A 57671-nucleotide genomic window follows, 5' to 3' on the forward strand; every position below is an offset into this window, starting at 1 on the left:
GTCATCGGCTTTATGCAGCTTCGCGTCGGCCCGAACGTAACCGGCCCGTGGGGTCTGATTCAGCCGTTTGCCGACGTGTTCAAACTCTTGTTTAAAGAGGTAACCCGTCCGAAGCTGTCAAACAAGGCCCTGTTCTACATCGGTCCGATTATGTCGCTTGCTCCGTCTTTCGCGGCGTGGGCGGTGATTCCGTTCAACGAGGAATGGGTGCTGACCAACATCAATATCGGCCTTTTGTATATCCTGATGATTACTTCGCTGTCGGTTTACGGCGTGATCATCGCGGGCTGGGCTTCCAACTCCAAATATTCGTTCTTGGGCGCAATGCGTGCTTCCGCGCAAAGCATTTCCTACGAGATTGCCATGAGTGCCGCGCTGGTGTGCGTCGTGATGGTATCGGGCAGCATGAACTTCTCCGATATCGTTGCCGCTCAAGCCAAAGGTATTGCCGGCGGTTCGGTATTCTCTTGGAACTGGCTGCCGCTCTTCCCCATTTTCATCGTCTATCTGATTTCCGCCGTTGCCGAAACCAACCGCGCGCCGTTTGACGTGGCAGAGGGTGAGTCTGAAATCGTTGCCGGTCACCACGTCGAATATTCCGGCTTCGCATTCGCGCTGTTCTTCCTCGCCGAATACATTTTCATGATTCTGATTGCCGCGCTGACATCGCTGATGTTCCTCGGTGGCTGGTTGTCTCCGTTCCCACAAAGCTGGGGCTTTATCGGCACGCCTTCCGCATTCTGGATGTTCGTGAAAATGGCGGCTGTGCTGTACTGGTATCTGTGGATACGCGCAACCTTCCCGCGCTACCGTTACGACCAAATCATGCGTTTGGGCTGGAAAGTGCTGATTCCGATCGGCTTCGCCTACATCGTGATTTTGGGCGTGTGGATGATTTCACCGCTGAATTTGTGGAAATAAGTTTCAGACGGCATCTTGAGGCCGTCTGAACAAAGTGATTTTGAATACCTAACGAAATCCCTGTTTTGAGGGAACATAAATATGGCTAACTTAGTAAAAACCTTTCTGCTTGGCGAATTGGTAAAAGGCTTGGGCGTAACGCTCAAAAACTTTTTTGCCCGCAAAGACACAATTTATTTCCCCGAAGAGAAAACGCCGCAATCCGTGCGTTTCCGCGGCCTGCACGCGCAACGCCGTTATCCGAACGGCGAAGAGCGCTGTATTGCGTGTAAATTGTGCGAGGCAGTTTGTCCGGCAATGGCGATTAACATCGAATCGGAAGAACGCGAAGACGGTACCCGCCGTACCAAACGTTACGACATCGACCTGACCAAGTGCATCTTCTGCGGTTTCTGCGAAGAGGCCTGCCCGACCGATGCGATTGTGGAAACCCATATTTTTGAATACCACGGCGAGAAAAAAGGCGACTTGCACATGACCAAGCCGATTCTTTTGGCCATTGGCGACAAATACGAAGCTGAAATCGCCAAACGCAAAGCCGCTGACGCGCCGTATCGTTAAGGAGCAGACGAATGACTTTTTCCGCGATTCTGTTCTATATTCTTGCCGCCATCGTTTTGTACGGTGCGGTTCGTACCGTTACCGCTAAAAACCCTGTACATGCCGCTTTGCATCTGGTGCTGACCTTCTGCGTGAGCGCGATGCTTTGGATGCTGATGCAGGCTGAGTTTTTGGGCGTTACGCTGGTGGTGGTTTACGTCGGCGCTGTAATGGTGTTGTTCCTGTTCGTCGTGATGATGTTGAATATCGACATTGAAGAAATGCGCGCCGGTTTCTGGCGTCATGCGCCTGTTGCCGGTGTGGTCGGCACATTGTTGGCGGTTGCCCTGATCCTGATTCTGGTCAACCCGAAAACCGACCTGGCCGCATTTGGTCTGATGAAAGACATTCCGGCCGATTACAACAATATCCGCGATTTGGGCAGCCGTATTTATACCGACTACCTGTTGCCATTTGAATTGGCGGCGGTATTGCTGCTGTTGGGTATGGTGGCCGCGATTGCGCTGGTTCACCGTAAAACGGTTAATCCGAAACGTATGGACCCTGCAGACCAAGTTAAAGTACGCGCCGACCAAGGTCGTATGCGTCTGGTGAAAATGGAAGCGGTCAAACCGCAAGTCGAATCTGCCGAAGAAAGTGAAGTTTCAGACGGCCTCAAGCCGGAAGGGGAGGGCAAAGCATGATTACCTTGACGCATTATTTGGTATTGGGTGCGCTCCTGTTCGGTATCAGCGCAATGGGTATCTTTATGAACCGCAAAAACGTGCTGGTATTGCTGATGTCCATCGAGCTGATGCTTTTGGCGGTGAACTTCAACTTTATCGCCTTCTCGCAACATTTGGGCGATACTGCCGGACAAATTTTCGTATTCTTCGTATTGACCGTTGCCGCTGCCGAATCTGCCATCGGTTTGGCGATTATGGTGCTGGTGTACCGCAACCGACAAACAATCAACGTTGCCGATTTGGATGAGTTGAAAGGGTAATCATGAACGATATGACTTTATATTTGATAATTGCCCTTGTTCCGTTGGCAGGCTCGCTGATTGCGGGTTTGTTCGGCAACAAAATCGGACGTGCCGGTGCGCATACCGTAACAATACTCGGTGTGGCGGTGTCTGCCGTGCTGTCGGCTTATGTGCTGTGGGGATTCCTCAATGGCAGCCGTGCCAAGTTTGACGAGAACGTCTATACCTGGCTGACAATGGGCGGCTTGGATTTCTCCGTCGGCTTCTTGGTCGATACGATGACGGCGATGATGATGGTCGTGGTTACCGGCGTGTCGTTGATGGTGCATATCTACACCATCGGTTATATGCACGACGAAAAAGTCGGCTACCAACGCTTCTTCAGCTATATTTCTTTGTTTACTTTCAGCATGTTGATGCTGATTATGAGCAACAACTTCATCCAGCTCTTCTTCGGTTGGGAGGCTGTGGGCTTGGTGTCGTATCTCTTGATCGGTTTCTATTTCAAACGTCCGAGCGCAACATTTGCCAACCTGAAAGCCTTTTTGATCAACCGTGTCGGCGACTTCGGCTTTTTGCTCGGTATCGGCTTGGTGCTTGCCTATTTCGGCGGCAGCCTGCGCTATCAGGACGTATTCGCCTATCTGCCCAACGTACAAAATGCCACCATCCAGCTTTTCCCCGGTGTGGAATGGTCTTTGATTACCGTAACCTGCCTGCTCCTGTTTGTCGGTGCGATGGGTAAATCGGCACAATTCCCGCTGCATGTCTGGCTGCCCGATTCGATGGAAGGCCCGACCCCGATTTCTGCATTGATTCACGCCGCTACGATGGTTACGGCGGGTCTGTTCATGGTGTCGCGCATGTCGCCGATTTACGAAATGAGCAGCACTGCGCTGTCGGTGATTATGGTGATTGGCGCGATTACCGCCCTGTTTATGGGTTTCTTGGGCGTAATTCAAAACGACATCAAGCGCGTGGTTGCGTATTCCACCCTGTCGCAACTGGGTTATATGACCGTGGCTCTGGGCGCGTCCGCCTATTCTGTGGCGATGTTCCACGTCATGACCCACGCCTTCTTTAAGGCCTTGCTGTTCTTGGCGGCGGGTAGCGCCATTATCGGTATGCACCACGACCAAGACATGCGCCACATGGGCAATCTGAAAAAATACATGCCGATTACTTGGCTGACCATGCTGGTCGGTAACTTGTCGCTGATCGGTACGCCGTTCTTCTCCGGCTTCTACTCCAAAGATTCGATTATCGAAGCGGCGAAATACAGCACCCTGCCGGGCAGCGGATTTGCCTATTTTGCCGTCCTCGCCAGCGTGTTTGTTACCGCGTTTTACGCGTTCCGCCAATACTTTATGGTGTTCCACGGCGAAGAAAAATGGCGCAGCCTGCCCGAACACCATTCAGATGGCCATGGTGAAGAACATCACGGCTTGGGCAAAAACGACAATCCGCACGAAAGCCCGCTGGTCGTTACCCTGCCTTTGATTTTGCTTGCCATTCCGTCCGTCATCATCGGCTATGTTGCCATCGAGCCTATGCTTTACGGCGATTTCTTCAAAGACGTGATTTTTGTTAATGCCGACGCGCATCCGACCATGCACATCATGAAGGAAGAGTTCCACGGCGCATTGGCAATGGTGTCGCACAGCCTGCATTCACCTGTACTCTACCTTGCTATCGCAGGCGTGTTGAGCGCATGGCTCTTGTACGTCAAACTGCCGCACCTGCCTGCGAAAATTGCACAGACGTTCCGTCCGATTTACGTTTTGTTTGAAAACAAATACTACCTCGACGCCCTGTATTTCAACGTCTTTGCCAAAGGCACGCGCGCATTGGGTACTTTCTTCTGGAAAGTCGGCGATACCGCCATTATCGATAACGGTATCGTCAACGGCTCTGCCAAACTGGTCGGCGCGATTGCCGCGCAAGTGCGTAAAGCCCAAACTGGCTTTATCTACACCTACGCCGCCGCTATGGTATTCGGCGTATTGGTATTGCTCGGCATGACCTTCTGGGGATTGTTCCGATAAAAGCGGGATTTCAGACGGCCTGTTTATAGTTGGTGTATAGGGCCGTCTGAAAAAGAAAATTTGAGCAACAATGATTGAAGACAAATTACCACAAACCCTGGACGAAGTCCGCGAAGCCATTGATGGTTTGGACAAGGGATTAATCGAATTACTCGCCCGCCGGCAGAAATTGGTACGGCAGGCTGGTCGTCTGAAACCTAAAAACGATGTGCGGGCGGTTTCCGCGCCTGAACGGGTGGCTCAAGTGATTACCTCGCGCCGCGCTTATGCCGAAAAGGCCGGTTTGTCGCCCGAAGTAGCAGAAGCAGTTTGGCGCAGCATGATTGATGCGTTCATTAAACTTGAGATGGACACCAACCGTACCGATGGAGCGTAGTCAAAATCTTCGGATAATGGTTTTGACAAGAAAAATATGGAAGAGGCCGTCTGAAAAGAAGGTTTTAGGCGGTTATGGAATAAAAGAATAACGGTAGATATACGTTTTTCTTGATTTTGCCATATACAAAATACACAATCTTTTTCAGACGGCCTCCTGAAATGGTGTCTGAAAACCAACCCATACAACTATATTTTTTATTTTAACCACAGGTTAACCACTATGTTTTCCAACTACCTACTCAGCTTGGCAATATGGATACCCATCGCCGCAGGTGTGCTGGTTTTGGCGACCGGTAAAGACAGCCGTGCGCCGCTGGCGCGTGTGCTTGCCTTCATGGGTGCGCTTGCCGGTTTCTTGGTAACGCTGCCCCTGTTTACCGGTTTCGACCGTTTGAGCGGCGGCTATCAGTTTACCGAGTTCCACGAGTGGATTCCGCTTCTGAAAATCAACTACCAGTTGGGTGTAGACGGTATTTCAGTGCTCTTTATCATCTTGAATGCGTTTATTACGCTGTTGGTGGTATTGGCCGGTTGGGAAGTCATTCAGAAACGTCCGGCGCAGTATATGGCGGCTTTCCTGATTATGTCGGGTTTGATTAACGGCGCGTTTGCCGCGCAGGATGCGATTCTGTTTTATGTGTTCTTCGAGGGTATGCTGATTCCGCTGTACCTGATTATCGGTGTATGGGGCGGCCCGCGCCGTGTCTATGCGTCGGTCAAGCTGTTCCTCTATACGCTGATGGGTTCACTCTTGATGCTGGTTGCCATGGTTTACCTGTACTATCAAACAGGCAGCTTCTCTATTGTCGATTTCCAAAACATCAAACAAATTCCGTTGGGCGTACAACAGCTTTTGTTTGTGGCGTTCTTCCTGTCATTCGCTGTAAAAGTGCCGATGTTCCCTGTGCACACTTGGTTGCCGGATGCCCACGTTGAAGCGCCGACCGGCGGTTCGATGGTGTTGGCGGCAATTACGCTGAAACTGGGTGCGTATGGTTTCTTGCGCTTTATCCTGCCGATTATGCCGGATGCGGCACGCTATTTTGCCCCCGTGATCATCGTATTGAGCCTGATTGCCGTGATTTACATCGGTATGGTGGCTTTGGTGCAAACCGATATGAAAAAACTGGTGGCGTACTCTTCCATCAGTCATATGGGTTTTGTTACTTTGGGCATGTTCCTGTTTGTGAACGGCCAACTGAATGACTGGGCATTGAAAGGTGCAATCATTCAAATGATTTCCCACGGTTTTGTGTCTGCCGCGATGTTTATGTGTATCGGTGTGATGTACGACCGCCTGCATACCCGCAATATTGCCGATTATGGCGGCGTGGTCAATGTGATGCCTAAGTTTGCGGCGTTTATGATGTTGTTCGGTATGGCTAATGCCGGTCTGCCTGCAACTTCCGGCTTCGTGGGCGAGTTTATGGTGATTATGGGCGCGGTTAAAGTGAATTTCTGGGTGGGCGCGTTGGCTGCTATGACCCTGATTTACGGTGCGTCTTATACCCTGTGGATGTACAAACGCGTTATTTTTGGTGCGATCCACAATCCGCACGTTGCCGAAATGAAAGACATCAATTGCCGCGAGTTTGCGATTTTGGCGATTTTGGCGGTTGCTGTTTTGGGCATGGGTCTGTATCCGCAAGCGTTTATCGAAGTGGTGCATCAAGCGGCAAACGATTTGATTGCCCATGTGGCACAAAGCAAGATTTGAGGTGTGTAAATGAACTGGTCTGATTTGAATTTAATGCCCGCCATGCCCGAAATCGTGCTGCTTGCGCTATTGGGTGTCGTATTGCTGGCAGACTTGTGGATTTGCGATAAAAACCGCTATCTGACCCATCTGATGAGTTTGGGAACGGTCATTATTGTGGCCGTCACCCAATTGGCAGTATGGGAGCAGGGCAGTGTCGATGCCTTTCACGGTATGTATATTGCAGACGGCATGTCCCGTTTGGCAAAACTGGTGCTGTATGCACTGACGTTTGGTCTGTTTATTTACAGTAAACCGTACAACCAAGACCGCCAAATTTTTAAAGGTGAGTTTTACACCCTGTCGCTGTTTGCCCTGTTGGGTATGAGCGTCATGGTCAGCTCTGCACATTTCTTGACTGCGTATATCGGTTTGGAATTGTTGTCTTTATCGCTGTATGCCATGATTGCCCTGCGCCGCGATTCCGGCCGCTCTGCCGAGGCTGCGCTGAAATACTTCGTATTGGGCGCGTTGGCCTCCGGTTTGCTGCTCTATGGTATTTCTATGGTTTACGGAGCCACCGGTTCCCTTGATTTTGCTTCCGTCTTGGCTTCTGCTTTCAATGAGCAGGCCAATGAATGGTTGTTGAAATTGGGTATGGTGTTTATTGTAGTCGCCATTGCATTTAAATTGGGTGCGGTTCCATTCCATATGTGGGTGCCCGATGTGTACGATGGCGCGCCGACCTCTGTTACCGCCTTTGTGGGTACGGCTCCGAAAATTGCCGCCGTTGTCTTCGCGTTCCGTATCCTTGTTACCGGTATGGGTACCATACATTCAGACTGGGCGCCGATGTTGGCCATCCTTGCCGTTGCTTCTTTGGTGGTCGGTAACCTTGCCGCCATCATGCAAACCAATATCAAACGTATGCTTGCCTATTCTACCGTATCGCACATGGGTTTTATCCTGTTGGCGTTTATGGCAGGCGCAGTCGGCTTTACTGCAGGTTTGTATTACGCCATTACCTATGCTTTGATGGCGGCAGTCAGCTTCGGCGTTTTGATGGTATTGTCCACCAAAGACATTGAGTGTGAAGACATCAAAGACCTCGCAGGCCTCAACCACCGCCATGCATGGTTTGCCTTCCTGATGTTGCTGTCCATGTTCTCCATGGCGGGTATTCCACCGCTGATGGGCTTCTACGCTAAGTTTGGCGTGATTATGGCGCTCTTGAAACAAGGCTATGTATGGTTGTCAGTGTTTGCCGTCATCATGTCTCTGATTGGCGCGTTCTACTACCTTCGCGTGGTCAAAGTCATCTACTTCGATGCGCCTGATCATGATCAGCCGGTCGGCAGCAACTATGCCGCCAAATTTGTCCTGACGGTCAATGCCTTCCTGCTGCTCCTCTGGGGTATCATGCCGCAAACCGTTATCGACTGGTGTGCCAAAGCATTGGAAAATACCCTGTAAGCTTCAAACAAAACCAACGGCGGCTGTTCCAAAGTCGCCGTTTTTGTTAGGATTCGCATTCGGATGAAATATACCCAAAGTTCAGACGGCCTCAAGCCTTTGAACAATCATCAAGCGGGTATCATCAAGATATTGAATATTCCAGGGATAATGATGGGCAAGAATGCCCATTTAACATGTTAAAATCACACACAGGCCGTCTGAAAACAGAAAGACCACCATGACCGCATCCATGTACATTCTTTTGCTGTTGGCGCTTATCTTTGCCAACGCACCATTTATTACCACCAAATTTTTCGGCATCATCGCCCTGAAACGCAAACACATCGGTCATCACTTGATCGAATTGCTGGCAGGCTTCCTTCTTACCGCGATCCTCGCCTATATCCTTGAATCACGCGCCGGAGCCGTACATGCCCAAGACTGGGAGTTTTACGCGACCGTTGTCTGCCTCTACCTGATTTTTGCCTTCCCATGCTTCGTATGGCGTTACTTTTGGAATGAGCGGAATAGAGAGTAGGATTTGAATAAGGGAAAGGCTGTCTGAAAGATTTTCAGACGGCCTTTATTTTGTTTGATGTTAAATATCGGTTAGAAAACAAGGCTGTTGGGGCGTAAAGCCTTGTCGTGAGGGCGGTTTAACGGTACTATTCTCGGTTAATCCTGTTTTATTCCTATGAAATTGAAAGTATAAGATGATTAATGATATTCAAAAGACAGCTGAAGGCAAAATGCAGCGTTCTCTGGAAGTGTTGAAAGAAAACTTGGCTAAGGTGCGTACCGGCCGTGCGCATACCGGCCTGCTTGACCAAGTGGAAGTGGAATACTGGGGCAGCATGGTGCCTGTGAGCCAAGTGGCAAACGTAACGCTTTTGGATGCGCGTACGATTGGTGTGAAACCGTTCGAGAGCAATATGGCTGCAAAAGTCGAGAAAGCGATCCGTGATTCCAACTTGGGCCTGAACCCTGCTTCTGTCGGCGATTTGATCCGTGTCCCTATGCCTATGTTGACTGAGGAACGCCGTAAAGATTTGATTAAAGTGGTACGCGGTGAGGCAGAAGAAGGCCGTGTGTCTATCCGCAATGTACGCCGTGATGCAAACGACCACATCAAAAAACTGTTGAAAGACAAAGAGATTTCTGAAGATGAAGCACGTCGTGGCGAGGAAGCGGTTCAGAAGTTGACCGACAAATACATTGCTGAGGCAGACAAGCTCTTGGCTGCCAAAGAAGAAGATTTGATGGCGATTTAATTCTGTGTGCAAACCGTTCAGACGGCCTTTGGACGGTTTGCTCCCTGAAAGGCAGACATGAAAAGCAGTACGCAGACGATTTTGGAACACTCTGCCATCCCCCGACATATTGCTGTGATTATGGACGGCAACGGACGTTGGGCAAAGAAGCGTTTTCTTCCCCGTGTGATGGGGCATAAGCGCGGCTTGGATGCGCTGGAGAACATGGTGAAGCATTGTGCTGAACTGGGTGTGCGGTATTTGACCGTGTTTGCTTTTTCGACTGAAAACTGGCGACGCCCCGAGGAAGAGGTTTCTTTTCTGATGGGGCTGTTTTTGCAGGCTTTGCAAAAGCAGGTGCGCCGTTTGCACGATAACAATATGCGCTTGAGAGTCATCGGCAGCCGTGAGCGGTTTAATGCTGAAATCCTGAAGGGGATTGAGGCGGCAGAGGCGTTGACGGCAAACAATACCGGTTTGACTTTGAGCATTGCCGCCGATTATGGCGGCCGCTGGGATATTTTGCAGGCGGCAAATCAGTTGATTGCCGAGGGTGCAACTGAGATTACGGAAGAGGCGTTGTCGCGTTATTTGATGTTGGGCGATGCACCCGAGCCGGATTTGTTTATCCGCACCGGCGGCGAGACGCGCATCAGTAATTTCCTGCTGTGGCAGATGGCGTACGCGGAATTGTATTTTACGGATACGCTGTGGCCTGATTTTAATGAGAAATCGCTGAACGAGGCGATTGCTTCGTTCCAAAAACGGGAGCGCCGCTTCGGGCGGACTTCCGAACAGCTGCCGGTTGAGCAGCAACGGGGTTGAGAACTATGTTGAAACAACGGATTTTGACGGCGCTGTGGCTCTTGCCGCTGATGCTGGGTATGCTATTTTATGCACCTATGTGGCTGTGGGCGGCGTTTTGCGGCCTGATTGCCATGCTGACTTTGTGGGAATATGCCCGCATGAGCGGCTTGGACAAGCTGAAAATCAATCATTATTTGGCTTCAACGCTGGTGTTTGGCGTGATTGCCTATGCCGGCGGTTGGCAGTTGCCTGATTTGGTTTGGTATGTCGTATTGGCGTTTTGGCTGATTGTCATGCCTTGGTGGCTGAAGGCGAAATGGAAGTTGAACGGCGGCTGGCAGGCTTACACGGTCGGTTGGTTGTTGGTGATGCCGTTTTGGTTCGCACTGGTTTACCTGCGCCCTCAGCCTGAAGACGCGCTGTCTTTATTGGCAATTATGGGTTTGGTTTGGGTGGCCGATATTGGCGCGTATTTCTGCGGCAAGTCGTTTGGCAAGCGCAAAATTGCGCCGACCATCAGCCCGGGTAAAAGCTGGGAAGGTGCGATCGGCGGCGCATTATGCGTTGCCGTGTACATGACCATCGTATGGAAAGCCGGTTGGCTGGCTTTTGAAGCCGGTTGGTTAAAAACTATTTTGATCGGCTTGATTCTGACCATTGTCAGCGTGTGCGGCGATTTGCTGGAAAGCTGGCTCAAACGTGCGGCTGGTATCAAAGACAGCAGTAATCTGTTGCCGGGACACGGCGGCGTGTTCGACCGTGTGGACAGCCTGATTGCCGTTATCAGCATTTATGCCGCCTTTGTATATTTGTTTTAAACCGCCTGTCTGACGTGGTTGAGGAAGCTGATTATGTCCGAACAAAAACAGATTTCATCTTTATCAATCTTGGGCGTATTGTTGGCACTGGGATTGATGGCTGCGGCGTTTATTTTGGGTGTGCAGTTTAAGAATCTGCGTCAGCCGGGGACGATTACCGTAAAAGGTTTGGCGGAGAAAAACTTCCAATCCGACAGCGCGACGTGGAATACGGGCGTAAATGCGCACGGCGAGAGCTATCAGGAAGTTTTGGATTTGCTGACGGCAAGACGCAAGAAGCTGTCTAAGTTTTTGGGTGAGCAAGGCTTTGCGGCGGCTGAAATGAAAGTGGGCCTGCCCGAAGTGTCGCGCGTTTTCAATGAAACCCGAGACGAACTGGGCAACGTAACCCGCACGCCCAACGGCTACGACGGCGACCTCAATATTGTGGTCAACACCAAAAAACTGGACAAAATCCAAGCCGCCCAGCGCGCCATTTTGAATTTCCGTGCGCAAAACGAATTTATCCGCTTCGACAATCCGCAATATTTGCTGGGCAATTTGGAAACCATCAAACGCGATTTGATTACGCAGGCGACTGAGGATGCGCAGAAACGCGCGGCCGAATTTGCCAAAACCGGCGGTGGCAAAGTGGGCGCCATGCGTTCTGCTTCGCAAGGATCGTTCAACATCTATGCCGACACCGGCAGCAGCGAGGATGACGAATACGGCGGTTCTTACGATAAAAGTACCGTCGGCAAACAAGTCCGACTGGTTGTTACCATCGAATACGGCATTGAGTAATTCTTTCAGACGGCCTGTTTAGCCGGGAGGTAAAAGGCCGTCTGAAAATTGGAAACGGCAAAGAAATCTATTTCAAACACAATGAATACCGTTTGCACAGCACACAAAGAACACACCATGACACAACAAGTTCTGACCATATTAGGCAGTACCGGCAGCATAGGCGAAAGCACTTTAGACGTTGTTTCCCGCCATCCCGAAAAATTCCGCGTGTTCGCGCTGGCAGGGCATAGGCAGGTGGACAAGCTGGCGGCGCAATGCAAACAGTTCCGTCCGGAATATGCCGTTATCGGCGATGCCGGCCATGCGGCCGAGCTGGAAAAGAAACTCAAGCAAGAAGGCATCAGTACGCAGGTTTTATATGGTTCTCAAGCCCTGATTGATGTCGCCTCTGCCGATGAAGTCAGCGGCGTAATGTGTGCCATTGTCGGCGCGGCCGGCTTGCCGTCGGCTTTGGCCGCCGCTAAAAAAGGCAAAACCATTTATCTGGCAAACAAAGAAACACTGGTGGTTTCCGGTGCATTGTTTATGGAAACCGCCCGTCAAAACGGCGCTACCGTCTTGCCGATTGACAGTGAACACAATGCCATCTTCCAAGTATTGCCAAGGGATTACACAGGCCGTCTAAATGAGCACGGTATCAATTCGATTATCCTGACTGCATCGGGCGGTCCTTTCCTTAACACTGATTTAAGTACATTTGACAGCATTACGCCCGAACAGGCGGTCAAGCATCCGAATTGGAGCATGGGCCGCAAGATTTCCGTCGATTCCGCATCAATGATGAATAAGGGCTTGGAGTTGATTGAGGCGCATTGGTTGTTTAACTGTCCGCCGGAAAAACTGGAAGTCGTCATCCATCCACAATCCGTGATACACAGCATGGTGCGTTATCGCGATGGTTCGGTATTGGCGCAGTTGGGTAATCCCGATATGCGTACGCCGATTGCTTATTGCTTGGGCCTGCCCGAACGTATCGACTCTGGCGTGGGCGAGCTGGATTTCGGCGCATTGTCCGCATTGACCTTCCAAAAACCTGACTTTGACCGTTTTCCATGCCTGAAACTTGCCTATCAGGCCATGAATGCAGGCGGCGCCGCGCCTTGCGTGCTGAACGCCGCCAACGAAGTTGCCGTGGCCGCTTTTTTAGATAAACGCATCAAGTTTACCGATATTGCCAAAGTCGTTGCCCACTGCCTTGCCCAAAATTTTTCAGACGGCCGTCACGATATCGAAGGCCTGCTGGCGCAAGACGCGCAAACACGTAGACAGGCAGAAGCCTTTATCGGCAAACAATAAAGCTTCAATGACAGGCCGTCTGAAACGTCAACCGCTTGGCATTTAGGCAGACAAAATGGAACAACTGCCTTTATAATCGGTTTTCAGACGGCCTTATCCGTTGATTATCACATTCCACTCAGGGGGATTTTTTTGCAAACCTTTTTAGCCTTTATCGTCGCCATTCTGATTTTGGTCAGCCTGCATGAGTTCGGACACTATATTGTTGCCCACTGGTGCGGCGTTAAAGTCGTGCGCTTTTCCGTCGGCTTTGGTAAGCCCTTTTTCACCCGAAAACGCGGCGATACCGAGTGGTGTCTTGCCCCGATTCCGCTGGGCGGTTACGTTAAAATGGTCGATACGCGCGAAGGAGAGGTGGCAGAGGCAGATTTGCCGTACGCCTTTGACAAGCAGCATCCGGCCAAGCGCATCGCCATTGTCGCCGCCGGCCCTTTGACCAATTTGATTTTGGCCGTTTTGCTTTATGGTTTGAGCTTTTCCTTCGGCGTAACTGAGTTGCGCCCCTATGTCGGCATGGTTGAGCCTAGCAGTATTGCCGCCAAAGCAGGTTTTCAGGCAGGCGATAAGATTGTATCGGTCAACGGAATCTCCGTAAAAGACTGGAGTGATGCGCAAACCGAGATGGTGCTGAACCTTGAAGCCGGCCCTGTAAAAGTTGCTGTTCAGACGGCCTCAAATACCCAAGCCATCCGCATAATTGATGCCGCCGGCACGCCTGAAGCAGGTAAAGTTGCGAAAAGCCAAGGCAACATCGGCCTTTTGCCTTTTAGAATTACTAACCGCATCGGCAAAGTCTTGGCCAATAGTCCGGCCGAAAAAGCAGGTTTGAAGGAAAACGACAAACTGCTGACCGCCGATGGGAAGCCCATCGAGAGCTGGCAGGCATGGACGGAACTCTTCCGCGCCAGCCCCGGTAAACGAATCGAGCTGACTTACGAGCGCGACGGCAAAATACTGGCGACCGCTATCCGACCGGACAGCGTCGAGCAGTCGGCAGGCGTGCTGGTGGGTAGAGCAGGGCTTGCCGCTCAGGCGGATAAAGAGTGGGATAAAACCATCCGCTACCGTTATACGCCTTCCGTTGCCCAAGCCTTTGAATTGGGTTGGAACAAAACCGTCAACTATTCGTGGACGACCCTCAAATTTTTCGGAAAACTGGTTACAGGCAATGCCTCTTTGAACCATATTTCCGGTCCCCTGACCATTGCCGATGTCGCCGGACAGTCCGCCAAACTCGGATTGCAGAGCTACCTCGAATTTCTGGCCTTGGTCAGCATCAGCTTAGGCGTGTTGAACCTTTTGCCCATACCCGTTTTAGACGGCGGACATTTGGTTTTCTATACCGCCGAATGGATACGCGGAAAGCCTTTGAGCGAGCGCATACAGGCAGTCGGCCTGCGCTTCGGACTGGCAGCCATGCTTTTGATGATGGCTGTGGCTTTCTTTAATGACATCAACCGTTTGTTTGGATAATTTATGAAACTGAACCAGATTGCTTCCGCTTTAATGGTATTGAGCCTGTCGCCAATGGCATTGGCTGACTTTACCATTCAGGACATCCGCGTCGAAGGCCTGCAACGCACCGAGCCGAGTACCGTCTTCAACTACCTGCCCGTTAAAGTCGGTGATAATTTCAATGATGCACGCAGTGAAGAAATCATCAAAAAACTCTATGCAACCGGTTTCTTTGACGACGTACGCGTCGAAACCATGGACAATCAAGTCCTGCTGACCGTGATTGAGCGTCCGACCATCAGCTCGCTCAATATTACCGGCGCGAAAATGCTGCAAAACGATGCCATCAAGAAAAACCTTGAAGCCTTCGGTTTGGCGCAATCCCAATACTTCAACCAAGCAACGCTGAACCAAGCCGTTGCCGGTTTGAAAGAAGAGTATTTGAGCCGAGGCAAACAGTCTGTCCAAATCACTCCGACTGTAACCAAACTCGCCCGTAACCGCGTATCTATTGATATCGCCATCGAAGAGGGCAAATCTACCAAGATTACCGATATTTCCTTTGAAGGCAACGAAGTTTATTCCGACCGCCGCCTGCTGAAACAAATGTCCCTGAGCGAAGGCGGCATGTGGACTTGGATTACCAAGAGCAACCAGTTCAATGAGCAAAAATTTGCTCAGGACATGGAAAAAATTACCAATTACTACCAAAACAACGGCTACTTCAACTTCCGTATTTTGGATACCGATATCCAAACCAACGAAGACAAAACCAAGCAAACCATTAAAGTAACCGTCAGCGAAGGCGACCGCTTCCGTTGGGGCAATGTACGCATCGAAGGCGATACGCTGGAAGTGCCGAAAGAAGATTTGGAAAAACTGCTGACCATGAAGCCGGGCAAATGGTACGAGCGCGCGCAAATGTCCAATTCGCTCGAAGCCATCCAAAACCGCATGGGTCAGGCAGGTTACGCATTCAGCGAAATCAATGTCCAACCGATTCCAAATGCCGAAACGCATACTGTTGATTTTGTGCTGACCGTTCAACCGGGCCGCAAAATCTATGTAAACGAAATCAACATTACCGGCAACAACAAAACCCGTGACGAAGTCATCCGCCGCGAGTTGCGCCAAATGGAATCAGCGCCTTACGACTCTGCCAAACTGCAACGTTCTAAAGAGCGCGTTGAGTTGTTGGGCTACTTCGACAACGTTCAATTTGATGCGGTTCCTGTGGCCAATACGCCCGACCAAGTTGACCTGAACATGAGCCTGACCGAACGTTCTACCGGCTCGCTCGACTTGAGCGCAGGTTGGGTTCAGGATACCGGTTTGGTAATGTCTGCCGGTGTGGCTCAAGACAACCTGTTCGGTACGGGTAAATCCGTTGCCCTGCGCGCTTCCCGCAGTAAAACCACAGTAAACGGCTCATTGTCGTTTACCGACCCATACTTCACACCTGACGGCGTAAGCTTGGGCTACGACCTTTATGGTAAGACTTACGACCCGCGTAAAGCTTCTTCCAGCGCGAAACAATATAAAACCACAACTTTCGGCGGCGGTTTGCGTATCGGTATTCCGGTTACCGAATATGACCGTGTGAACTTCGGTTTGGCCGCAGAGCGTTTGACCGTGAACACCTACAAAGGCGCGCCTAAACGCTATGCCGACTTTATCAATCAATACGGTAAGGGCGACGGTAGCGGCGTGGGTAGCTTCAAAGGCTGGTTGTACAAAGGTACCATCGGCTGGGGCCGCAACAAAACCGACAATGCCTTGTGGCCGACCCGCGGTTACCTGACCGGCGTAAACGGCGAAATCGCCTTGCCGGGCAGCGACCTGCAATACTACACTCTGACCCACAACCAAACTTGGTTCTTCCCGTTGAGCAAAGATTTCACATTGATGCTGGGTGGCGAAGTCGGTTATGGCAACGGCTACGGCAAAACCAAAACCATGCCGTTCTTTGAAAACTTCTACGGCGGCGGCTTAGGTTCTGTCCGCGGCTTTGAAAGCGGTACGCTGGGCCCGAAAGTCTATGACGAATACGGAGAAAAAATCAGCTACGGCGGTAACAAAAAAGCCAACGTTTCCGCAGAGTTGCTCTTCCCGATGCCGGGTATTAAAGACTCGCGTACTGTCCGTCTGAGCCTGTTTGCCGATGCAGGCAGCGTGTGGGACGACAAAACCTACAATGACAGCAGCAGCAATTCTTATTACACCAATGGCGCGTTCCAAAACGTGTATGGCGTAGGCACTACGCACAAATCGACATTCAAAAACGAATTGCGTTACTCTGCCGGTGCTGCCGTGACTTGGCTCTCTCCGCTGGGTCCGATGAAGTTCAGTTATGCTTATCCGATTAAGAAAAAAGAAGGCGACGAAATCCAACGCTTCCAATTCCAACTCGGTACGACATTCTGATGATGTTTAGGCCGTCTGAAACCGGGTTTGTCCGTTTCAGACGGCCTCATGGCAGATTGGCGGCAAGCTTATTGCAAACCGCCTGTTTGTTTTCAAGCAAGGATTTTTATTATGAGTAAAATAGCCGACACCCTCCGTGTCCTCGCCGTAGCCCTGCCGGGTTTCGTGCTGTTGCCGCAAGCGGCGGCGGATGGCGTGCAGAAAATCGGTTTTATCAATACCGAGCGCGTTTATCAGGAATCCAAGCAGGCGCAAAACATTCAGATGACTTTGGAAAAAGAGTTCAAAAGCCGTCAAACCGCCTTGCAAAAGTTGCAACAGGAAGGCGAGGCTTTGGAGCGAAAACTGAGCGGCGACAAGCTCAACGACAGCCAAAAGGAAGCGGAAACCCAAAAATGGCGCAATCTGGTACAGAAATTCCGCAAGCAGCAGGCCGAGTTGGCAGAAGACTACAATCTGCGCCGCAATGAAGAATTTGCCGCGCTCCAGCAAAATGCCAACCGCGTCATCGTCGATTTGGCCAAGCGTGAAGGTTACGACTTCATCTTGCAGGATGTGATTTACGTCAACGGCCGCTACGACATTACCGACAGCGTTATCAAAGCCCTAAATGCACACTGACCCTGCTCGGCAGCGAATGTAACCATACAGACAAACCTAAGGCCGTCTGAAACCCAAACCGGCATCTTTCAGACGGCCTGACATCTTGACGGCAGATTATCATGACTTCACAAGCATACACCCTGTCCCAAATCGTTTCCCAACTCGGCGGCGAATGGAAAGGCGAAGATATCGCCATTACCGCCGTCCGTCCGTTGGATCAGGCGCAGGCAGAACACATCAGCTTTTTGGCCAATCCGAAATACAAAGCCGAAGTGCACGACAGTCAGGCAGGCGCAGTGATTGTGTCGCCAAAAGCCGCGGACGAATTTGCGGGCCGCAACCTGATTGTGGCTGCCGACCCTTATCTTTATTTTGCCAAAGTGGCACGATTGTTCTCGCCGATTGTCAAAGCACAGGGTGGCGTACATCCGACTGCCGTTGTCGAGGCCAGTGCCAAAGTGCCGGCAAGCTGCGAAATCGGCGCGAATGCCTATATCGGCGCGAATACCGTATTGGGCGAAGGCTGCCGTATTTTGGCCAATGCCGTTGTTCAACACGATTGCACGTTGGGCGATGAAGTCGTGTTGCATCCCAACTCCGTCATCTATTACGGCTGCACTTTGGGCAACCGTGTCGAAATCCACAGCGGCGCCGTCATCGGCGCGGACGGTTTCGGCTTAGCCTTCGCCGGCGATTCATGGTTTAAAATTCCGCAAACCGGCGCAGTCACGCTGGGCGATGATGTGGAAATCGGTTCGAACACCAATATCGACCGTGGCGCAATGAGCGACACGACCGTCGGCAACGGCACCAAAATCGACAACCAAGTCCAAATCGGCCACAACTGCAAAATCGGTGCGCACACCGTTATCGCCGCCAAAACCGGTATTTCCGGCAGCGTCACCATCGGCAATTATTGCATTATCGGCGGCGGCGTCGGCACGGTCGGACACATCGAAATCGCCGATAAAACCACCATCGGCGGCGGTACATCCGTTACCCACAGCATTACCGAAAGCGGCCAGCATTTGGCCGGTATTTTCCCGATGTCGGGCTACAAAGACTGGGCGCGCAATGCCGTTTATATCCACCGTTTGAGCGAAATGAACAAACGCCTCAAAACGCTGGAAAAACAGCTTGCCGACAGCGACGAAGCCTAAAGGCGGCGCAAACAGTCCGCGCCCCGCATCCGAATACGTTTAAACCCAATACAAACAAGGAAAGACGAACATCATGGACGTACAACTCCCGATCGAAGCCAAAGACATTCAAAAACTTATCCCACACCGTTATCCGTTTTTGCAACTCGACCGCATTACTGCGTTCGAACCGATGAAAACCCTGACTGCGATTAAAAACGTCACCATGAACGAGCCGCAGTTCCAAGGCCACTTTCCCGACCTGCCCGTGATGCCTGGCGTGTTGATTATCGAAGCCATGGCGCAAGCGTGCGGCACACTGGCCATCCTCAGCGAAGGCGGCCGCAAAGAAAACGAATTCTTCTTCTTCGCCGGTATCGATGACGCCCGTTTCAAACGCCAAGTTATCCCTGGCGACCAACTGGTTTTTGAAGTCGAGCTGTTGACCAACAAACGCGGTATCGGCAAATTCAACGCCGTTGCCAAAGTCGACGGTCAAGTTGCCGTTGAAGCCGTGATTATGTGCGCCAAACGCGTGGTGTAAGAATGGGACGGGCCGTCTGAAAGTTCAGACGGCATCTTGCAGGCAATACCTGTATCAGACAGCAAGGAGACAGCATGACCCTTATCCATCCGACCGCCGTTATCGACCCTAAAGCCGAACTCGACTCCAGCGTCAAAGTCGGCCCATACAGCATCATCGGCCCCAATGTGCAAATCGGTGCGAATACCGAAATCGGCCCGCACGTCGTCATCAACGGCCATACGACCATCGGTGAAAACAACCGCATTTTCCAATTTGCCAGCCTCGGCGAAATTCCGCAGGACAAAAAATACCGCGACGAGCCGACCAAGCTGATTATCGGCAACGGCAACACCATCCGCGAATTTACGACGTTTAACCTCGGTACGGTCACCGGTATCGGCGAAACCCGTATCGGCGACGACAACTGGATTATGGCCTACTGCCATCTCGCCCATGACTGCGTGGTCGGCAACCATACCATCTTCGCCAACAACGCCTCACTCGCAGGCCACGTTACCATCGGCGACTACGTTGTCTTGGGCGGCTACACGCTGGTGTTCCAGTTCTGCCAAATCGGCGACTACGCCATGACCGCGTTTGCCGCCGGCGTACACAAAGACGTACCGCCATACTTTATGGCTGCAGGTTACCGCGCCGAACCGGCCGGCCTCAACAGCGAAGGTATGCGCCGCAACGGTTTCACTGCCGAACAGATTGCCTCCGTCAAAGATGCGTATAAAACCATTTACCATCGCGGCATTCCATTTGAAGAAGCCAAAGCAGATATCCTGAAACGTGCCGAAACCCAAAGCGAATTGGCAGTATTTAAAGACTTTTTTGCACAATCCACACGCGGTATTATCCGTTGATTGATGGATTGAAGGCCGTCTGAAACTGTTTCAGACGGCCTTTGGATTGCAAAAATCCGCGCATTGGGGCAGTTTTCCTGTCTGTTTGCTGTCGATGCCGTCTGAAAATGGGCGGACAAATAACCGCCCCAAAATCTTTTAGCTTCCGAACCTTAACACATGAATCCCAATCCTTCCCCCCTTATCGCCATCAGCGTCGGCGAAGCTTCCGGCGACTTGCTCGGCGCACACTTAATCCGTGCCATTAAGGCGCGTTGCCCGAATGCGCGGTTTACCGGCATCGGAGGCGAGCGTATGAAGGCGGAGGGTTTCGAGAGTTTGTACGATCAGGAAAAGCTGGCGGTGCGCGGTTTTGTTGAAGTTATCAAACGCCTGCCGCAGATTTTGAAAATCCGCAAAGGGCTGGTGAGCGATTTAATCCGCCTCAAGCCGGATGTGTTTATCGGCATCGATGCGCCGGACTTCAATCTCGGCGTGGCGGAAAAACTCAAGCAGGCAGGCATTCATACCATTCATTACGTCAGCCCATCGGTGTGGGCGTGGCGGCGCGAACGAGTCAATAAAATCGTACATCAGGTCAACCGCGTGTTGTGCCTGTTTCCGATGGAGCCCCAGCTTTATATCGATGCCGGAGGCAAGGCCGAGTTTGTCGGCCATCCGATGGCGCAAACCATGCCGGTGGAAGCGGATAGGGCGGCGGCGCGGCAGAAGCTGGGCGTGCCTGCGGACGTGCCCGTGTTTGCCATATTGCCCGGCAGCCGTGTGAGCGAAATCGATTACATGGCGGCGGTGTTTTTTCAGACGGCCTTATTGCTGCTGAAACGTTATCCGCAGGCACGGTTTTTACTGCCTGTGGCAACGGCCGCAACGCGCAAACGCATTAGCGAAATTTTGGCGCAGCCTGAATTCGCCGCCCTTCCCATCACGCTGACCGACAAGCAGTCGGATACGGTTTGCGCCGCTGCCGACGTGGTATTGGTCACCAGTGGTACGGCGACTTTGGAAGTGGCCTTGTGCAAGCGGCCTATGGTTATCAGCTACAAAATTTCGCCGCTAACTTATGCGTATGTGAAAAACAAAATCAAAGTGCCGCATGTCGGTTTGCCCAATATTCTGTTGGGTAAAGCCGCCGTTCCCGAGCTGCTGCAACACGATGCCGTCCCTGAAAAACTGGCACAGGCCGTGGCAGACTGGTATGACCGCCCTGAAGCCGTGGCCGCGTTGGAACAGGATTTTCACGCCTTGCATCTGCTGTTGAAAAAAGATACGGCGGCATTGGCTGCGGCGGCAGTATTGGAAGAAGCCGGATTTTCAGACGGCCTGAAAGACAAGTAAGGAAAATACATGAATTTATTGGGAGCATTGGCCAAGGTTGGCAGCCTGACGATGGTGTCGCGCATTTTAGGCTTTGTGCGCGATACGATTATCGCCCGTGCGTTTGGTGCAGGCATGGCGACGGATGCGTTTTTTGTCGCGTTTAAACTGCCCAACCTGCTGCGGCGAGTGTTTGCAGAGGGCGCATTTGCCCAAGCCTTCGTACCGATTTTGGCGGAATACAAAGAAACCCGCTCGCCCGAAGCCACGCAGGCGTTTGTGCGTCATGTGGCCGGCATGTTGTCGTTTGTGTTGGTCATCGTTACCGCGCTGGGCATACTTGCCGCGCCGTGGGTGATTTATGTTTCCGCGCCCGGTTTTGCTAAAGATGCCGATAAGTTTCAGCTTTCCATCGACCTGCTGCGGGTAACGTTTCCTTATATTTTATTGATTTCACTATCCTCTTTTGTCGGTTCGATACTCAATTCCTATCATAAATTCGGCATTCCCGCCTTTACGCCGACATTTTTGAACATCTCCTTTATCGTCTTTTCCCTGTTTTTCATACCGTATTTTGATCCGCCTGTTATGGCGTTGGCGTGGGCGGTATTTGTCGGCGGCGTGTTGCAGCTGGTGTTCCAACTGCCTTGGTTGGCAAAACTGGGCTTCTTGAAAATGCCCAAACTCAGCTTTAAAGATGTGGCGGTCAACCGCGTAATGAAACAGATGGGGCCGGCTATTTTGGGCGTGAGCGTGGCGCAGATTTCCTTGGTCATCAATACCATCTTCGCCTCGTTTTTGCAGTCCGGCAGCGTGTCATGGATGTATTACGCCGACCGACTGATGGAATTGCCGACCGGCGTTTTGGGCGTGGCACTCGGTACGATTTTGCTGCCTACCTTGTCCAAACACGCCGCCAGTCAGGATACCGAGCAGTTTTCCGGTCTGCTCGACTGGGGTTTGCGCCTGTGCATGCTGCTGACCCTGCCTGCCGCCGTCGGCCTTGCCGTGTTGTCTTTCCCGTTGGTTACGACCTTGTTCATGTACCGTGAATTTACGCTGCACGATGCGCAAATGACCCAATATGCGCTGATTGCCTATTCCTTCGGCTTGATCGGTCTGATTATGATTAAAGTGTTGGCGCCCGGCTTCTACGCGCGTCAAAACATCAAAACTCCTGTTAAAGTCGCTATTTTCACGCTGATTTGCACGCAGTTGATGAACCTCGCCTTCATTTCGCCACTCAAACACGTCGGCCTGTCCCTCGCTATCGGTTTGGGCGCGTGTCTGAATGCAGGTTTGCTGTTTTTCCTTTTGCGCAAACACGGCATCTACTGCCCCGGCAAAGGTTGGGCTGCGTTTTTGGTCAAAATGGCCATCTCTTTGGTCGTCATGGGCGGCGGTTTGTGGCTGGCGCAATCTTATCTGCCGTTTGAATGGGTGCACGTCGGCGGCTTTAAAAAAGCAGGCCAACTCTGCGTCCTGATTGCCTTGGGCGGCGGCCTCTACTTCGTTTCCCTCGCCGCGCTCGGCTTCCGTCCGCACCATTTCCGCAGGGTAGAAAAATAAGCAGCCAGAGGGCGTATTGCTTTGGCTTAAAGGCTATTCGCTAAAAAGGCCGTCTGAAACATTTTCAGACGGCCTTTTCTTGCTTTATGTTTTAACTGTAAAGCTTCGCCCCTTTTTTGACGAACTCAATCGCTTTTTCTTCCATGCCTTGCTGCTTCGCTTTTTGTTTGTCAGCGTAGTCACGCACTTCCTGCGTGATTTTCATCGAGCAGAATTTGGGACCGCACATCGAGCAGAAGTGGGCGATTTTCGCGCCTTCGGCGGGCAGAGTTTCGTCGTGGAAGCTCTCGGCGCGTTCGGGGTCGAGGCTTAAGCGGAATTGGTCGCGCCAACGGAACTCGAAACGCGCCTTGCTTAGGGCATTGTCGCGTAATTGTGCGCCCGGCCAGCCTTTGGCGAGGTCGGCGGCGTGGGCGGCGAGTTTGTAGGTGATGATGCCGGTGCGCACGTCTTCTTTGTCGGGCAGACCCAAATGCTCTTTCGGGGTAACGTAGCAGAGCATGGCTGTGCCGTACCAGCCGATGTTGGTCGCGCCTATGCCCGAGGTGATGTGGTCGTAGCCGGGGGCGATGTCGGTAACGAGCGGGCCGAGGGTGTAGAAAGGTGCTTCAAAGCAATGTTGCAGCTCTTCGGTCATGTTTTCTTTCACGCGTTGCAACGGTACATGGCCGGGGCCTTCAATCATGACTTGGACATCATGCTCCCACGCTTTGGCGGTCAATTCGCCCAAGGTGTGCAGCTCGGCAAATTGGGATTCGTCGTTGGCATCGGCAATGCAGCCGGGACGAAGGCCGTCGCCGAGGCTGAACGATACGTCGTAGGCTTTCATGATTTCGCAGATTTCGTCGAAATGCGTGTAGAGGAAGTTTTCCTGATGATGGGCGAGACACCATTTCGCCATGATGGAGCCGCCGCGTGATACGATGCCGGTGAGGCGGTCGGCCGTCATCGGTACATAACGCAGCAATACGCCTGCGTGCAGGGTGAAATAGTCCACGCCTTGTTCTGCCTGCTCGATTAAGGTGTCGCGCACCAAATCCCAAGTCAGGTCTTCGGCGATGCCGCCGGTTTTTTCCAAGGCCTGGTAAATCGGCACGGTACCGATGGGGACGGGCGCGTTGCGGATAATCCATTCGCGCGTTTCGTGGATGTGCGCGCCTGTGGATAAGTCCATAATCGTGTCCGCGCCCCAACGCAGCGACCACACCATTTTTTCGACTTCTTCGGTCAGGCTGGAAGTGACGGCGGAGTTGCCCAAGTTGCCGTTGATTTTGACGCGGAAGTTGCGGCCGATAATCATCGGTTCGAGTTCGGGATGGTTGATGTTGGCAGGGATGATCGCGCGTCCGGCGGCGATTTCTTGACGCACGAATTCGGGCGTGATTTGGTCGGGATGGGTCGGGATATTCGCACCGAAACTTTGCCCTGCATGTTGTTTCAAGAGCTTGGCGTATTCAGGCCGTCTGAAAAGCTCGTCCAGCTTCATGCGTTCGCGTATGGCGACAAACTCCATTTCCGGCGTAATGATGCCTTGGCGGGCGTAGTGGAGCTGGGTTACATTGCGGCCTGCTTTGGCGCGGCGCGGGCGGGTGATTTGGTTGAAGCGCAGATGGGCGGTTTTCGGATCGTGCGCGCGTTCGGTGCCGTATTCGCTGGAAAGCTTGGGCAGGATTTCGGTATCGCCGCGTTCATCCAGCCATGCGGTGCGGACGTGCGGCAGACCCTGTTTTAGATCGATGTGTGCCGCCGGATCGCCGTATGCGCCGCTGGTGTCGTACACTGGAATCGGCGGATTGGCTTCCGTACCTTGCGCCGTGTAGGTGTCGTCCTGACGGATTTCGCGCAAAGGCACGCGGATGTCGGCGCGGCTGCCCGGGATATAGACGCGGTAGGAATTGGGATATTGGAAGCGGATGCCGATGTCTTCGCTCAAGTCGGAAAGACGGCGTGCCTCATCGCCGGTTTTTTTAGCGGTAGTCATAAAAAATTGCTCCTGTTTCTCGGTTATGAAATGGAAACAGGAGCATTGCTTTTTTTCAGACGGCCTTTGGATATCTTCAATCAACCGTCTAAAAATACCTTTGCCGAAACTCCCCACGCAGGTATTATCCTGTTCGGGTGTAAAGGGTATTTCTCAGCCGCTCGATTTGAAAGCAGCACCCCTGTTTCTTTATTAACGAAAAATTAAACCATGCGGATGGTTTTTTGTAAAGCGGCGTTTTTCGCATTTTCTGTCAAAAACGCTTGACAGCGATTACGTCTTTCCGTATAGTTACAACTTCTGACGCGGGATGGAGCAGCATGGTAGCTCGTCGGGCTCATAACCCGAAGGTCGTAGGTTCGAATCCTGCTCCCGCAACCAAATATAAAAATCCCCTGCAATCGCAGGGGATTTTGCTTTATGCGGCATTTATTGTTGCTTGGATTGATTGAAAGGCCGTCTGAACCATTGAGTTTCAGACGGCCTTTTTATTGGCCGATGTTATCGGCGGCTAATTCGTTTTTGTCTTTTATTTTGAGTTTGTGTTTTTCAGACGGCCTATTGTTGCTCTGGATCGGTATCGTTGCGCAGGTGTTCTTTGAGGCGTTGCAATTCTTTTTTGTCCAACCATTTATTGCGCGAACGTTGCAACAGGATCACCAAAGCGGCGATTTCGTTGCGCATATTGGTGCTGAGCCAGAGGAAGCCTTGCCAGTCGTAATGCAGGCGGGCGGCCGGTTTGCTTAGTTCGGTATTGAGCGAAGTATCGATGCGGATGCGGCGGGCGTAGTGGCCTTTGATGAGGCGGACGGTCAGTCGCAGCTCGCGTTGGAGCTGGTTGAAATGGCGGTCGAGCAGGCGGATTTCGCTTTCGTTGAGCGTGGGCGCGCGCAGTTTGGCGGCGGTGGTCAGGAGCAGCTCGGTGGTGTTGACGATTTTGCGGTGGGCATGCTGCATGGCTTCCATCATATTGTTGCTGATGTGGCTTTCACCGGATGTGGCGGCCAGATGGCTGCGGCTTTTGACCATACGGGCGTTGATTTGGCGCATTTTAATCATGTTTTGTTCCAAACGCTCGCGCGTCATGCGCTTGCCGTTGCTGATTTCAGCAATCATTTTGGCGCAGTCGGTGAGGTTGTCGGCAAGCATGAAGCGCCACATCAGGGTGGAGCGCAGGGGCAGGAGTTTGGCGGCGGCAATGGCGATGGCGGCACCAATCAAAACGTTCATGGCGCGCATCAGGCCGCTGTCAAGCCAATGGTGGCTGCTGTCGCCGATGAGCATGCACATGGTCAAACCGGCAAGCATGGCGACATAACCGTTTTTGCCGACCGCAGACCAACCGGCCACCGCGCTGGCGGCACCGATAATCAGATAGAAGAAAACGCCGTCTTGCAAATAATGTTGGTTCAACCATAAAACGGCCAAACCGACACCCAAACCGATGGCCGTGCCGAGCATCCGTTCGACCGCTTTGGAGTAAATCGCGCCTTGGAATTGCAGCATGCCGAGGACGACAAAGACGGTCATGCCGATCCACTCGCCGTGTTGCAGGTGGAAGACTTTGGCCAACAGGGTGGAAAACACGATTGCCAAGCCGAGGCGGAAGGCGTGGATATGGCGGCGATAGCGGTAGCGTTCGTAGGCATTGAGCCAGCGTTCGGAAAAATGGAGGCGTTCGGATTGGGCAGGCATGTTGTAAGACGTATCGGTATGTGGGGATGTAAATTATAACTGATTGGTAAAGCAGATGAAATTTGAACTGCTCTCCAACGGTTTGAACTATTGCAGAATTTCTCTGCCGCAAGCAGATATAATGGCGGCTTTGAATCAGACAGGCGGTGAAGAAATGGCGACGGTTTTTAGCGCAGGCGTGGACGAAGCGGGACGCGGCCCTTTGGTCGGCAGCGTATTTGCGGCGGCAGTGATTTTGCCGGAACATTTTGACCTGCCGGGTTTAACCGATTCAAAAAAACTGAGCGAAAAAAAGCGCGATATGTTGGCGCAGATGATTAAGGAACAGGCGGTTGCATGGAGCATTGCCTTTGCCGACCCCGACGAAATCCTGCGACTGAACATCCTGCACGCAACCATGGCGGCAATGAAGCGAGCAGTCGAGGGGCTGTCGGTTGTGCCCGACAAAGTGTGGATAGACGGTAACCGCGTGCCGAAAGATTTGAATGTCCCTGCCGAAGCCGTGGTCAAAGGCGACAGCAAAATCATCGAAATTTCCGCCGCTTCGGTTTTGGCCAAAACCGCGCGTGATGCGGAAATGTATGAATTGGCGAAACGCTATCCGCAATACGGGTTTGACCGCCATAAAGGCTACGGCACGGCGCAACATTTGGCCGCGTTGAAACAATACGGCGTATTGCCGGAACACCGCCGCGATTTTGCACCGGTCAAAACTTTATTGGCACAAGGCAATCTGTTTGAAGAATGAAAGCATATCAAAAGGCCGTCTGAAAGATTTCAGACGGCCTTGTTTTTTAGAAAAGTATCATTTCAACGCAGCCAAACACTCTTTAATCAACTCAGGGCCGCGATAAATCAAACCGCTGTACACCTGAACCGCACTGGCGCCCAAGCGGATTTTTTCTGCCGCGTCCGCGCCGTTCATAATGCCGCCGACGCCGATAATCGGCAGTTTGCCGTCAATGCGTTCCGCCAAAAGTTTCAACACCTGATTGCTTTTCTCGCGTACGGGCAAGCCGCTCAAGCCGCCTTGTTCGCCTGCGAGCGGATGGTTGCCCAAGCTTGATTTATCGATGGTTGTGTTGGTGGCGATGATGCCGTCCATTTCCACAGATTTGACCACATGGGCGATGTCGTCGATTTGCGCTTCGTCCAAATCCGGCGCAATTTTGACCGCCAGCGGCACATATTTGCCATGCGCGGCCGCCAGTTGCGCCTGTTTGTTTTTCAAGGCTTCCAACAATGCGCTCAACTCGTCGCCGCCCTGCAAGGCACGCAGGTTTTTCGTATTTGGGGAAGAAATATTGACCGTGATGTAGCTCGCGTGGGCGTAGGCTTTTTCCAAGCAAATCAGATAATCGTCGGCCGCGTTTTCAATCGGCGTAACGGCATTTTTGCCGATGTTGATGCCCAAAATGCCTTTAAAGCGGCTGTTTTCAATGTTGCGGATCATCGCGTCGATGCCGTGGTTGTTGAAACCCATGCGGTTGATGATGCCTTGGTGTTCGGGAACGCGGAAAAGGCGTGGCTGCGGATTGCCCGGCTGCGGCTTGGGCGTTACCGTACCGATTTCGACAAAGCCGAAACCCAAAGCGGCAAACGCATCGATACACTCGCCGTTTTTGTCCAAACCTGCCGCCAATCCGACCGGATTGGGCAGCTGCAAACCCATCAGCTCGGTTGGTCGGGTGTGGCTGTCCACCTTGGGCAGCAGGCCGAGTTTTTCGATGGAACGCAAACTGTTGAGCGTGAAATGATGGGCCTTTTCTGCATCGAAACGGAACAGTATGGGGCGGACGAGTGAATACATGGCGGCGGCTTTCTGAACAGTTGATGAATTTGGCGTTATTTTACCTGAAACCGTCAAACTGCCCCAAACGTCTGTATCGATATGATTTTATTGTTTGGCGTCAAATGAAAATAAATAGGGTTTTTGCGTGTAATCGGATAGTTCATTAAAATGGTAAGAGAGAGGCTTTTCAGACGGCCTGATGGATGTATCAAAAGGCCGTCTGAAAAGTTTTGATTTGATTGTTTACCTGATACAGGAAGATTTTTTATGAAACAGGCGGTTGATCCTTATGCGAGTTTCCGTGAACTGACGCTGCGGGGGATGATACTCGGTGCGTTGATTACGGTGATTTTTACGGCATCCAATGTGTATTTGGGCTTGAAGGTGGGTCTGACTTTTGCGTCTTCGATTCCGGCTGCGGTGATTTCGATGGCGGTTTTGAAGTTTTTTAAAGGCAGCAATATTCTGGAAAATAATATGGTGCAGACTCAGGCTTCGGCTGCGGGTACGCTCTCCAGTATTATTTTTATCTTGCCGGGTTTGCTGATGGCCGGTTATTGGGCGGGCTTTCCGTTTTGGCAGACTACGCTGCTGTGTATGTCCGGCGGTATTTTGGGCGTGATTTTCACTGTGCCTTTGCGTTATGCGATGGTGGTGAAGAGCGATTTGCCTTATCCGGAAGGCGTGGCGGCGGCTGAGATTTTGAAGGTCGGCGACCATGATGCGGATCAACAGGAAGGCGGCAGCGGTATCAAGGAATTGGTGTCGGGCGGCGCTCTGGCGGGTTTGATGAGCTTCTGCGCAAGCGGTTTGCGCGTGGTGGCGGACAGCGCGAGCTTTTGGTTTAAAGGCGGCGCGTCGGTGTTCCAAGTGCCGATGGGCTTTTCTTTGGCCTTGCTGGGCGCGGGCTATTTGGTCGGTCTGACCGGCGGTATCGCGATTTTGCTGGGTATTTCGATTGCATGGGGTGTGGCCGTACCTTATCTGTCGGCGCATATTCCGCAACCTGCCGATATGGAGATGATTCCTTTTGCGATGTCTTTGTGGAAGGAAAAGGTCCGTTTTATCGGCGCGGGTACGATCGGTATTGCGGCTATTTGGACGCTGTTGACTTTGGTGAAACCGATGGCCGAGGGTATGCGCCTGTCTTTCCGCAATCTCGGCGGCGCGCAGATGACTGAGCGCACGGAACAGGATTTGTCGGCTAAGGCGATAATTGCCTGGGTGTTGTCGATGATGCTGGTGTTGGGCGTGTCTTTCTTCCACTTTATCGGCGACTCGCATATTTCCGGCGGTTTGGCTTGGTTGTTGGTGGTTGTATGTACACTGCTGGCTTCAATTATCGGCTTTTTGGTGGCCGCGGCTTGTGGTTATATGGCTGGTTTGGTCGGTTCGTCTTCCAGCCCGATTTCGGGTGTGGGCATCGTCTCTATCGTCATTATTTCGCTGGTGTTGCTGCTGGTCGGCGAATCCGGCGGCTTGATGGCGGACGAGGCAAACCGCAAATTCCTGCTGGCGTTGACGCTGTTTTGCGGCGCGTCTGTGATTTGTGTGGCTTCGATTTCCAATGACAACCTGCAGGATTTGAAAACGGGTTATCTGGTAAAAGCAACGCCTTGGAAACAGCAGGTTGCGCTGATTATCGGCTGCGTTGTCGGTGCATTGGTGATTTCTCCTGTGTTGGAGCTTTTGTATGAAGCCTACGGCTTTACCGGTGCGATGCCGCGTGAAGGAATGGATGCGGCCCAAGCTCTTGCCGCTCCTCAGGCAACTTTGATGACCACCATCGCCCAAGGTATTTTCTCGCACAATCTGCAATGGGATTATATTTTCACCGGCGTGGCCATCGGCGTGGCGTTGATCGCGGTCGATTTCACATTGCGCAAATCCTCCGGCGGCAAGCGTGCTTTGCCGGTATTGGCCGTGGGCATGGGCATTTACCTGCCGCCGTCTGTGAATATGCCGATTGTGATCGGCGCGGTATTGGCGGCTGTGTTGAAATCCATTATTTCCCGCCGTCAAGAAAACCGTGAAGGCCGTCTGAAAAATGCGGAACGTATCGGTACGTTGTTCTCCGCCGGTTTGATTGTCGGCGAGAGCCTGATCGGTGTGATTATGGCGTTTATCATTGCCTTCTCGGTAACCAACGGCGGTTCGGATGCGCCTTTGGCCCTGAACCTGGAAAACTGGGATACGACCGCCAAATGGTTGGGCTTGGCATTTTTTGTTTTCGGTATGTTCGTGTTTGCACGTCGCGTGTTGAAAGCAGGACGTTAAGTTTGTAGGTTGAGAAAAGGCCGTCTGAAACCCAAAAAATTGGGGTTTCAGACGGCCTTTTTAGTGGAAATTTGTTGGGAATGATTTTAGGAAGTTTGGGTATAATTATCGTGGGGCTGGTAGCAAAAAAGCCCCATTGCAGTGGGGCTTTGTGCTGAAACCGCCCTAGAAAGGATGGTTTCAATCATGAAACATACCACTCGCACGGGTCGTTCATGGCTGAGACTGCGGACAGTCGTTAGGATTATCTTAACCCTGTTCCTGCTCTTAGTCAATTAAACGGCTGAAAACAAAAAACTGTTTTTCATTTTCCGCCTGTTTGTCATGAACGGGCGGTTTTTTGTTGTTTAACGCTGATTTAAACAATCTGCAATCGCTTTGGCAATTTTGGGACTGGCGCCTTGGTGTTGCGAAATGAATTGCTCGGTGTGGCTGATCAGCTGTTGGCGCAGCGTTTCGTCGTCGAGGTATTGGCGCGTGGTTCTGTACCAGGCTTCGGCGGTTTCTACGCGGACGGCGGCTTTGGCTTCGACTGCGCCTTTGCAGGCTTGGGCGAAGTTGTAGTTGGAGTAGCCGAAGAGGGTGGGGACGCGACAGGAGATGGGTTCGATGATGTTTTGGCAGCCGGCATCGACGAGGCTGCCGCCGACGAAGGCAATGTCTGCGCTGAGGTAGTAGGCGGCAAGTTCGCCCATGCTGTCGCCTATCCAAACCTGTGTATCGGGGGAAACGGGTTGTCCGTCGCTGCGTTTTTGGACGGTATAACCAAGCGATTTGGCGGTATCGTAGGCCGTCTGAAAGTTTTCAGGGTGGCGCGGTACGATGACCAGCAAGGCATTGCCGCGGTAGCCCTGCCATGCTTTGAGGAGCAGTTCGGCTTCGTCTGTGCCTTTGTATACGCGCGTGCTGGCGCAGACGACGACAGGGCGTGCGCCGATGCGTTCTTTAAAGGCGACGGCAAGCGGGCGCGAATCGTCGGGGGGCGCAATGTCGTATTTGGTGTTGCCGCAGACGTGGACGTTGGATGCGCCGATGAGGTGCAGGCGTTCGGCATCGGCGGCGGTTTGGGCAAAGCAGCCGGAGAGGCTCTGCATGGCAGGCTCGACCAGTTTGCGGATTTTGAGGTAGCCGCGTTGGGATTTTTCGGAGAGGCGCGCGTTGGCCAAAAAGAGGGGAATGCCTGCTTCTTGGCAGCCGTGCATCAGGTTGGGCCAGATTTCGGTTTCCATCAAAATGCCGCAGATGGGGCGGTGTTCGGCTAAAAATCGGGCGACCCATTTGGATTTGTCGTAGGGCAGGTAACGGCATTGCGCATCGGGGAACAGGGATTGTGCGGTGGCGCGGCCGGTCGGCGTCATTTGGGTAATCAGAAACGGTGAGTCGGGAAAATGACGGCACAATGCCTGCACCAAAGGTTCGGCCGCACGCGTTTCGCCGACGGATACAGCGTGTATCCAAATCGGGCGTTGCACGGGATTGGGATACGCCTGCCCGAAACGCTCGCCCCAATGCTCGAGATAGGCTGGGGATTTGAGGGCGCGGCGGCGCAGGTGGCGGCGGATCAGGAAGGGGGCAAGGTGCCACAGCGTGGCGTAAAGGCGGCGTATCATGCTTACGGATCTTGTGTCGGAATAGGCCTATTTTATCGGAAACTGAAACGGAAGATATAGCTTTGATGCGTGTTTTACGCAAAGGAAACAGGCCGTCTGAAAGGTTTCAGACGGCCTTTAATACAGGCATAAACGCGTTTACTTCACTTGCGCCATGTATTTTTTCAGACGGCCTTTGCTTTGCATGGCGCGGTTTTCCATTTCATCGACAACGGCTTGCGCTTTGGCTTTGTTCACCGGTTTGCCGACCTGAATCACGCCGCTCATGTTCATCATGCGGTGCGGCGGGCAGGTATAGACGTACACGCCTTCTTTGTCGAGTTTGAGGGTGAAGTCTTTGCCGTCTTCGGACAGGAAGTCGGCAACGCCGTCGGGCAGGGCTTTGCTTTGCACCCAGTGGCCTTTGTTGGCGGCTTTGAAGGTTACGGTGTCACCGACTTTGGCGTTGACGTAGCCGGGTTCGAACACCATGCTGCCGTCTTTGCCGTTGTCGAGCATTTTGATTTCGTGGTTGGCGGCGTATGCGCTAAGGGAAGCGGTCAGCATGAGGAGGAAGAGGGATTTTTTCATGGGGGAGTCCTTTCTAAGGATAAAAAATATGGGACGGGCTGATGAGTCGAAGAGGTAAGCCTTGGGCTTACCGCCCTCTCCCTAACCCTCTGCTGCGGGAGAGGGGATAAGTTGCAGGGAGAACGCAGGCCGGATGCTCAAATCCGACATTTCAGGAGCGGTCAAGTTACGCACTCTGCCGCATCGGGCGAATAACGGGCAGGCCTTTGCTGTCGTATAAAAGTTCGATGTCCACTTTGTACAGCCTGCCTATCATGTCCGCCTGCAACACGTCCTGCGGCACGCCCTGCGCCTGTACTTTGCCTTCTCCGAGCAGAATAACGCCGTCTGAAAACTGTGCGGCGAGGCTCAAATCGTGCAACACCATCAGCGTAACCAGATTGTGTTCGTGCGTGTATTGCGCCACGCGCTCCAAGAGGTTCAATTGGTGGTGCATATCCAGCGCGCTGACCGGTTCGTCCAGCATCAGGATTTCGGGACGGCGCAGCATGACTTGGGCAAACATGACGAGCTGCCGCTGTCCGCCGGAAAGCCGCATGACGTCGCGGTGCGCCAGATGGCCGATGCCCAGCTCCGCCATGATACTTGCGGCTTCGTGCAGCAGTTCGTCGCCGACGTGCATGTGCAGCGCGTCCATGCGGCCGAGCAACACGACTTCCAACGCGGTCAGCGAGGCTTCGGCGGCGGTGTCCTGCGGCATATAGCCTATGCGTTTGCGCCAGCTTTGCAGGTGGATTTTGCTCAACACTTCGTCGCCGTAGCGGATGGTGCCTTTGTGCGCCACTTCGCCGAAAATCGTTTTCATCAGCGAGGATTTGCCCGTGCCGTTGGGGCCGAGCACGGAATAGACTTTGCCTTGTTCCAGCGTCAAATCGATATTGTCGGCGACCACATAATCGCCGCGCCGGATGTGTACGTTTTCAAGTTTCAACATTTCAGACGGCCTATCGTTTCGTTAATACAATCCAGAAGAAGAACGGCACGCCGACAAACGACGTAACAATCCCCACCGGAAACAGCGCGCCCGGGATAATCACCTTGGACAACACGCTCGCTACCGATAAAAACGCCGCCCCTGCCAGCATTGCGCCGGGCAGGAAGAAACGTTGGTCTTCGCCCAAAAGAATCCGCGCCACATGCGGCGCAACCAAGCCGATAAAGCCGATGACGCCGACAAAACTGATGGCCGTCGCCGTCATTACCGCCACCAACACCAGCGTTTTCAGACGCAAAAATTGCAGATTGATGCCCAGCCCGACGGCGCGTTCTTCGCCCAAGCGCAGCGCAGTCAGCTTCCACACATCGCGCGAAAGCAGAAACACGCATACCGCCGTAACCGCCGCCGTAACGATGACTGTTTCCCAAGTCGCCTTGGTCAGGCTGCCGAACAGCCAAAACAGAATCTGCTGCGAAATCTCAGGCGCGGCGATAAATTGAATCAGCGACAAAATCGACTGAAACAGGAACAACAGCGCAATCCCCACCAGCACCAACATCGCCGAGTTGAAACGGCGCGCTGAGGCAAACAGAAACAAGATGCCCGAAGCCAGCATGGTCATCACAAACGCGCCGATGGGAACGGCGACCGTTTCAGGCAGCCCGAAACCGCCGAACGCAATCACCGCCGACGCGCCCAAACCCGCCGCCGCCGCCAAGCCCAGCGTATAAGGGCTGGCCATCGGGTTGTTCAGGAGCGTTTGAATTTCCGCACCGCCGACACCTAAAGCCGCGCCGACCACCAAGGCCATCACCGCAATCGGCAGGCGCAAATCCATCACAATCAGGCGGTTCATTTCATCGACTTCGGGTTTGCCCAGCAAAACATTGACCACTTCGCCGACGGGCAGCGTGTCCGTCATCGCAGGGCCGGTGGCGATGTCGAATAGGAAACTGACCGCTGCGATGACTAAAAACATCAACACAATCAACCAACGCTTGCCTTCCAACTTGCGCTGGTTTTTCACAATCTCGGCGACAACCGAATCATTCATGTTTCAAACCTTTAAAAAAGAGTGTTGTGAAAGGGGAGAACAGGTTTGCCTTTTTCTTCCGCAAAAATTTCAGACGGCCTTCCGATTTAAAAGGCCGTCTGAAAATCTAAATTACCTTATTGTCCTTTCGGATAGAGGTAGAACGTGCCGTTCGGTACGACGGGCAGGTTTTGGCGGTAGAAGTCCAAATAGGTTTTTTCAGGGTTGAAATCCTTAAACAACTGCGGATAAATCGCTTTGGCCATAAACTGAATCGATGCGCTGTCGGACAGCGTGCGCGAGTTAGCGTGGTAGGCGGCGTAGAGGCGGTTGTTTTTAATCGCAGGCAGGTTTGCCCAGCCGGCGCGTTTGGCAAAGCCTGCCAGGCGTTTTTCCGCTTCGGCTTTTGGAATGCCCCAGCCCATGACCATGGCGGCAGGGTTTTTCTTCAATTCGGTTTCGCGGCCGGTAATTACGATCACGTCGGGTTTGGCGGCGAGGACTTTTTCAGGATTGATCGGGCCGTAGAATTCGACCGAAGAAGCGGCGATATTGTTGCCGCCGACCAGTGTCGCCATCGAACCCCACATGCTCTTGCCGAAGGTAACGCTGTGTTCGGCAGGGCCTTTGTTGCCGAACTCGATATAGACTTTAGGCTTGGGCAGGTTGGCTTTTTTCACGCGCGCCTGGATGGTGTCGGCAACGCGTTTGTAGTCTGCCGCCAGTTTGTCGGCTTTTTGCTGCTGGCCGGTCAGCGTGCCGATGAGCTTGGTCGATTGAACGTGTTTGGCCACTGTTTGCGCGTTGTAGTCCAACACGACGATGGGGATGCCGGCTTTGTTGATGCGGTCGAGATCGGAACCCAAAGCCTTGTATTGCCATTCGGCCAAAACCAGCAAATCGGGTTTCAGCGCCAATACTTTCTCAATCGAGAAAGTGCCGACTTCCACTTCGCCCACGTCGGTCAGCTGATTCAGTTTAGGCACGGCTTTGCTGAATACCGCCCAGCTTGGCGGTGCCCAGTCGGCCCAAACTGCTTTGGAAAAACCGACGACGTTGTCCAGCGCGGTTTTGCCGCCGATGGCCATGTAGTCTTGGTAGTAGAAGCCCAACACCACGCGCTTGGCAGGCAGGTCGACAGTTACCTTACGGCCGAGGATATCGGTCAGCTGAACGGGTTTGGCAAAAGCGGATACGGAGCCGACTGATAAAGCGGCGGCGGCAATCAAAGCAGAAAGTTGCGTAAATCTCATGAACCATTCCTTTAAAATATGATGATAATCACTATCATTTATAAGTTTATAAGGTATTGAATCTTTTTTCAAGTGAACGAGTGAGTAGACATATTTCGAAATAAAAAGTTTCATCATTAAAACGAAGGGATAGTGTTTATATAGGGCTTGGGTGTAAAAAGGAATGATATGGGGTACCTAAAGCCATAGTGGGCAGTAGCTGGAATGGATCGGTAAAGGGTTTTTTATTGCAAAAAAATAAAAGGTATTTGGTTGAAAACAAGGCCGTCTGAAACCTTGCAATCAGGGTTCAGACGGCCTTTGGTGGAGGCATAAAAGTTTTATTTCACTTGCGCCCTATATTTTTCAGACGGCCTGTAATTCCGCCTGTTCGCTTTGGTTGAGGATTTTAATCAGTTTCTCGGCTTTTTCCGGGTCTTCGCAGCGCAGGATTTTGGCGGCATCGTTTTCAAGATGGCCGGTGTGGCTGTGCAGGATGATGTTTTTAACCGAAAGCAGGTTGTTGGGGTTCATGGAGAATCGGCGCAGGCCCATGCCGAGCAATAGGCGGGTGAAGACGGTATCGCCGGCCATTTCGCCGCAGATGGAGACGCCTTTTTCCATACGGTTTGCCGTGCGGATGATGTGTTGCAGCGTTTTGAGGACGGCAGGGTGGCCGGGTTGGTAGAGGTGGCTGACGCTGTCGTCGCCGCGGTCGACCGACAGGAGGTATTGAATCAGGTCGTTGGTGCCGATGGAAACGAAATCGACGAGCTTGAGGATGCTGCCGACGGTCATGGCGGCGGACGGGATTTCAATCATGCAGCCGATGCTGACCGGGCCGAAGATTTCGCCGCGTTCGGTCAGCTGGCGTTGGGCCGTGTCCAGATGGATAAGGCATTGGCGCACTTCGGAAATGGATGTAATCATCGGCCACATCATGCGCACGGGGCCGTGGGCGGCGGCGCGGAGGATGGCGCGCATTTGGGTGCGGAACATGACCGGCTCGGCGAGGCACAAACGGATGCCGGTCAAGCCGAGCGCGGGGTTGAGGCTGCCGTTGGGCGTGCTGTTTTGGCCGAACCAGCGCGGATTTTTATCGACACCCAAATCGACGGTGCGGATGGTGATGTTTTTGCCTTTGAGTTTTTTGACGATGCCGGCGTAGACTTCGTATTGTTCGTCTTCGGTCGGCATGTTGTCGCGGTTGAGGTAGAGGAATTCGCTGCGGAACAGGCCGACGCCGTCTGCGCCGAAGTTGTGCAGGGCTTTGATGTCTTCGGCGGATTCGATGTTGGCCAAAAGTTCGATGTTGATGCCGTCGGCCGTGGTGGCGGCGGTTTTTTTGATTTTGTTGAGTTCGCGCTTGTGGCTGCGGTATTCGCGGGCGAGGCGGCGGTATTCGTTGAGGACGACTTCGTCGGGATCGATGATGAGGACGCCGTTGATGCCGTCGACGATGACGATTTCGTTTTCGGTGATGAGTTTGCGGGCGTTGTGCAGGCCGATGACGGACGGGATGTCGAGGCTGCGGCCTAAGATGGCGGTGTGGCTGGTCGGACCGCCGGCATCGGTCACGAAGGCGGTAATGTGCTGCTCTTTGAACAATACGGTATCGGCAGGCGAGAGGTCGTGCGCGATGAGGACGGTGTCGTCAAACAGGTTGCCGGCGAGGTTGATTTCGTTGCTCTGACCGACAAGGTTGTTGTGGATGCGGCGGACGACTTGGAGCATGTCCTGTTTGCGTTCGCGCAGGTAGTCGTCGTCGATGCTGTCGAACTGGGCGGCGAGCTTGTCGCTTTGCAGTTTCAATGCCCATTCGGAGTTGATTTTCTGCTCGCGCAAAATGTCGATGGGTTCGCGCGAGAGGGTAACGTCGGTCAGCAGCATCAGGTGCAGGGAGATGAACGCGCCCAATTCGGTCGGGGCATTTTCGGGAATCGCGCCGCGCAGCTGTTCCAATTCTTTGCGCGTGGCTTTGATGGCGTTGTCGAAACGGGTAACTTCGGCATCGAGCTTGTCGGGATCGATGTCGTATTGGGGAACTTCCGTTGTGCCGCGCGTGATGAGGTGGGCGTGGCCGATGGCAATGCCTTTGCCCGCGGCTACACCGTGTAGGACGATGCTCATTATTCGCCCTCGCCGAAGTAGTCGTTGATGAGGTCGGTCAACGCCTGCATAGCGGCGGCTTCGTCTGCGCCTTCTGTTTCCAGCTCAATCACGGTGCCTTTGGCTGCGGCCAGCATCATCAGGCCCATGATGCTTTTGCCGTTGACGCGGTTGCCGTTTTTGGTGACCCAGACTTCGCTTTGGAATTGGGAGGCAGTTTGGGTGAATTTGCTGGAAGCGCGCGCGTGCAGGCCGAGTTTGTTGATGATTTCGATTTCTTGTTTGAGCATGAATGTCCCCTAAATGTAATGTTCGTAAAGTGAATGTTTTCAGACGGCCTTAGCCGTGTTCTTTGCACACCAGGTCTTCAGGTGCGGATGTAATGGCGAAAATGCCCCGGATGGCGGCCTCTTTGACGGTTTCGGTGAAGTCGGAGAGGTTTTCGGCTTGTGATGAGTATTGGATGGCTTTAATCATCATCGGGGCGTTGAGGCCGGTCAGGATGGCGGATTTGTTTTCGCGCACCAGCCGGCGTGCGGCGTTGCACGGGGTTGCGCCGAAGATGTCGGTCATGATCAGCACGCCGCGGTTGTCGGGAAATTCCTGCAACGCGGCGATGGCGTTGTTGATGATGTCGTTTTGATCTTCGTCGGGCTGTACGCCGAGGATGTGGAGATTTTCGGGGAAGCCGTTGGGAAAGAAATGGTCGGCCAAACCGCGATAGGCTTCACCTATGGTTTCATGTGTAATGATTAACAAACCTATCATGATGTGTTCCTATTATTGGGGTTGAGGCCGTCTGAAGATTTTTCAGACGGCCTTTGTTTTATTTATTGTTTAAGGCGTAGATTTCGCCGAGGTTGCGCCAACAGCCGGCGGCATCCATGCCGTAACCGAAGACGTAGCGGTTGGGCACGTCCAAACCGACATAATCGGCTTTGGTTGGTTTTTCTTTGTCGATCAGTTTGTTGGCAAACACAGCCGCACGGCAGCTTGCCGCGCCCATTTTCAACAGTTTTTCCTGAATGGCGGCCATGGTGTGGCCTTCGTCCAGGATGTCGTCCAAAACGACTACATGACGGCCTTTGATTTGCTCGGGGTCGGGCATGCGTTTCCAGTTGAACGCGCCGCCTGTGAGTTTGTCTCCGTAGCGGGAAACATGGACGTAGTCAAAGTCCAAAGGGAAGCGCAACAGCGGCAGCAGCTGCCCTGTAAACACCACCGCACCACCCATGACAGGCAAGAGCAGGGGGTATTTGCCGCCCAAGTCGCGGGTAATGTCGTCGGCAACTTTTTGCAAGGCCGCGCGGCATTGTTCTTGGTCAAACAGCAAGTCGGCATTGTCCAGCATGGCTTGGGTTTCAAGGCGTTTGGTTTCTAAGTCGGTCATGATAGGTCGTGTTGAGTGCGGTTAAAAACAAATTATATAGCGGATTCAATCAATTTTCGACACAAGGCGCGGCAATAGTGTAGTGAAAGTGAAGGGAATTTGAGCCGACTACGTTCAGACGGCCTTTTGCCCTTCCGCTTCGTCCACCAGCAAAAATGCCGTCAAAGCCAAAGCGGTCAATACCGCCGTCAACACCATCGCCCGTCCGTAATTGTCCGCACCGGCGCGCCCGAGATAATCGTAAATCAAAGTAGTCAGCGTCTGCCATTCGGGGCGCGACAGGAATAATGTGGCCGCAAATTCTCCGATACACGTTGCCGAAGCCAAAGTCAGACCGCGCCGCAAGGCCGGTTTCAATAAAGGCGCGGTTACATAACAGGCCGTCTGAAAACCGTTTGCGCCCATGGTGCGCGCCGCCGCCGCGTAATCTTTGGGCAAACCGTCCCACGCGGCCAGTACGTCTTTGGCCACAAACGGATACGCCAACAGCGCGTAAGTCGCCGTCAACAGCCACAGCGAAGCCGTCCACTGCGGATAGAGCAGCAATACGCCGAACGCGATGCACACAGGCGACACCATAAACGGCAAAAACATCAGCGCGCGCAACCACGCCATTTGCCGTGCCGCCGCCGCATACAGCACGCCTAAAACCGTTGCCGCCGCCACCGCTGCCGCAGAGAAACGGACGGTATTCCACACCGCCGCCCACGTTTGCGCTTCCAGCAAGACTGCCCACGAAGAGCCTGCCGATACCGCCTTGAGCCACACCGCCGCCAAAGGCAGCAGGCAGCATACTGCCAACATGGCCAATACCGTTGCCGTCAGCCATTTTTCCCAAGCCCATATCGGCGCACGCGGAGGCAAAGGCGAGACCGACTTATCCACAGTCACGCGCCTGCTCCAATACGCATACAAACCGCCTGCCGCCGCTGTAACCGCCAGCACCAGCCACACCAACACCGACGCACGTTCCATGTCCAACTCGTACGCCACCAGCCGGTAGATTTCCACTTCCACCGTCGCAAAACGTTCACCGCCGAGCAGCAAGGCCAGTCCGAAGCCTGAAAAACAATATAAAAACACCAAGCACGCGCCGCCGGCAACCCACGCGCGCACCACCGGCCATTCGACCCAGACAAACCGCCGCCACGCGTCCGCGCCCAAAGATTGCGCCGAGAGCAACCGCGCCTGCGGCACACGCACAAATCCCTGATACGCCGAGCGCACCAAAACCGGCAGGTTGAAAAACACGTTGCCGTAAATTAGCAGCCACGGCGTGTCCTGCCAACCTGCCGCCAGCATACCGTGTGCGCCAAACAAGGCCAGCACGCCCATGCCTGCTACCAAAGTCGGCATCACAAAAGGCAGCATCAGCAGGCGTAAAACCGTGCGCCGTCCGGCAAAGTCCATCCGCGCCAGCACCCACGCCGCAGGCACGCCCAAAGCCGTGACCAAGACGCAGGTCAAAACCGCCTGTGCCACCGTCCAGCCCAAGCGCAGGCGCATATAGTCATCAGCCACCATTTCCGCCCAAGCGCCTTCGCCGTCGTAAAACGCCAGCGACAGCAAAGGCGCGGCCACCATGACCGCTAAGAAACTTAAAGGCAGAAGCAACAGCGCAAACCGCCGAATCCAAACCTGCATCGATGCGTACCCGAGAATAAAAACGCCTATTTTAGCCCGAGTTCGGCATAGAAGGTGGTATTCCTGCCCTTGTTTTCAGACGGCCCGGGCAGCCTGACGGATAAAACCGCCGTTTCTTCAAATTTTCCAAACATTTACGAAGTCTCTTCAAAAAGGCAACATAATTGGTTGGACATTTTTGTTACAATGCCGCCGATTCAAAAAACCAAACAAATCAAAAACAAGGAAACATTATGACCGCTACACGTCCACAAACCTACGATGCCGTCGCGCGCGCGTTGCACTGGCTGACCGTACTCGGTTTCATCGGCATCCTCTCCACCATTACCGTTTGGACCATCTACGATGGCGAAGAATGGGTCAAATCGCTCTTCGGCGTGCATAAATCCATCGGTTTCATCACGCTGCTGGTGATTGCCATGCGCATTGTTTGGGCTTTGCTCAATGCGTCCAAACGCCCTGCCGCCGACAGCTTTGCCGCCAAAGCAGGCCACCTTGCCCTTTACGTTCTCATGCTCGCCGTTCCCGTTATCGGCATGATCCGCCAATACGGTGGCGGCCGCGGCCCATTGAAAGTATTCGGTGTCGAAGTGATGCAGGGTTCGCCTGAAAAAATCGAATGGATGTCCAACCTCGGCAATATGGCGCATGGCAAACTCGGCTGGCTGCTCTTCGCGCTTGTCGCCGGCCACATTGCCATGGTCGTTGTTCACCGCATTCAAGGCCACGACGTTTTGTACCGCATGATCGGCCGCCGTTCTTAAGTATAAAACGGTAAACAGACAAGGCCGTCTGAAAACAGTTTGACCAAGCAAAAACTGTTTTCAGACGGCCTTTTTGTATTTGTGTTAATCTGAAAAAAGTAGGGCAGGCATTTTGCCTGACGTTGTCCAAATACTGTAAACCATACCGAGAAACACCATGACTGCTCCCATTCTCGCCATCACTTCCGGCGAACCGGCCGGCATCGGCCCCGACATCTGTCTTGATTTGGCTTTCACCGATCTTCCTTGCCGCCCCGTTGTTTTGTGTGACAAAAACCTGTTGGCGCAAAGGGCCGAACAGCTTGGCAAATCCGTCATCCTGCGTGACTTTCAAGCCCAAGCGGCCGATCTGTTGCCCAAGGGCGAACTCGAAGTCCTGCATATTCCCTTAGCTGCCGAGTGTCGGGCGGGCGAACTCAATCCTGCCAATGCCGCGTATGTGCTCCAGCTGCTGGATACGGCGTATCAGGGCATTTCAGACGGCCTGTTTGCAGGTATGGTGACCGCGCCGCTGCACAAAGGCATCATCAACGATGCCCACGCAGGCAACGGCTTTTTCAGCGGCCATACCGAATACCTCGCCGAAAAAAGCCATACAGAACAAGTCGTCATGATGTTGACCGGCGGCGGCCTGCGTGTGGCATTGGTCACCACCCATCTGCCGCTTAAAGACATTTCCGCCGCCATCACGAAGCCTTTAATCGGGTCGGTTGTCCGCATTCTTGAATACGACCTGCGCCATAAGTTCGGCATAGCCAAACCGGTCATCCTCGTTACCGGCCTCAATCCCCACGCCGGCGAAGGCGGTCATTTGGGACACGAAGAAATCGACACCATTATTCCGGCGCTTCATGCCCTGCAGGCCGAAGGCATAGACGCACGCGGCCCTTATCCGGCCGATACCGTGTTCCAACCCTTCTTGCTCAAAGATGCCGATGCCGTCCTTGCCATGTATCACGACCAAGGACTGCCGGTGCTCAAATACGCCGGTTTCGGCGAAGGCGTGAATATCACCCTCGGCCTGCCCTTTATCCGCACCTCCGTCGATCATGGCACGGCTTTGAGCTTGGCCGGTACGGGCAAAGCCGATTCCGGCAGCCTGATTACCGCCGTCCGCGCCGCGCTGGACATGGCGCACAATATGCAGAAACAGGCCGTCTGAAGCTTGGAGGTTTAATCGTTTGTCGGCGTAAAGTGTTCTCTTGTAAGAGCATCATCAGGAAATATTTGCCTGCTGATTTGATGAGGTCGATGAGTGTTTGGACAATAATCAGCGTTTTATTTTAAAAACCATATAAAAAGGCCGTCTGAAACCCCGATGTTTAGGGTTTCAGACGGCCTTTTGGTTTTTTGGTTTACCAAATTTCAGACAAAGTTTCTTTGACTTTGGCCTTCACTTCCGCACCGAAGCGGCGGCTGAGCATTTTGCTGAAATCGTCTTGCGGCGTGTAGTTGACCAGCTCGGGTGCTTTGACAACATCGCGGGCAACGCTGTAAATGCTGCCGAAGTCGTCAATCAGGCCTACCTGTTTGGCTTCTTTGCCGGTGTAGATGCGGCCGCTGAAAACGTCTGGATACTGTTTGTCTTTCAACCTTGCGCCGCGGCCGAGTTTGACGGCTTTGATAAATTCTTGGTGGATATCGCCCAACATGGTTTCCCAAATTTGGGTTTGTGCCGGTGTTTCAGGCGTGAAAGGGTCGCCCATGCCTTTGTTGCTGCCGGCGGTTTTCAGACGGCGTTTGACACCGGCTTTGTCCATCAGGCCGGTAAAGTCGAAACCGCCGCCGATCACGCCGATGCTGCCGACAATGCTGGAAGGGTCGGCGTAGATTTTGTCGGCTGCGGCGGCAATGTAGTAGCATCCGGAAGCGCACATGTCTTCGGCAACGAGGTAGACAGGGATGTCTTTGTGTTCGGCTTTGAGGCGGCGGATTTCGTTAAAGGCGGTGTTGGACACAACAGGCGAACCGCCGGGGCTGTTGGCGCGAATGATGATAGCTTTGGCGTTGCCGTTGTTGTAGGCGGCTTCCATACTGTCGCGCAGGATTTGGACTTGGTCGTCGATGTCGTTGCCGATTTCGCCGGTCAGGTCGATAACGGCGGTGTGTTCGCTGCGGGCTTGGATGCTCGTGGTTTTTCCTTCTTCTTCCGCAAGTCCGAAGATTAGGCTGAGGAAGATGAGGACGGCGACGCCGCGCCAGATATTGCGCCAAATGCGGGCGCGGCGCTGTTCTTGGTAGGCGGCGAGGAGGACTTCGCGCAGGGTGTTGCGCTCCCAGTTGTCGACGGGGGTGGAGGCTGAAGAGGGTGTGTTTTGGGCATCGCCTTCACGGTGGATTCGGTATTGCATGATGTGATGTGCTTTCTTGTAGGCCGTCTGAATGTTCAGACGGCCTTATCGGTTTTAGTTGATGGAATAGCCGCGCAGGTATTGCGTACGTTCGCGGGTCATGCGGGTTTCACACTGCAGGCGCAGGTATTCTGCTTGTGCGGCGTTATCTGCGGACGCGGCTGCTTGTTGGCAGTTGAGTTTTTTGCTTTGAATCCAGGCGCGTTGTTCGCCGAGGATTTGTTGTTTGACATCGCTGTCTAAGCCGCCCCAGAGGTCGTTGATTTCGCCGTCCGCCTGACGGTTTTGTGCGCGCGCGTTGTCGAGTTCGCTTTGGCTGAGGCCGGGCGGCTCGTTGCGCGGAGTTTCACGGTCAGGGTGCAGGACTTCGTAGTCTGAATCGTCGTCATCATCGGTCAAACCGACGGCTTGGCTGGCGGCGTTGTTTTCAAGGATGTCTTGCGGATTGACAGTCGGCGGTTCTTCCGTGTTTTGGTTTTGCAGCAGCTTGATGGCCTGCTCTTTAGATACTGGTTTGCCATCTATCATGACGATGCTTTTCACGCCGTAGGGCAGCAGGGTGGCGGAAAGGGTTTGGGCGGTGGAACTCAGGGTATTGTCTTCGAAAACCGGTTTGCCGTCTTTGTCGGGGGTGTAGAGCAGGGTGGTGCTGAACGTGTTGTTTTCAAAGGTCAGGTTGCTGCCCATCAGTTTTTGTTCGAGCATGTCGGACAACGGGGTGCTGCCGTAAATCAGTGGGCTGTTGTCTATGGCCGTCTTGAGGATGGTGTCGGGAATGCGGATTTTGAGGTTGGCGCGGCAGATGGCTTTGCCGTTATCTTCGGTTTCTTTGGGGTCTTCAAGCAGGGTTTCTAATTCGAGGCCGGCGGCGATGATTTTGTCGGCATCGACGAATTGGCGGTTGTCATTGCGGGCAAAGGAGCGCGCTTGTTGTTTGAGGGTGTCTTCGATGGTGGTACGGATGTTTTGCAGTGTGGCCGGTTGGGCGCAATCAAGCGCGGCTTTCGGCTCTTCTTTGCTGCATGCGGCAAGAAGAATCGTGCTTAAAATCAATACGGAAGCGGTTTTTTTGTACATGGGTACTCCTGAAGATGACGGCCTTTCAGACGGCCTGACGTGCTTATCATAACAAAAGCACTTGCAGCAAGTAAATGCGGCAAGTGCTTTTCTATGTTAGACGTATCAGCCTTTGATGACGCTGATGAAGCCGGAGAGGATGGCGGCGTTGAGCAAGTCAACGAAGAACGCACCCACCATAGGCACAATCAAGAAGGCTTTGTGAGACGGGCCGAAAGTTTGGGTAATGGACTGCATGTTGGCAACGGCGGTCGGGGTGGCACCTAAACCGAAGCCGCAGTGACCTGCCGCCAATACGGCAGAGTCGTAGTCGCGACCCATGAAGACGTAGGTAACGAAGGTTGCGTACAGAATCATCACAACGGTTTGTACAGCCAAGATGATGGTCACAGGGCCTGCCAGACCGGTCAATTCCCACAGTTTCAGGTTCAGAAGAGCCATAGACAGGAAGAGGGACAGGGAGGCGTTACCGAATACGTCGATGGCACGGTCAAACATATTGACTTTGAAGGCGGCAGTCAGGACGTTGCGGATGACCACGCCTGCAAACAGACACCATACGAATTTAGGCAAGTCGAAGAAAGCTTTGTCGTAGCCGTCGACAATTTCGGCAAAAGCCAAACATGCGGCAAACATCGCGAGCGTTTCGACAGCGGAGTCAGCCGTAATCAAGCGGGTGCGCTGTGCTTGTTCGAAGATGTCATCAGTAGCATCGTTGTCGTCGGATTTGGCAGTTTTGACGATAGGTTTACGGCCCATTTTGTTGATCAGACGGCGTGCAACAGGACCACCGATCAAACCGCCGAATACCAGGCCGAATGTTGCAGAAGCCATACCTAAGCCGGTTGCGCCGGTCAGGCCGAATTTGCTTTCAAAGTCAGGACCCCATGCACCGGCGGTACCGTGACCGCCGGTCAGGGTAATCGAACCGGTAATCAGGCCAATCAGCGGATCCAAGCCCAATGCGCTCGCCAAGCCGACACCGACGAAGTTTTGGACGATGATGAATGCACCCACTACGGCGGTAAAGATAACCAAAGGCAGGCCGCCCGCTTTCAAACGGGAGAAGTCGGCGCTCAAACCGATGGATGTAAAGAAGATGAGCATGAATGCATCTTGCAGCGGTTTTTCAAATTTGAAGCTGACGCCGTAGGCTTCGTGCAGGGCGAACAGGACGATAGCGGCAATCAAACCGCCGGCGACCGGTTCGGGAATATTGAAGTCTCTTAAGAATTTGATTTTTTGAACCAGAAATTTACCAACCAGCAACACGAGCGTGGCGGCAATCAGTGTGTAATAACTGTTGAATTCCCATTCCATGTTGTTTCACCTCCTAGAAATGTTTTTCCGAGTATCCGTTTTCGTTCCGGATGTAGTGTGTTTCAACGCTTGGCGTTATCCGCCGAGTGTCATGGTATTGATGCGCGGACAAGGTGTTTTCAGAAAGAAATGAAAACGATGACGTGTCCGTGAAAAATAACTGGCAAATATTAGGGGAATAGTTAAAGATTGTCAAAAAATGCGAGTGTAAATATTTTCAGACGGCCTTTTGCCCGATGGCATGGTGTGCTTCGCGTCGCCATTGTTCTAATAGGGATGTTAATGATTCGGCCGAAGTGTGGCCGTTGCTGATGGCGGCCTGCAGCCAGTAGCAGGCGGTCGGAACATGACAGCCGATACCTTGACCGTGATAGTAAAAACAGGCGAGGCGGTATTGGGCGGAAGGGTGGTTTTGTTCGGCAGCGATGGCGTACCAGTGTGCAGCCGCCCGAGGGTCTTGCGCTGTACCGAGGCCGTAATGGTAGATGCGGCCTAAGGCTGCCGCCGCGTTTTTATGGTGGAACTCTGCAGCTTCCATGTAATTCTTGCGCGCGGCATTGTAGTCGGCGGGACGGCCGATGGCGTGGGCTTGTGTTTCTGCCAAACGGTATGTGGTCTCGGTTTGTTGCTGTTGCAGGGCGGCAGTTTTGATTTGTTCGTATTGTTGCGGATGGTACAGCGCGGCGTCGCTGATGAGTTTTTGTGCCGCAGCGGCAGAACCCAGTGCGGCGGCCCGATGGTAGTAATCATGCGCGATATGGTTGTCGGCTTTGATACCGAGGCCGTAGCGGTAGAGGTCGCCCATGATTTTCAGAGCTTCGGGATGGTCTTTCTCGGCAGCAGCTTTGGCATAGCGCGCCGCTTGGAACGGATCGCGTTCGGAAAGTTCGCCGGTCAGGGCGTATTGGGCCAGCTTGGCCTGTGCTTCCGCCTGCTCCTTATCGGCGGCACGACGATACCATTCTAAGGCTTCGGGTTTGCGTTGGGCGGCAAGAAGGTCGGCCAGCAGGATTTGTGCGGCGATGTGGCCGGCTTGCGCGGCTTGTTCGAGGTATTGTTCGGCTTGTCCGTGGTTGGGGTTGACACCTGTGCCGTAGAAGTAAATTTGACCGAGTTGCCAGTAGGCGACAGTCACGCCGAGCGCGGCCGCTTTTTCGTATTGTTCGATGGCTGTTGCAACGTCGCCTTGGCGTTGATGATGACGTGCCAGATGGTAATATGCAGGCGCGGCATATTGCGCGGCGGCAAGCTCTGCCCAGTAGAGCGATTGTGGATCGTTGCGTTGCGCATGGTAACGCATGAGGATTAATTGGGCTTCAAGGTGACCTTGCTCACCCAGCCAGGCGTATTCGTTAAGAAGATGTCCAGTCGGGGTACCGTTGCGTTCGCGTTGTTGCAGCAGGATAAAGAGTGCCTTGGGATGGCGTTGGGCCGCGGCGGCTTCCAGCCATGGAAGTGCCTGCTCCGGATGACCGTTTTGCAGCAGATGGTCGCCCAATACGAAAGCAGCTTCCGTATATCCCTGCTCTGCGGCCTGTTGCAGCAGGGGCAGGGCTTGGGTAGTATTGGATTGTTCCAAAAGGGCGGCGGCTTGCCGGTAGAGGATTTCAGGAGCAGCGGTCATGGTTTGCGGGCGGATATAAAGTGGAAGACGGATGTTGCGGCATATGGGCGGCGATACCGGTTGAGAGCTTTGTAAAAATTTTGCTCGGCATAGTTTTGTAGAGTGTATTGTCTTGCTGGCTTATCTTTAGGATGTTTGGCTTGTTATATTGTTTTGCCTAGGGATACATCCATATTTTGTGTGTTACAAAAGGCTCAGCTTGAGTCGGTATGCGCTCATGACAGCTCGGTCATTATACTGTCTTTGTAATTTATTGTTAATGATAAATGCAGGTTTTTGTGTTTTATTTACATGGCAGTAGCTAAGGTATATTGATTGCTTCAGGCCGTCTGAAAAACATTTCAGACGGCCTAAACTTTTCTTTCGCTAAGTCAGGTTGTTGGAGTGGAAGAGTCGGAGGTTTTTTTGTTAGGGAAAAAGACCTGACTGTAGAAATTACCGTTAATTTGGGTCACGTTGAGGTGGTACATTCGGTAGGTATGGAACAGCTCTTTGTCAGGCGGTGTCGGATGATTCCAAAATTCCGCCAAGGTATTTTGGTCAGTAATGCCGGGAATATCATAATAGGCACGGCCGAGAACCTTAACTGGCATATTGTGAATCAGTCCGGACAGGCCGCTGGTACTGTTGATAGTGACCATACCGAGGCCATGGCGCAGGAAAACGGGCAGGGGGACATCATGGACGTAAGTGATACGGCCTTTGAGTTTGGGGTGTTTTTTGATAAAGCGTTTGATGTCGCACGAGTAGTCGATAAAGCCGCGGTCCATCGGATGATGCTTGATGATGAGGTTGGTATCGGCAGGCGCGTGCGCGGCAAAGGAGGCCAAAATATGGAGCAGGAAGCTGCGGACGCTGGAAAAGTCACAATGGATGCGGACTTGGCTGTCGTTGAATACCTGCAAGGGAACAATAAAAAATTTGCCGTATTTGCCCGCCTCCACGCGTTTGGCGATTTGGATGTCTTCAATGTAGTAGTTCAAACGCTTGAGGATGGAGATTGACCACAGTTTGAGGTAATGGCCGGCATTGGATGCGCGGTGGTGGATGTAGTTTGGGTACTTGTTCGGGTTGCGGAACAATTCGATATAGTAACGGACGGCATTTTTGGCCATGGGCATAAACCCGCCGCGTACCGGCGTCGGCGCTTTGTATTCCTGCTGGGCAAGCTTAGGGAATTGTTCCAAAAAAAAGTCGGCACGGCGCGGTAATAGGGAAAATGCGTTGACGCCGTCTTTTTCTAAGGTGATGTAGTAGGGGCGGAAATAGCCTTCTTCAAACGCCCAGAAACTGGCTTGGTTTTCGTTTGCAATGCGTTTTGCAATGACGTGATAAGGGCGTGTGTCACCAAAGCAGACAACGGCCTGGATGTGATGTTGAACGATGTATTCTTGCAAAAATTCAGGAAAGGCATCGTAGTTGTCGTTAAAAACAACGGTATGCGCTTGAGTGGGCGGATAAAAATAGTCGTCGCCTGCATTAAAGTTGAATTTATGTACAGTTTTGCCATTTTCAGTCAGCCAATTGGCAAGACGCAGAAAAAAATTGCCGACAGGTCCTTGAAGCAGCAGGATATTTTCTGCGCTTTCAAGCAGGTTTTGCAGGTTGTTTTTGAGGACGGTCTGTTTCATGTCGCAATGTGGTTTTGTTTTTTATGTAATAGTTTTAGGTTGAACTTTCAAGCATACGCCAAGAGAATTAACGATGCAAAGGCAATGATGCCGCAATAGAGGCAAGTTTATGACGTGTCGTTAATTTAGATGGTGTTTATTTGAAAGATCGATATAGTTGTTTGATTTTACCTAATTTTTTAGCAAAGTACCCGCGATGTAATCCGTTGTTGTTTTTTTGCATATTTTTTTGTCGTATCAGGATTTGGGCAGCGGTTTCCGCATTGATGGCCTGATGGGTTTCGGGATGGATATAGTCGGGATAGTGTATGAGCGTACCGGCAATCAGCTGCCAAAGCTCAAGCCTGCGGCTGCGGCGCGGAATGGGGAGCAGATCTTGGGTAAGCCCCCAGCCTGCATAGAAAGGCAGGCCGTAGCAGCTGACTTTTTTGCCACGCAACAAGGCTTCAAAACCGGTCAGCGAAGTCATGGTATGTACTTCGTCTGCGTATTGGAGACAGGTCAGGATATCGGCTTGTTCGGCGGTTTGGTCGGCATATCGTGCAGCATCTTCAGGAAAAATCTGGCCGATACGGTTACCGCTGACTACATCGGGATGCGGTTTGTAGATGATATAGGCATCGGGATTGCATTCGCGTACAGTACGGAGCAGATCCAGATTGCGATAGATTTGGGGCGAACCGTAGCGGATAGACGCGTCATCCTCAACTTGGCCGGGAACGAGGATTACGGTTTTGTCGGTTGATGGGGCGGTGAAGTCTGAGCTGCCGACGTTGTATTTGCTGATGTGGTTTTCGGTCAGCATTTTTTGCAGCTTCAAGGCCGTCTGAAAGTCTTGATCGTTGAAGTTTTGGTTTTGCAGGATGTGTTCAAGACGTGACGGGGTTTCGGCATTGAAATAAATGCCCATATCGTCGGTAACGAGCGACAGCGGCGGGACTAAATTAGAACCAAGCCCGACCGAGCGGATAAAGCCGTCTTCCATGCGCAACAGGGGGATGTGGTGTTGTTCGGCAAAACGGACGATGGTCTCTTTGCCGTTGCCCCAAGCTAGGATGCGTGCATCATCGGACAGTTTGACCCCTGCCAGTTTTTGGGTAGAGGAGATAAATTTCAGACGGCATGAAGGTACGTTAAAGAACGGTTTGGCAACCGCGCGTTTCCACAAAGACATGCTGACGCAATATAACTCACCACGTAATTTGTCGTTTTTGCGTTTGACCGTCGCCAGATAGTCGATGACATCAAAGAGGCTGCCTGCTTCGCCGGTATTGGGGTTGAGGTAGCGGCTGTATTGCAGATAGGCTGCTGCGAAGAGTTGCAGCAAGTTGCGGCGGGCGCGGCGTTGGGTTTGAACAAGGCTGTCGATTTTTGGATGGCGGTCGTCGCTCACGCCCCATCCGGCATACCACGGCAGGCCGAAGGTGGTCAGTGGTTTGCCGCACAAAAGTGCCTCAAAGCCCATTTGTGAGGTAACGCAATAAACTTTATCGACGTTTTGCAACAAAGAAATCGGATTGATGTCTTCTGCCAAAAGATGGACGCGGTGTTGCTGCGCCAGCTGGGTCAGATAGCCTTGTTTTTTGCCGCACAAAACATCGGGATGGGTTTTTACCCAGATATCGGCTTGCGGATTTTCATTCAAGGCCGTCTGAAACATCAGTTCAAACGTAGAGGCATCTGCGCCGCCATATTGGATGGCCATATCGCCGAAGGTTTGATCAATGATAAGGACAGTTTCGGGTTTGGATGGGGAACGCAAAGGATGATCGTCTGAAAGTTCGGGCGCGTGGTTGTATTTGGATAGATGATGTCGCAGGATGAAATCCATCGCCTGTCGCGCCTGAGCCAAGGTTTCAGACGGCATGGTATCAGCGGCGAGAATCAGTTGTTCCAAACGCGAAGGACGCGTGGTGTCGTAGTAGATACCGATGTCGTCATAGACGATGGAGTAGGGCGGATAGCCGGCGACGCCCAGGCCGAGCGAACGTAAAAAACCGTCTTCCAAAGCAATAAAGGGAAGCTGGTGTTCAGCGGCAAAAGCACGCGCTTTGTGTGTCGTTGGGCGCAAACCCCAGCCGACAACAGCCTCTGCTCCTTTTCCGTCTTTGCAGATATGAAATTCAGGCAATAGGATGGAGAGATGGGGGATTTTGCGGATGCCGCGAGAGGGGATGTAGGCGTTTTTCACAATGCGTTTTCGTCGATTATTGTTATTAATGGATTGTAGGCCGTCTGAAAAGAGGAACATTCTTTCAGACGGCCCGAATTATTTTTTAAAACGTGACGGCTTCGGCCAATACTTTGCCTGCCAAGTCTTTAGGCGACAGGTTCGGCTCGCCTTGCAACGGCCAGTCAATGCCGACGGTCGGATCATTCCAAATCAGCGAGTGTTCGGCTTTGGGATTGTAATAATCCGTGCATTTATAGACGAACTCGGCTTCGTCGCTCAGTACATAGAAACCGTGTGCGAAACCTTCGGGTACCCACAGTTGGCGTTTGTTTTCTGCGGACAGGATCTCGCCTACCCATTTGCCGAAAGTGGGGGAGCCTTTACGCATATCGACGGCTACGTCGAATACTTCGCCGACAACCACGCGCACGAGTTTGCCTTGTGTGTTTTCAGTTTGATAGTGCAGGCCGCGCAATACGCCTTTGCTGGATTTGGAGTGGTTTTCCTGCACAAAGGTGCGGTTGCAGACTTGGGTTTTGAACCACTCGTCGCGGAAGGTTTCCATAAAAAAGCCGCGCGCGTCGCCGAAGACTTGCGGCTCAAGCAGTTTTACGTCAGGAATGGCGGTATCAATGATGTTCATCGTTTTATCTTTCATCTAAAGGCCGTCTGAAAAGTTTCAGACGGCCTCAAACATTATTTTTTCAACAGGCGCAGCAAATATTGGCCGTATTGGTTTTTCGCCATCGGGTGCGCCAGCTCTTCCAGTTTTTCATCGGAAAGCCAACCGTTGCGCCAAGCGATTTCTTCCAGGCAGGCGATTTGCAGGTCTTGGATGTTTTGCACGGTTTGGACGAATGAAGCAGCTTCGTGCAGGCTCTCGTGAGTGCCGGTGTCCAGCCATGCAAAACCGCGTCCCAAAAGTTGTACCGACAATGAACCGTCTTCCAAATACATTTGGTTGAGGTCGGAAATTTCCAATTCGCCGCGGGCGGACGGTTTGATTTGTTTGGCGAACTCGACGACGCGGTTGTCGTAGAAGTACAAGCCGGTTACCGCCCAATCGGATTTTGGCTGTTGCGGTTTCTCTTCGATAGACAGGGCGTTGAAGTTTTCGTCAAATTCAACCACGCCGAAACGCTCGGGGTCTTTGACCTGATAACCGAATACGGTTGCGCCGTGGGTCTTGGCGGCGGCCTGTTTCAATGTTTGCGTAAACGATTGGCCGTAGAAAATATTGTCGCCCAAAACCAAGCAGACATTATCATTACCGATAAATTCTTCACCGATGATAAATGCCTGTGCCAAGCCGTCCGGAGTGGGTTGCACGGCATAACTGATGGAAATGCCGAAATCGCTGCCGTCGCCGAGCAGGCGTTTGAAAGAGGCGTTGTCTTCAGGCGTGGTAATTACCAAAATATCGCGGATTCCTGCCAGCATCAATACGGACAGGGGATAGTAAATCATGGGCTTGTCGTACACGAGCAGCAGTTGTTTGGATACGCCGCGCGTGATGGGGTAGAGGCGTGTGCCGCTGCCGCCGGCAAGGATGATGCCTTTCATGGGTTTTCTCCTGAGTAGTGTGTGTTTGCATGATTTTCAGACGGCCTAATATGGGAACAGGCCGTCTGAAAACTTATTTTCCGGTGCCTAAACGTTCCAAACGGTAGCTACCGTTCAATACGTTTTGCCACCAGGTTTTGTTGTCCAAATACCATTGCACTGTTTTGCGGATGCCGGATTCGAATGTTTCTTGAGGTTTCCAGCCCAGCTCCCTGCCGATTTTGGCTGCATCAATGGCGTAGCGCACGTCATGGCCGGGACGGTCTTGTACGAAAGTAATCAAATCTTCATAACGCGCCACGCCGGCCGGTTTTTCAGGAACAAGCTCTTCCAGCAGGGCGCAGATGGTTTTGACGACTTCAATATTGGCTTTTTCATTGTGGCCGCCGATATTGTAGGTTTCGCCGACAACACCTTCGGTAACAACCTGATACAGCGCGCGTGCGTGGTCTTCGACAAACAGCCAGTCGCGGATTTGCATACCGTCTCCGTAAACGGGCAGCGGTTTGCCGTCAAGCGCGTTCAGAATCATCAGCGGAATGAGTTTTTCCGGGAAATGGTAAGGGCCGTAGTTGTTGGAGCAGTTGGTTACGATGGTCGGCAAACCGTAAGTACGCAACCATGCGCGGACGAGATGGTCACTGGACGCTTTAGAAGCAGAGTAGGGGCTGGACGGCGCGTATGGCGTGGTTTCGGTGAACAAATCGTCCGTACCGTGCAAATCGCCATAGACTTCATCGGTAGAAATATGGTGGAAGCGGAAGGCTTCGCGCTTTTCAGACGGCATTTGTTGCCAGTAGGCGCGGGCCGCTTCAAGCAGATTGAATGTGCCGACGATATTGGTTTGGATAAATTCGCCTGCCGAATCGATAGAGCGGTCGACATGGCTTTCCGCAGCCAAGTGCATCACGGCATCTGGCTGGTGTTGTGCGAATACGCGGTCGAGTTCTGCACGGTCGCAAATATCTACTTGCTCAAAAGCATAGCGAGGATTATTGGCTACCTCAGTCAAAGATTCCAAATTGCCGGCATAAGTCAGCTTATCGACATTGACGACAGAGTCTTGGGTGTTTTGGATAATATGACGGACAGCGGCAGAACCGATAAAGCCCGCACCGCCGGTAACAAGGATTTTTTTCATAAGTTTCATAGGATAGTCAAAATAATATAAACGGATTATAGCAGACAGAATGTGTGTTTTTCAGATAAAGAGGCCGTCTGAAAACATCTCTTTCAGACGGCCTGTATTAAGTCAACTTAATCGTCGTAGCCATTTGGGTTGTTGCTGACCCAACGCCATGAGTCTTCCATCATCTGCGCCAAATTGCGTTTGGTTTCCCAACCGGTCTGCGCTTTGGTGTAGGCAGGGTCGGCGTAACAAACAGCAATATCACCAGGGCGACGGTCTTTAATTCGATAAGGAACTTTCAGGCCTGAAGCAGTTTCAAAGGCTTTGATCATATCTAGTACGGAATAGCCGTTACCTGTGCCTAAATTAAATATATGTACACCGGACTTGGTTGAATGGCTTTGCATAGCTTTCAAATGGCCATCGGCCAGATCAACAACATGGATATAATCGCGCACACCTGTGCCATCAGGGGTAGGGTAGTCGTTTCCGAATACTGACAACTCTGTCAGTTTACCCAAAGCGACTTGGCAGATATACGGTAAGAGGTTATTTGGAATACCATTTGGGTATTCTCCGATTAAACCACTTTTGTGTGCGCCTACAGGATTGAAATAGCGTAGCAGAATCACGCTCCAGCGTGGGTCGGCTTTTTGAATATCAGTCAAAATACGTTCGACTATATATTTTGATGTGCCGTAAGGATTGGTTGTACCTCCTACTGGCATATCTTCGGTAATTGGCGTACGTGCAGGGTCACCATATACTGTAGCAGATGAGCTAAATACAATACTAAATACTCCTGCCTTAGCCATTTCTTCTGCCAAAATCAAGCTACCCGATACGTTGTAATTGTAATATTTCATAGGTAGTGTATTGCTTTCGCCTACCGCTTTCAAACCGGCAAAGTGCATCACAGTTTGGATTTTATGTTCGGCAAAAATCTTTTGCAGCATAGCGCGATCTCGGATATCTCCTTGATAAAAAGGAATATCTTTGCCAGTGATTTTTTTTAGACGTGGCAGAATGTTGATACTGGAATTGCACAGATTGTCAAGAATTACGACATTGTAGCCCGCTTCAATCAGCGAAATAGCGGTATGCGAGCCGATAAAACCGGTACCGCCGGTGATAAGAATAGTCATTGGTTTTCCTTAATTAAAATTGTGTTTGGAAGTCGTGAAACCGGTTGGCTGAAAATACAAACGCTTTCAGATGGCTTGGTGTAAGTGTTGTCAAAGAGGGATTGCTTTATTTGGTTATTGTATATTTAGTTACCTGAAAAGTAAAAAAATATGGGATAATCACAATGTTATGCACAGGGTGCAAAGCGTTATCATTTCAATTTTAATAAAAGGATCTTACCATGTCAGTATCTAACGAAGTTTTGGCGTTGATTTCACAAGTTGCACAAAAACAAGTGTCAGCAAATGAAGAATTGTTGTCTACGGGACTTATTGATTCTGTGAGCGCAATGGATTTGGTTATGGCCATCAAACAAAAATTTGATGTTGATTTGCCGTTTGAGCAACTGGTTGATATTTTGGCAAACTCAGCCAATATCATTCAATATGTTGAAAATAATTACAAAGGCTAAATCATGAAACAATTAAATGAATTCCAAAATCTTGATGATTTTTTGGAATACCGTTTCAGCCAAACTTCGGGAAAAGCGTTAGTTAATGATACTCAGGAATGTTCTTGGGAAGAGTTGCGCGTAAAAATAGCCGCATTTATCGAGGCTTACAAAAGCATAGCAGATATTACCAAAAACATTCCTTTGGTGTTGCACGGCCATAAAGAAATTGATTTTGCAGTGGCAATTTATGCCTGCTTATTAAACAAAATCCCTTTTATTCCGGTGGATAGTATTTATCCTGAAAGCCGTTTGAACAATATCTGCCAACTGTCGAAAGCACGTTTTGTGTACCGTTCGGCAACGCAAACTTTTGAAAAGCAGACTGATGAAGAAGTAGAGTTGGCTGAAAAAGATTTGGCTTACATCATGTTTACTTCAGGAACAACCGGCGCACCTAAGGGGGTGCAAATCGGTCGTGAAGCTGTATTCAACCTGATGAAATGGATGAAAGAGCAGCTTAATTTAGCCGCACCTAATGTGTTTATGAATCAGGCTCCGTTTGCGTTTGATTTGTCAATGTACGAAATCTTTGGCAACTTGGCTTACGGTGGTTGCATTGTCATGAACAGTCGTGATGCTATTTCTAATCCTGCCACCTGGATTGATTTTTTGGTCAAACAACAAATTACTACTTGGGTTTCCACGCCTTCTTTTGCCATGCAGCAGCTGCTCAACCCTAAATGTAGTCAGGCTACTTTACCGAGTTTGAAGGAATTTTTGTTCTGTGGCGAAAAACTTGGCAAACCTGTAGTAAATATGATTTTTCAAAAATTTCCCGGTGTCCGTGTTATCAATACCTATGGTCCGACTGAGGCTACTGTAGCAACAACTTACGTTGATATTACGCCTGATATGCTGGCGGCAGAAGAAGAGTTGCCTGTAGGCATTGCCGTGCTTAATTCCAAATTAGAGATTGTTGACGAAGAGATTTGGATTAGTGGTAATCATGTGATGCGTGGCTATCTGAACAACGAAACTGAAAATGCCAAACGCTTGGTAGTACACAGTGCAGATAACCGCACTTATAAAACAGGTGACTACGGTTTTGAAAGAAATGGATTGTTCTATGTACAAGGCCGTAAAGACGAGCAGATTAAGCTCAATGGCTACCGTATCGAACTTTCAGAAATTGAAGAAAAAATCCTTAACCTTAAGGAATTTGCCTTTGATAATGTGGCAGTAGTGGCGTTGAAGCGCAACACAGGCGCAGTATTGCGTTTGGTGTGTTTCTATACAGCCAAGCAAAGTGCA

Annotated in this window: 51 protein-coding genes, 1 tRNA gene and 1 riboswitch (2 of these 53 only partly in view); of the genes, 29 read left to right on the plus strand and 23 right to left on the minus strand. The window is 52.2% G+C overall.

Annotation, left to right across the window (positions count from 1 at the left end; all coding sequences use genetic code 11):
* From nuoH to murJ, 22 genes are all read left to right on the plus strand, one after another.
* On the plus strand, window positions 1-921 hold the 3' portion of the coding sequence (nuoH, locus tag O3681_RS06035) for an NADH-quinone oxidoreductase subunit NuoH (RefSeq protein WP_002216340.1). Its footprint begins 156 nt before the window's first position; the window shows 921 of its 1077 coding nt (coding positions 157-1077); its start codon lies off the left edge, out of view; it ends in the stop codon at window positions 919-921.
* An 81-nt stretch (window positions 922-1002) separates the two neighbouring features.
* Window positions 1003-1482, plus strand: a complete 480-nt coding sequence (nuoI, locus tag O3681_RS06040; protein WP_002218650.1) for an NADH-quinone oxidoreductase subunit NuoI — start codon at window positions 1003-1005, stop codon at window positions 1480-1482.
* Between the two features lie 11 nt (window positions 1483-1493).
* Window positions 1494-2165: an NADH-quinone oxidoreductase subunit J gene (locus O3681_RS06045; RefSeq protein ID WP_107997258.1), complete on the plus strand. Its 672-nt coding sequence runs from the start codon at window positions 1494-1496 to the stop codon at window positions 2163-2165.
* A complete protein-coding gene (gene nuoK, locus O3681_RS06050) occupies window positions 2162-2467 on the plus strand; it encodes an NADH-quinone oxidoreductase subunit NuoK (protein WP_002215628.1) in 306 nt (101 codons plus the stop codon). Before O3681_RS06045 ends, nuoK begins: the two co-directional genes overlap by 4 nt.
* Before the next feature lie 2 nt (window positions 2468-2469).
* Entirely contained in the window at window positions 2470-4494 is a 2025-nt protein-coding gene (gene nuoL, locus O3681_RS06055) for an NADH-quinone oxidoreductase subunit L (RefSeq protein WP_371459525.1), read from the plus strand.
* 70 nt (window positions 4495-4564) lie between these two features.
* Window positions 4565-4870 carry a chorismate mutase gene (locus O3681_RS06060; RefSeq protein WP_049332987.1) on the plus strand — a complete coding sequence of 102 codons (306 nt, stop codon included), beginning with the start codon at window positions 4565-4567 and terminating at the stop codon, window positions 4868-4870.
* 222 nt (window positions 4871-5092) lie between these two features.
* Window positions 5093-6589: an NADH-quinone oxidoreductase subunit M gene (locus O3681_RS06065; protein WP_107723884.1), complete on the plus strand. Its 1497-nt coding sequence runs from the start codon at window positions 5093-5095 to the stop codon at window positions 6587-6589.
* A 9-nt stretch (window positions 6590-6598) separates the two neighbouring features.
* Window positions 6599-8041, plus strand: coding sequence for an NADH-quinone oxidoreductase subunit NuoN (nuoN, locus tag O3681_RS06070; protein WP_070630469.1), 1443 nt, complete (start codon window positions 6599-6601; stop codon window positions 8039-8041).
* A gap of 220 nt (window positions 8042-8261) precedes the next feature.
* On the plus strand, window positions 8262-8561 hold the full coding sequence (locus O3681_RS06075) for a DUF2818 family protein (protein WP_003686671.1): 300 nt from the start codon (window positions 8262-8264) through the stop codon (window positions 8559-8561).
* A 175-nt stretch (window positions 8562-8736) separates the two neighbouring features.
* Complete coding sequence (frr, locus tag O3681_RS06080) at window positions 8737-9294, plus strand: ribosome recycling factor (protein WP_063068560.1); 558 nt, start codon at window positions 8737-8739, stop codon at window positions 9292-9294.
* A 57-nt stretch (window positions 9295-9351) separates the two neighbouring features.
* A complete protein-coding gene (locus O3681_RS06085) occupies window positions 9352-10098 on the plus strand; it encodes an isoprenyl transferase (RefSeq protein WP_107723881.1) in 747 nt (248 codons plus the stop codon).
* Window positions 10099-10103: 5 nt separating this feature from the next.
* Window positions 10104-10898, plus strand: a complete 795-nt coding sequence (locus O3681_RS06090) for a phosphatidate cytidylyltransferase (RefSeq protein ID WP_107723880.1) — start codon at window positions 10104-10106, stop codon at window positions 10896-10898.
* A 33-nt stretch (window positions 10899-10931) separates the two neighbouring features.
* Entirely contained in the window at window positions 10932-11681 is a 750-nt protein-coding gene (locus O3681_RS06095; protein ID WP_003686550.1) for an SIMPL domain-containing protein, read from the plus strand.
* Between the two features lie 117 nt (window positions 11682-11798).
* On the plus strand, window positions 11799-12980 hold the full coding sequence (ispC, locus tag O3681_RS06100; RefSeq protein WP_107723960.1) for a 1-deoxy-D-xylulose-5-phosphate reductoisomerase: 1182 nt from the start codon (window positions 11799-11801) through the stop codon (window positions 12978-12980).
* A 132-nt stretch (window positions 12981-13112) separates the two neighbouring features.
* Entirely contained in the window at window positions 13113-14453 is a 1341-nt protein-coding gene (gene rseP / locus O3681_RS06105; protein ID WP_107723879.1) for an RIP metalloprotease RseP, read from the plus strand.
* Between the two features lie 3 nt (window positions 14454-14456).
* Window positions 14457-16859 carry an outer membrane protein assembly factor BamA gene (gene bamA / locus O3681_RS06110; RefSeq protein ID WP_107723878.1) on the plus strand — a complete coding sequence of 801 codons (2403 nt, stop codon included), beginning with the start codon at window positions 14457-14459 and terminating at the stop codon, window positions 16857-16859.
* A 111-nt stretch (window positions 16860-16970) separates the two neighbouring features.
* Window positions 16971-17480 (plus strand): OmpH family outer membrane protein, encoded by a 510-nt coding sequence (locus O3681_RS06115; protein WP_107723877.1) that lies wholly within the window; start codon window positions 16971-16973, stop codon window positions 17478-17480.
* A 101-nt stretch (window positions 17481-17581) separates the two neighbouring features.
* The gene (gene lpxD, locus O3681_RS06120) at window positions 17582-18622 is read left to right on the plus strand and encodes a UDP-3-O-(3-hydroxymyristoyl)glucosamine N-acyltransferase (protein WP_107723876.1); all 1041 of its coding nucleotides are present in this window, start codon (window positions 17582-17584) and stop codon (window positions 18620-18622) included.
* A gap of 73 nt (window positions 18623-18695) precedes the next feature.
* Complete coding sequence (gene fabZ / locus O3681_RS06125) at window positions 18696-19145, plus strand: 3-hydroxyacyl-ACP dehydratase FabZ (RefSeq protein WP_003681704.1); 450 nt, start codon at window positions 18696-18698, stop codon at window positions 19143-19145.
* A gap of 74 nt (window positions 19146-19219) precedes the next feature.
* Window positions 19220-19996 carry an acyl-ACP--UDP-N-acetylglucosamine O-acyltransferase gene (gene lpxA / locus O3681_RS06130; protein WP_107723875.1) on the plus strand — a complete coding sequence of 259 codons (777 nt, stop codon included), beginning with the start codon at window positions 19220-19222 and terminating at the stop codon, window positions 19994-19996.
* 159 nt (window positions 19997-20155) lie between these two features.
* A complete protein-coding gene (lpxB, locus tag O3681_RS06135) occupies window positions 20156-21331 on the plus strand; it encodes a lipid-A-disaccharide synthase (RefSeq protein WP_371459526.1) in 1176 nt (391 codons plus the stop codon).
* A gap of 9 nt (window positions 21332-21340) precedes the next feature.
* On the plus strand, window positions 21341-22879 hold the full coding sequence (murJ, locus tag O3681_RS06140) for a murein biosynthesis integral membrane protein MurJ (RefSeq protein ID WP_371459527.1): 1539 nt from the start codon (window positions 21341-21343) through the stop codon (window positions 22877-22879).
* Window positions 22880-22970: 91 nt separating this feature from the next.
* Here murJ and thiC read toward each other — a convergent pair whose 3' ends face one another.
* Window positions 22971-24860, minus strand: coding sequence for a phosphomethylpyrimidine synthase ThiC (gene thiC / locus O3681_RS06145; RefSeq protein ID WP_371459528.1), 1890 nt, complete (start codon window positions 24858-24860; stop codon window positions 22971-22973).
* A gap of 93 nt (window positions 24861-24953) precedes the next feature.
* A riboswitch (TPP riboswitch) is annotated at window positions 24954-25053 on the minus strand.
* A gap of 111 nt (window positions 25054-25164) precedes the next feature.
* On the opposite strand from thiC, the gene O3681_RS06150 reads away from it, so the two are divergent.
* A tRNA-Met gene (locus O3681_RS06150) sits at window positions 25165-25241 on the plus strand.
* A 177-nt stretch (window positions 25242-25418) separates the two neighbouring features.
* On the opposite strand, the gene O3681_RS06155 is transcribed toward O3681_RS06150, so the two are convergent.
* The gene (locus O3681_RS06155) at window positions 25419-26555 is read right to left on the minus strand and encodes an FUSC family protein (protein ID WP_070748872.1); all 1137 of its coding nucleotides are present in this window, start codon (window positions 26553-26555) and stop codon (window positions 25419-25421) included.
* Between the two features lie 154 nt (window positions 26556-26709).
* On the opposite strand from O3681_RS06155, the gene rnhB reads away from it, so the two are divergent.
* Window positions 26710-27303, plus strand: coding sequence for a ribonuclease HII (gene rnhB / locus O3681_RS06160; protein WP_371459710.1), 594 nt, complete (start codon window positions 26710-26712; stop codon window positions 27301-27303).
* A gap of 57 nt (window positions 27304-27360) precedes the next feature.
* Here the strand turns inward: rnhB and O3681_RS06165 are convergent, their stop codons facing one another.
* Window positions 27361-28365 carry a quinone-dependent dihydroorotate dehydrogenase gene (locus O3681_RS06165; protein ID WP_371459529.1) on the minus strand — a complete coding sequence of 335 codons (1005 nt, stop codon included), beginning with the start codon at window positions 28363-28365 and terminating at the stop codon, window positions 27361-27363.
* A 249-nt stretch (window positions 28366-28614) separates the two neighbouring features.
* Between O3681_RS06165 and O3681_RS06170 the strand changes: the two genes are divergently transcribed.
* Window positions 28615-30624 carry an OPT family oligopeptide transporter gene (locus tag O3681_RS06170; protein WP_371459530.1) on the plus strand — a complete coding sequence of 670 codons (2010 nt, stop codon included), beginning with the start codon at window positions 28615-28617 and terminating at the stop codon, window positions 30622-30624.
* A 347-nt stretch (window positions 30625-30971) separates the two neighbouring features.
* On the opposite strand, the gene waaA is transcribed toward O3681_RS06170, so the two are convergent.
* The 10 genes from waaA to O3681_RS06220 form a co-directional block, all read right to left on the minus strand.
* Window positions 30972-32234: a lipid IV(A) 3-deoxy-D-manno-octulosonic acid transferase gene (gene waaA, locus O3681_RS06175; protein WP_371459531.1), complete on the minus strand. Its 1263-nt coding sequence runs from the start codon at window positions 32232-32234 to the stop codon at window positions 30972-30974.
* 138 nt (window positions 32235-32372) lie between these two features.
* Window positions 32373-32804, minus strand: coding sequence for a plastocyanin/azurin family copper-binding protein (locus tag O3681_RS06180; protein ID WP_107723867.1), 432 nt, complete (start codon window positions 32802-32804; stop codon window positions 32373-32375).
* Between the two features lie 166 nt (window positions 32805-32970).
* On the minus strand, window positions 32971-33738 hold the full coding sequence (locus O3681_RS06185) for an ABC transporter ATP-binding protein (protein ID WP_371459532.1): 768 nt from the start codon (window positions 33736-33738) through the stop codon (window positions 32971-32973).
* Between the two features lie 10 nt (window positions 33739-33748).
* Entirely contained in the window at window positions 33749-34795 is a 1047-nt protein-coding gene (locus tag O3681_RS06190; RefSeq protein WP_049332949.1) for an iron ABC transporter permease, read from the minus strand.
* Between the two features lie 116 nt (window positions 34796-34911).
* On the minus strand, window positions 34912-36027 hold the full coding sequence (locus tag O3681_RS06195) for an ABC transporter substrate-binding protein (protein ID WP_371459533.1): 1116 nt from the start codon (window positions 36025-36027) through the stop codon (window positions 34912-34914).
* Window positions 36028-36372: 345 nt separating this feature from the next.
* Window positions 36373-38136: a phosphoenolpyruvate--protein phosphotransferase gene (ptsP, locus tag O3681_RS06200; RefSeq protein WP_107723864.1), complete on the minus strand. Its 1764-nt coding sequence runs from the start codon at window positions 38134-38136 to the stop codon at window positions 36373-36375.
* Entirely contained in the window at window positions 38136-38405 is a 270-nt protein-coding gene (locus O3681_RS06205; protein WP_003683718.1) for an HPr family phosphocarrier protein, read from the minus strand. Before O3681_RS06205 ends, ptsP begins: the two co-directional genes overlap by 1 nt.
* 49 nt (window positions 38406-38454) lie before the next feature.
* Complete coding sequence (locus O3681_RS06210; RefSeq protein ID WP_049344952.1) at window positions 38455-38883, minus strand: PTS sugar transporter subunit IIA; 429 nt, start codon at window positions 38881-38883, stop codon at window positions 38455-38457.
* Between the two features lie 58 nt (window positions 38884-38941).
* Window positions 38942-39505 carry a hypoxanthine-guanine phosphoribosyltransferase gene (locus O3681_RS06215; protein ID WP_371459534.1) on the minus strand — a complete coding sequence of 188 codons (564 nt, stop codon included), beginning with the start codon at window positions 39503-39505 and terminating at the stop codon, window positions 38942-38944.
* A gap of 114 nt (window positions 39506-39619) precedes the next feature.
* Entirely contained in the window at window positions 39620-41149 is a 1530-nt protein-coding gene (locus O3681_RS06220; protein ID WP_107723862.1) for an iron ABC transporter permease, read from the minus strand.
* A 233-nt stretch (window positions 41150-41382) separates the two neighbouring features.
* Here O3681_RS06220 and O3681_RS06225 point away from each other — a divergent pair, with 233 nt between their 5' ends.
* Together O3681_RS06225 and pdxA are read left to right on the plus strand one after the other, a co-directional pair.
* Entirely contained in the window at window positions 41383-41913 is a 531-nt protein-coding gene (locus tag O3681_RS06225; protein WP_107723860.1) for a cytochrome b, read from the plus strand.
* Window positions 41914-42070: 157 nt separating this feature from the next.
* Window positions 42071-43075, plus strand: coding sequence for a 4-hydroxythreonine-4-phosphate dehydrogenase PdxA (gene pdxA / locus O3681_RS06230; protein ID WP_371459535.1), 1005 nt, complete (start codon window positions 42071-42073; stop codon window positions 43073-43075).
* Window positions 43076-43268: 193 nt separating this feature from the next.
* On the opposite strand, the gene O3681_RS06235 is transcribed toward pdxA, so the two are convergent.
* The 10 genes from O3681_RS06235 to galE all read right to left on the minus strand — a co-directional run bounded on the left by O3681_RS06235 (window position 43269) and on the right by galE (window position 55926).
* On the minus strand, window positions 43269-44264 hold the full coding sequence (locus O3681_RS06235; RefSeq protein WP_308881926.1) for a S49 family peptidase: 996 nt from the start codon (window positions 44262-44264) through the stop codon (window positions 43269-43271).
* A 54-nt stretch (window positions 44265-44318) separates the two neighbouring features.
* On the minus strand, window positions 44319-45341 hold the full coding sequence (locus O3681_RS06240; protein ID WP_308881925.1) for a lysozyme inhibitor LprI family protein: 1023 nt from the start codon (window positions 45339-45341) through the stop codon (window positions 44319-44321).
* 105 nt (window positions 45342-45446) lie between these two features.
* Window positions 45447-46661, minus strand: coding sequence for a sodium/glutamate symporter (gltS, locus tag O3681_RS06245; RefSeq protein ID WP_063068530.1), 1215 nt, complete (start codon window positions 46659-46661; stop codon window positions 45447-45449).
* 217 nt (window positions 46662-46878) lie between these two features.
* Complete coding sequence (locus O3681_RS06250; RefSeq protein WP_371459536.1) at window positions 46879-48285, minus strand: hypothetical protein; 1407 nt, start codon at window positions 48283-48285, stop codon at window positions 46879-46881.
* A 371-nt stretch (window positions 48286-48656) separates the two neighbouring features.
* Entirely contained in the window at window positions 48657-49916 is a 1260-nt protein-coding gene (locus O3681_RS06255; RefSeq protein ID WP_107723854.1) for a capsule biosynthesis protein, read from the minus strand.
* A gap of 136 nt (window positions 49917-50052) precedes the next feature.
* Window positions 50053-52167 (minus strand): capsular polysaccharide biosynthesis protein, encoded by a 2115-nt coding sequence (locus O3681_RS06260; RefSeq protein ID WP_371459537.1) that lies wholly within the window; start codon window positions 52165-52167, stop codon window positions 50053-50055.
* A 25-nt stretch (window positions 52168-52192) separates the two neighbouring features.
* The gene (rfbC, locus tag O3681_RS06265; RefSeq protein WP_199903873.1) at window positions 52193-52732 is read right to left on the minus strand and encodes a dTDP-4-dehydrorhamnose 3,5-epimerase; all 540 of its coding nucleotides are present in this window, start codon (window positions 52730-52732) and stop codon (window positions 52193-52195) included.
* Window positions 52733-52785: 53 nt separating this feature from the next.
* Window positions 52786-53652 carry a glucose-1-phosphate thymidylyltransferase RfbA gene (rfbA, locus tag O3681_RS06270; protein ID WP_371459538.1) on the minus strand — a complete coding sequence of 289 codons (867 nt, stop codon included), beginning with the start codon at window positions 53650-53652 and terminating at the stop codon, window positions 52786-52788.
* A 73-nt stretch (window positions 53653-53725) separates the two neighbouring features.
* Entirely contained in the window at window positions 53726-54793 is a 1068-nt protein-coding gene (gene rffG, locus O3681_RS06275; protein ID WP_107723850.1) for a dTDP-glucose 4,6-dehydratase, read from the minus strand.
* A gap of 116 nt (window positions 54794-54909) precedes the next feature.
* The gene (gene galE, locus O3681_RS06280; RefSeq protein WP_107723849.1) at window positions 54910-55926 is read right to left on the minus strand and encodes a UDP-glucose 4-epimerase GalE; all 1017 of its coding nucleotides are present in this window, start codon (window positions 55924-55926) and stop codon (window positions 54910-54912) included.
* 221 nt (window positions 55927-56147) lie between these two features.
* On the opposite strand from galE, the gene O3681_RS06285 reads away from it, so the two are divergent.
* Window positions 56148-56378: an acyl carrier protein gene (locus O3681_RS06285; RefSeq protein ID WP_003747973.1), complete on the plus strand. Its 231-nt coding sequence runs from the start codon at window positions 56148-56150 to the stop codon at window positions 56376-56378.
* 3 nt (window positions 56379-56381) lie between these two features.
* On the plus strand, window positions 56382-57671 hold the 5' portion of the coding sequence (locus O3681_RS06290; RefSeq protein ID WP_107723848.1) for an AMP-binding protein. It continues 150 nt past the right edge of the window; 1290 of the gene's 1440 nt are visible here — the first part of the coding sequence; the start codon lies at window positions 56382-56384; the stop codon falls past the right edge of the window.

Source organism: Neisseria sp. 27098_8_158 (assembly GCF_041433145.1).
GTDB classification, from domain to species: domain Bacteria; phylum Pseudomonadota; class Gammaproteobacteria; order Burkholderiales; family Neisseriaceae; genus Neisseria; species Neisseria subflava_E.

Bases quoted from the DNA above. Each gene is read 5' to 3' on its own strand.
- nuoI (WP_002218650.1), top strand. From the start codon at position 1,003: ATGGCTAACTTAGTAAAAACCTTTCTGCTTGGCGAATTGGTAAAAGGC.
- O3681_RS06045 (WP_107997258.1), top strand. From the start codon at position 1,494: ATGACTTTTTCCGCGATTCTGTTCTATATTCTTGCCGCCATCGTTTTG.
- nuoK (WP_002215628.1), top strand. From the start codon at position 2,162: ATGATTACCTTGACGCATTATTTGGTATTGGGTGCGCTCCTGTTCGGT.
- nuoL (WP_371459525.1), top strand. From the start codon at position 2,470: ATGAACGATATGACTTTATATTTGATAATTGCCCTTGTTCCGTTGGCA.
- O3681_RS06060 (WP_049332987.1), top strand. From the start codon at position 4,565: ATGATTGAAGACAAATTACCACAAACCCTGGACGAAGTCCGCGAAGCC.
- O3681_RS06065 (WP_107723884.1), top strand. From the start codon at position 5,093: ATGTTTTCCAACTACCTACTCAGCTTGGCAATATGGATACCCATCGCC.
- nuoN (WP_070630469.1), top strand. From the start codon at position 6,599: ATGAACTGGTCTGATTTGAATTTAATGCCCGCCATGCCCGAAATCGTG.
- O3681_RS06075 (WP_003686671.1), top strand. From the start codon at position 8,262: ATGACCGCATCCATGTACATTCTTTTGCTGTTGGCGCTTATCTTTGCC.
- frr (WP_063068560.1), top strand. From the start codon at position 8,737: ATGATTAATGATATTCAAAAGACAGCTGAAGGCAAAATGCAGCGTTCT.
- O3681_RS06085 (WP_107723881.1), top strand. From the start codon at position 9,352: ATGAAAAGCAGTACGCAGACGATTTTGGAACACTCTGCCATCCCCCGA.
- O3681_RS06090 (WP_107723880.1), top strand. From the start codon at position 10,104: ATGTTGAAACAACGGATTTTGACGGCGCTGTGGCTCTTGCCGCTGATG.
- O3681_RS06095 (WP_003686550.1), top strand. From the start codon at position 10,932: ATGTCCGAACAAAAACAGATTTCATCTTTATCAATCTTGGGCGTATTG.
- ispC (WP_107723960.1), top strand. From the start codon at position 11,799: ATGACACAACAAGTTCTGACCATATTAGGCAGTACCGGCAGCATAGGC.
- bamA (WP_107723878.1), top strand. From the start codon at position 14,457: ATGAAACTGAACCAGATTGCTTCCGCTTTAATGGTATTGAGCCTGTCG.
- O3681_RS06115 (WP_107723877.1), top strand. From the start codon at position 16,971: ATGAGTAAAATAGCCGACACCCTCCGTGTCCTCGCCGTAGCCCTGCCG.
- lpxD (WP_107723876.1), top strand. From the start codon at position 17,582: ATGACTTCACAAGCATACACCCTGTCCCAAATCGTTTCCCAACTCGGC.
- fabZ (WP_003681704.1), top strand. From the start codon at position 18,696: ATGGACGTACAACTCCCGATCGAAGCCAAAGACATTCAAAAACTTATC.
- lpxA (WP_107723875.1), top strand. From the start codon at position 19,220: ATGACCCTTATCCATCCGACCGCCGTTATCGACCCTAAAGCCGAACTC.
- lpxB (WP_371459526.1), top strand. From the start codon at position 20,156: ATGAATCCCAATCCTTCCCCCCTTATCGCCATCAGCGTCGGCGAAGCT.
- murJ (WP_371459527.1), top strand. From the start codon at position 21,341: ATGAATTTATTGGGAGCATTGGCCAAGGTTGGCAGCCTGACGATGGTG.
- thiC (WP_371459528.1), bottom strand. From the start codon at position 24,860: ATGACTACCGCTAAAAAAACCGGCGATGAGGCACGCCGTCTTTCCGAC.
- O3681_RS06155 (WP_070748872.1), bottom strand. From the start codon at position 26,555: ATGCCTGCCCAATCCGAACGCCTCCATTTTTCCGAACGCTGGCTCAAT.
- rnhB (WP_371459710.1), top strand. From the start codon at position 26,710: ATGGCGACGGTTTTTAGCGCAGGCGTGGACGAAGCGGGACGCGGCCCT.
- O3681_RS06165 (WP_371459529.1), bottom strand. From the start codon at position 28,365: ATGTATTCACTCGTCCGCCCCATACTGTTCCGTTTCGATGCAGAAAAG.
- O3681_RS06170 (WP_371459530.1), top strand. From the start codon at position 28,615: ATGAAACAGGCGGTTGATCCTTATGCGAGTTTCCGTGAACTGACGCTG.
- waaA (WP_371459531.1), bottom strand. From the start codon at position 32,234: ATGATACGCCGCCTTTACGCCACGCTGTGGCACCTTGCCCCCTTCCTG.
- O3681_RS06180 (WP_107723867.1), bottom strand. From the start codon at position 32,804: ATGAAAAAATCCCTCTTCCTCCTCATGCTGACCGCTTCCCTTAGCGCA.
- O3681_RS06185 (WP_371459532.1), bottom strand. From the start codon at position 33,738: ATGTTGAAACTTGAAAACGTACACATCCGGCGCGGCGATTATGTGGTC.
- O3681_RS06190 (WP_049332949.1), bottom strand. From the start codon at position 34,795: ATGAATGATTCGGTTGTCGCCGAGATTGTGAAAAACCAGCGCAAGTTG.
- O3681_RS06195 (WP_371459533.1), bottom strand. From the start codon at position 36,027: ATGAGATTTACGCAACTTTCTGCTTTGATTGCCGCCGCCGCTTTATCA.
- ptsP (WP_107723864.1), bottom strand. From the start codon at position 38,136: ATGAGCATCGTCCTACACGGTGTAGCCGCGGGCAAAGGCATTGCCATC.
- O3681_RS06205 (WP_003683718.1), bottom strand. From the start codon at position 38,405: ATGCTCAAACAAGAAATCGAAATCATCAACAAACTCGGCCTGCACGCG.
- O3681_RS06210 (WP_049344952.1), bottom strand. From the start codon at position 38,883: ATGATAGGTTTGTTAATCATTACACATGAAACCATAGGTGAAGCCTAT.
- O3681_RS06215 (WP_371459534.1), bottom strand. From the start codon at position 39,505: ATGACCGACTTAGAAACCAAACGCCTTGAAACCCAAGCCATGCTGGAC.
- O3681_RS06220 (WP_107723862.1), bottom strand. From the start codon at position 41,149: ATGCAGGTTTGGATTCGGCGGTTTGCGCTGTTGCTTCTGCCTTTAAGT.
- O3681_RS06225 (WP_107723860.1), top strand. From the start codon at position 41,383: ATGACCGCTACACGTCCACAAACCTACGATGCCGTCGCGCGCGCGTTG.
- pdxA (WP_371459535.1), top strand. From the start codon at position 42,071: ATGACTGCTCCCATTCTCGCCATCACTTCCGGCGAACCGGCCGGCATC.
- O3681_RS06235 (WP_308881926.1), bottom strand. From the start codon at position 44,264: ATGCAATACCGAATCCACCGTGAAGGCGATGCCCAAAACACACCCTCT.
- O3681_RS06240 (WP_308881925.1), bottom strand. From the start codon at position 45,341: ATGTACAAAAAAACCGCTTCCGTATTGATTTTAAGCACGATTCTTCTT.
- gltS (WP_063068530.1), bottom strand. From the start codon at position 46,661: ATGGAATGGGAATTCAACAGTTATTACACACTGATTGCCGCCACGCTC.
- O3681_RS06250 (WP_371459536.1), bottom strand. From the start codon at position 48,285: ATGACCGCTGCTCCTGAAATCCTCTACCGGCAAGCCGCCGCCCTTTTG.
- O3681_RS06255 (WP_107723854.1), bottom strand. From the start codon at position 49,916: ATGAAACAGACCGTCCTCAAAAACAACCTGCAAAACCTGCTTGAAAGC.
- O3681_RS06260 (WP_371459537.1), bottom strand. From the start codon at position 52,167: ATGTTCCTCTTTTCAGACGGCCTACAATCCATTAATAACAATAATCGA.
- rfbC (WP_199903873.1), bottom strand. From the start codon at position 52,732: ATGAACATCATTGATACCGCCATTCCTGACGTAAAACTGCTTGAGCCG.
- rfbA (WP_371459538.1), bottom strand. From the start codon at position 53,652: ATGAAAGGCATCATCCTTGCCGGCGGCAGCGGCACACGCCTCTACCCC.
- rffG (WP_107723850.1), bottom strand. From the start codon at position 54,793: ATGAAAAAAATCCTTGTTACCGGCGGTGCGGGCTTTATCGGTTCTGCC.
- galE (WP_107723849.1), bottom strand. From the start codon at position 55,926: ATGACTATTCTTATCACCGGCGGTACCGGTTTTATCGGCTCGCATACC.
- O3681_RS06285 (WP_003747973.1), top strand. From the start codon at position 56,148: ATGTCAGTATCTAACGAAGTTTTGGCGTTGATTTCACAAGTTGCACAA.